The organism is Mycobacterium kansasii ATCC 12478, from assembly GCF_000157895.3.
Classification (GTDB): Bacteria; Actinomycetota; Actinomycetes; order Mycobacteriales; family Mycobacteriaceae; genus Mycobacterium; species Mycobacterium kansasii.
The window spans coordinates 115343-172076 of the sequence record NC_022663.1 but is presented as its reverse complement, the minus strand read 5'-3'; the positions used below and the strand labels follow the sequence as shown (position 1 = coordinate 172076).

At 66.0% G+C, this 56734-nt stretch carries 55 protein-coding genes and 1 pseudogene (2 of these 56 cut by a window edge); 26 read left to right on the top strand and 30 right to left on the bottom strand.

Annotated features, from left to right (window positions below; all coding sequences use genetic code 11):
- Positions 1-443 carry the 5' portion of a hypothetical protein gene (locus tag MKAN_RS00735; RefSeq protein ID WP_225722822.1) on the bottom strand. The gene continues 40 nt to the left of window position 1, outside the view, so only the first 443 of its 483 coding nucleotides appear in the window; the start codon lies at positions 441-443; its stop codon lies off the left edge, out of view.
- A gap of 110 nt (positions 444-553) precedes the next feature.
- A complete protein-coding gene (locus MKAN_RS30155) occupies positions 554-703 on the bottom strand; it encodes a hypothetical protein (protein WP_023364209.1) in 150 nt (49 codons plus the stop codon).
- A gap of 469 nt (positions 704-1172) precedes the next feature.
- Here MKAN_RS30155 and MKAN_RS00730 point away from each other — a divergent pair, with 469 nt between their 5' ends.
- From MKAN_RS00730 to MKAN_RS00700, 7 genes are all read left to right on the top strand, one after another.
- The gene (locus MKAN_RS00730) at positions 1173-1589 is read left to right on the top strand and encodes a transglycosylase family protein (protein ID WP_036394192.1); all 417 of its coding nucleotides are present in this window, start codon (positions 1173-1175) and stop codon (positions 1587-1589) included.
- 50 nt (positions 1590-1639) lie between these two features.
- Positions 1640-2098, top strand: coding sequence for an SRPBCC family protein (locus MKAN_RS00725; RefSeq protein ID WP_023364204.1), 459 nt, complete (start codon positions 1640-1642; stop codon positions 2096-2098).
- Between the two features lie 21 nt (positions 2099-2119).
- Entirely contained in the window at positions 2120-2950 is an 831-nt protein-coding gene (locus MKAN_RS00720) for an SDR family oxidoreductase (protein ID WP_023364202.1), read from the top strand.
- Positions 2951-3003: 53 nt separating this feature from the next.
- Entirely contained in the window at positions 3004-3426 is a 423-nt protein-coding gene (locus MKAN_RS00715; RefSeq protein WP_023364200.1) for a lipoprotein LpqH, read from the top strand.
- Between the two features lie 78 nt (positions 3427-3504).
- On the top strand, positions 3505-4821 hold the full coding sequence (locus MKAN_RS00710) for a cytochrome P450 (protein WP_023364199.1): 1317 nt from the start codon (positions 3505-3507) through the stop codon (positions 4819-4821).
- Between the two features lie 1132 nt (positions 4822-5953).
- Entirely contained in the window at positions 5954-7036 is a 1083-nt protein-coding gene (locus MKAN_RS00705; RefSeq protein ID WP_225722979.1) for a cytochrome P450, read from the top strand.
- Between the two features lie 379 nt (positions 7037-7415).
- Positions 7416-7874 carry a nuclear transport factor 2 family protein gene (locus MKAN_RS00700; RefSeq protein ID WP_023364193.1) on the top strand — a complete coding sequence of 153 codons (459 nt, stop codon included), beginning with the start codon at positions 7416-7418 and terminating at the stop codon, positions 7872-7874.
- Positions 7875-7892: 18 nt separating this feature from the next.
- Here the strand turns inward: MKAN_RS00700 and MKAN_RS00695 are convergent, their stop codons facing one another.
- The 5 genes from MKAN_RS00695 to bfr form a co-directional block, all read right to left on the bottom strand.
- The gene (locus tag MKAN_RS00695; RefSeq protein ID WP_036394087.1) at positions 7893-8594 is read right to left on the bottom strand and encodes a hypothetical protein; all 702 of its coding nucleotides are present in this window, start codon (positions 8592-8594) and stop codon (positions 7893-7895) included.
- A 219-nt stretch (positions 8595-8813) separates the two neighbouring features.
- Positions 8814-9308, bottom strand: coding sequence for a carboxymuconolactone decarboxylase family protein (locus MKAN_RS00690; protein ID WP_023364189.1), 495 nt, complete (start codon positions 9306-9308; stop codon positions 8814-8816).
- Between the two features lie 34 nt (positions 9309-9342).
- On the bottom strand, positions 9343-11442 hold the full coding sequence (locus MKAN_RS00685) for an MDR family MFS transporter (RefSeq protein WP_023364187.1): 2100 nt from the start codon (positions 11440-11442) through the stop codon (positions 9343-9345).
- A 214-nt stretch (positions 11443-11656) separates the two neighbouring features.
- Positions 11657-13732 carry an MDR family MFS transporter gene (locus MKAN_RS00680; RefSeq protein WP_023364186.1) on the bottom strand — a complete coding sequence of 692 codons (2076 nt, stop codon included), beginning with the start codon at positions 13730-13732 and terminating at the stop codon, positions 11657-11659.
- Positions 13733-13804: 72 nt separating this feature from the next.
- On the bottom strand, positions 13805-14284 hold the full coding sequence (gene bfr, locus MKAN_RS00675; RefSeq protein WP_036394198.1) for a bacterioferritin: 480 nt from the start codon (positions 14282-14284) through the stop codon (positions 13805-13807).
- A 318-nt stretch (positions 14285-14602) separates the two neighbouring features.
- Here bfr and MKAN_RS29065 point away from each other — a divergent pair, with 318 nt between their 5' ends.
- Positions 14603-14779 (top strand): (2Fe-2S)-binding protein, encoded by a 177-nt coding sequence (locus MKAN_RS29065; protein ID WP_080673968.1) that lies wholly within the window; start codon positions 14603-14605, stop codon positions 14777-14779.
- 26 nt (positions 14780-14805) lie between these two features.
- Here MKAN_RS29065 and MKAN_RS00670 read toward each other — a convergent pair whose 3' ends face one another.
- From MKAN_RS00670 to MKAN_RS00655, 4 genes are read right to left on the bottom strand one after another with little or no spacing between them, the layout of a single operon-like run.
- Positions 14806-15561 (bottom strand): enoyl-CoA hydratase/isomerase family protein, encoded by a 756-nt coding sequence (locus MKAN_RS00670; RefSeq protein WP_023364182.1) that lies wholly within the window; start codon positions 15559-15561, stop codon positions 14806-14808.
- Positions 15562-15571: 10 nt separating this feature from the next.
- The gene (locus MKAN_RS00665; RefSeq protein WP_023364180.1) at positions 15572-16015 is read right to left on the bottom strand and encodes a PPOX class F420-dependent oxidoreductase; all 444 of its coding nucleotides are present in this window, start codon (positions 16013-16015) and stop codon (positions 15572-15574) included.
- Between the two features lie 9 nt (positions 16016-16024).
- Complete coding sequence (locus tag MKAN_RS00660; RefSeq protein WP_023364178.1) at positions 16025-16726, bottom strand: EthD domain-containing protein; 702 nt, start codon at positions 16724-16726, stop codon at positions 16025-16027.
- A gap of 29 nt (positions 16727-16755) precedes the next feature.
- Positions 16756-17712 carry a hydrogen peroxide-inducible genes activator gene (locus tag MKAN_RS00655; protein ID WP_023364176.1) on the bottom strand — a complete coding sequence of 319 codons (957 nt, stop codon included), beginning with the start codon at positions 17710-17712 and terminating at the stop codon, positions 16756-16758.
- A 106-nt stretch (positions 17713-17818) separates the two neighbouring features.
- On the opposite strand from MKAN_RS00655, the gene MKAN_RS00650 reads away from it, so the two are divergent.
- Both MKAN_RS00650 and MKAN_RS00645 read left to right on the top strand, forming a co-directional pair.
- Entirely contained in the window at positions 17819-18406 is a 588-nt protein-coding gene (locus MKAN_RS00650; protein ID WP_023364174.1) for a peroxiredoxin, read from the top strand.
- Positions 18407-18423: 17 nt separating this feature from the next.
- Positions 18424-18960 (top strand): alkyl hydroperoxide reductase, encoded by a 537-nt coding sequence (locus tag MKAN_RS00645; RefSeq protein ID WP_036394200.1) that lies wholly within the window; start codon positions 18424-18426, stop codon positions 18958-18960.
- Positions 18961-18969: 9 nt separating this feature from the next.
- Here MKAN_RS00645 and MKAN_RS00640 read toward each other — a convergent pair whose 3' ends face one another.
- Positions 18970-19407 carry a DUF1810 domain-containing protein gene (locus MKAN_RS00640; RefSeq protein ID WP_023364170.1) on the bottom strand — a complete coding sequence of 146 codons (438 nt, stop codon included), beginning with the start codon at positions 19405-19407 and terminating at the stop codon, positions 18970-18972.
- Positions 19408-19464: 57 nt separating this feature from the next.
- Here MKAN_RS00640 and MKAN_RS00635 point away from each other — a divergent pair, with 57 nt between their 5' ends.
- The 7 genes from MKAN_RS00635 to MKAN_RS00605 all read left to right on the top strand — a co-directional run bounded on the left by MKAN_RS00635 (position 19465) and on the right by MKAN_RS00605 (position 24456).
- On the top strand, positions 19465-20706 hold the full coding sequence (locus MKAN_RS00635; RefSeq protein ID WP_023364168.1) for an alpha-hydroxy acid oxidase: 1242 nt from the start codon (positions 19465-19467) through the stop codon (positions 20704-20706).
- Positions 20707-20843: 137 nt separating this feature from the next.
- A complete protein-coding gene (locus MKAN_RS00630) occupies positions 20844-21023 on the top strand; it encodes a hypothetical protein (protein WP_023364166.1) in 180 nt (59 codons plus the stop codon).
- A 42-nt stretch (positions 21024-21065) separates the two neighbouring features.
- Positions 21066-21455: a nitroreductase family deazaflavin-dependent oxidoreductase gene (locus MKAN_RS00625; protein ID WP_023364164.1), complete on the top strand. Its 390-nt coding sequence runs from the start codon at positions 21066-21068 to the stop codon at positions 21453-21455.
- A 6-nt stretch (positions 21456-21461) separates the two neighbouring features.
- A complete protein-coding gene (locus tag MKAN_RS00620) occupies positions 21462-21794 on the top strand; it encodes a TfoX/Sxy family protein (protein WP_023364161.1) in 333 nt (110 codons plus the stop codon).
- A gap of 41 nt (positions 21795-21835) precedes the next feature.
- Positions 21836-22471, top strand: a complete 636-nt coding sequence (locus MKAN_RS00615) for an HhH-GDP family DNA glycosylase (protein WP_036445001.1) — start codon at positions 21836-21838, stop codon at positions 22469-22471.
- Between the two features lie 7 nt (positions 22472-22478).
- Positions 22479-23204, top strand: coding sequence for a DUF72 domain-containing protein (locus MKAN_RS00610; RefSeq protein WP_023364157.1), 726 nt, complete (start codon positions 22479-22481; stop codon positions 23202-23204).
- 13 nt (positions 23205-23217) lie between these two features.
- Positions 23218-24456 (top strand): NAD(P)/FAD-dependent oxidoreductase, encoded by a 1239-nt coding sequence (locus MKAN_RS00605; RefSeq protein ID WP_023364155.1) that lies wholly within the window; start codon positions 23218-23220, stop codon positions 24454-24456.
- 14 nt (positions 24457-24470) lie between these two features.
- Here the strand turns inward: MKAN_RS00605 and MKAN_RS00600 are convergent, their stop codons facing one another.
- The 4 genes from MKAN_RS00600 to MKAN_RS00585 form a co-directional block, all read right to left on the bottom strand.
- Entirely contained in the window at positions 24471-26570 is a 2100-nt protein-coding gene (locus tag MKAN_RS00600; protein ID WP_023364153.1) for an NAD-dependent epimerase/dehydratase family protein, read from the bottom strand.
- Between the two features lie 114 nt (positions 26571-26684).
- The gene (locus MKAN_RS00595; protein WP_023364151.1) at positions 26685-28178 is read right to left on the bottom strand and encodes an acetyl-CoA acetyltransferase; all 1494 of its coding nucleotides are present in this window, start codon (positions 28176-28178) and stop codon (positions 26685-26687) included.
- Between the two features lie 59 nt (positions 28179-28237).
- The gene (locus MKAN_RS00590; protein ID WP_023364149.1) at positions 28238-30631 is read right to left on the bottom strand and encodes a CoA transferase; all 2394 of its coding nucleotides are present in this window, start codon (positions 30629-30631) and stop codon (positions 28238-28240) included.
- Between the two features lie 75 nt (positions 30632-30706).
- Positions 30707-31216, bottom strand: a complete 510-nt coding sequence (locus tag MKAN_RS00585) for a GNAT family N-acetyltransferase (protein ID WP_036394093.1) — start codon at positions 31214-31216, stop codon at positions 30707-30709.
- A 98-nt stretch (positions 31217-31314) separates the two neighbouring features.
- Between MKAN_RS00585 and MKAN_RS00580 the strand changes: the two genes are divergently transcribed.
- Both MKAN_RS00580 and MKAN_RS00575 read left to right on the top strand, forming a co-directional pair.
- Positions 31315-32163: an SDR family oxidoreductase gene (locus tag MKAN_RS00580; protein ID WP_023364145.1), complete on the top strand. Its 849-nt coding sequence runs from the start codon at positions 31315-31317 to the stop codon at positions 32161-32163.
- 54 nt (positions 32164-32217) lie between these two features.
- Entirely contained in the window at positions 32218-34611 is a 2394-nt protein-coding gene (locus MKAN_RS00575; RefSeq protein ID WP_099184910.1) for a phosphoketolase family protein, read from the top strand.
- Positions 34612-34888: 277 nt separating this feature from the next.
- On the opposite strand, the gene MKAN_RS00570 is transcribed toward MKAN_RS00575, so the two are convergent.
- The gene (locus MKAN_RS00570; RefSeq protein WP_023364141.1) at positions 34889-35560 is read right to left on the bottom strand and encodes a TetR/AcrR family transcriptional regulator; all 672 of its coding nucleotides are present in this window, start codon (positions 35558-35560) and stop codon (positions 34889-34891) included.
- Positions 35561-35631: 71 nt separating this feature from the next.
- Between MKAN_RS00570 and MKAN_RS28550 the strand changes: the two genes are divergently transcribed.
- From MKAN_RS28550 to MKAN_RS00550, 4 genes are all read left to right on the top strand, one after another.
- Positions 35632-36657 carry a pyridoxamine 5'-phosphate oxidase family protein gene (locus MKAN_RS28550; protein ID WP_023364139.1) on the top strand — a complete coding sequence of 342 codons (1026 nt, stop codon included), beginning with the start codon at positions 35632-35634 and terminating at the stop codon, positions 36655-36657.
- A 12-nt stretch (positions 36658-36669) separates the two neighbouring features.
- Positions 36670-37869, top strand: coding sequence for a hemerythrin domain-containing protein (locus MKAN_RS00560; RefSeq protein ID WP_023364137.1), 1200 nt, complete (start codon positions 36670-36672; stop codon positions 37867-37869).
- An 81-nt stretch (positions 37870-37950) separates the two neighbouring features.
- A complete protein-coding gene (locus MKAN_RS00555) occupies positions 37951-38625 on the top strand; it encodes an MOSC domain-containing protein (RefSeq protein ID WP_036394208.1) in 675 nt (224 codons plus the stop codon).
- Between the two features lie 103 nt (positions 38626-38728).
- Positions 38729-39505, top strand: a complete 777-nt coding sequence (locus MKAN_RS00550; RefSeq protein WP_023364133.1) for a CPBP family intramembrane glutamic endopeptidase — start codon at positions 38729-38731, stop codon at positions 39503-39505.
- A 6-nt stretch (positions 39506-39511) separates the two neighbouring features.
- On the opposite strand, the gene MKAN_RS00545 is transcribed toward MKAN_RS00550, so the two are convergent.
- The 9 genes from MKAN_RS00545 to modA form a co-directional block, all read right to left on the bottom strand.
- Positions 39512-40540, bottom strand: coding sequence for a zinc-binding alcohol dehydrogenase family protein (locus MKAN_RS00545; RefSeq protein ID WP_023364131.1), 1029 nt, complete (start codon positions 40538-40540; stop codon positions 39512-39514).
- A 48-nt stretch (positions 40541-40588) separates the two neighbouring features.
- Complete coding sequence (locus MKAN_RS00540) at positions 40589-40888, bottom strand: GlsB/YeaQ/YmgE family stress response membrane protein (protein ID WP_023364129.1); 300 nt, start codon at positions 40886-40888, stop codon at positions 40589-40591.
- 175 nt (positions 40889-41063) lie between these two features.
- Positions 41064-42125, bottom strand: a complete 1062-nt coding sequence (locus MKAN_RS00535; RefSeq protein WP_023364127.1) for an alanine and proline-rich secreted protein Apa — start codon at positions 42123-42125, stop codon at positions 41064-41066.
- Between the two features lie 85 nt (positions 42126-42210).
- Positions 42211-43308 (bottom strand): sulfate/molybdate ABC transporter ATP-binding protein, encoded by a 1098-nt coding sequence (locus MKAN_RS00530; RefSeq protein WP_023364125.1) that lies wholly within the window; start codon positions 43306-43308, stop codon positions 42211-42213.
- Between the two features lie 282 nt (positions 43309-43590).
- Complete coding sequence (locus tag MKAN_RS32440; RefSeq protein ID WP_023364123.1) at positions 43591-45498, bottom strand: serine/threonine-protein kinase; 1908 nt, start codon at positions 45496-45498, stop codon at positions 43591-43593.
- 50 nt (positions 45499-45548) lie between these two features.
- Positions 45549-47372 (bottom strand): serine/threonine-protein kinase, encoded by a 1824-nt coding sequence (locus MKAN_RS32435; protein ID WP_023364121.1) that lies wholly within the window; start codon positions 47370-47372, stop codon positions 45549-45551.
- A 147-nt stretch (positions 47373-47519) separates the two neighbouring features.
- Positions 47520-49439, bottom strand: a complete 1920-nt coding sequence (locus MKAN_RS32430) for a serine/threonine-protein kinase (protein WP_023364118.1) — start codon at positions 49437-49439, stop codon at positions 47520-47522.
- Positions 49440-49746: 307 nt separating this feature from the next.
- Positions 49747-50541: an ABC transporter permease gene (locus MKAN_RS00510; RefSeq protein ID WP_023364116.1), complete on the bottom strand. Its 795-nt coding sequence runs from the start codon at positions 50539-50541 to the stop codon at positions 49747-49749.
- Positions 50542-50550: 9 nt separating this feature from the next.
- The gene (gene modA, locus MKAN_RS00505; RefSeq protein WP_023364114.1) at positions 50551-51327 is read right to left on the bottom strand and encodes a molybdate ABC transporter substrate-binding protein; all 777 of its coding nucleotides are present in this window, start codon (positions 51325-51327) and stop codon (positions 50551-50553) included.
- A 233-nt stretch (positions 51328-51560) separates the two neighbouring features.
- Here modA and MKAN_RS00500 point away from each other — a divergent pair, with 233 nt between their 5' ends.
- The 3 genes from MKAN_RS00500 to MKAN_RS00490 all read left to right on the top strand — a co-directional run bounded on the left by MKAN_RS00500 (position 51561) and on the right by MKAN_RS00490 (position 54711).
- Complete coding sequence (locus tag MKAN_RS00500; protein WP_023364112.1) at positions 51561-52238, top strand: SDR family oxidoreductase; 678 nt, start codon at positions 51561-51563, stop codon at positions 52236-52238.
- A gap of 40 nt (positions 52239-52278) precedes the next feature.
- Positions 52279-53202: an LLM class F420-dependent oxidoreductase gene (locus MKAN_RS00495; RefSeq protein ID WP_023364110.1), complete on the top strand. Its 924-nt coding sequence runs from the start codon at positions 52279-52281 to the stop codon at positions 53200-53202.
- A gap of 123 nt (positions 53203-53325) precedes the next feature.
- Positions 53326-54711, top strand: coding sequence for an NAD(P)/FAD-dependent oxidoreductase (locus tag MKAN_RS00490; protein ID WP_023364108.1), 1386 nt, complete (start codon positions 53326-53328; stop codon positions 54709-54711).
- Position 54712: 1 nt separating this feature from the next.
- Here the strand turns inward: MKAN_RS00490 and MKAN_RS00485 are convergent.
- From MKAN_RS00485 to MKAN_RS00470, 4 genes and pseudogenes are all read right to left on the bottom strand, one after another.
- Positions 54713-55351: pseudogene (locus tag MKAN_RS00485) on the bottom strand (urease accessory protein UreD); the annotation flags it as partial.
- A complete protein-coding gene (ureG, locus tag MKAN_RS00480; protein WP_023364104.1) occupies positions 55341-56012 on the bottom strand; it encodes an urease accessory protein UreG in 672 nt (223 codons plus the stop codon). The pseudogene MKAN_RS00485 and the gene ureG, both read right to left, overlap by 11 nt.
- A 10-nt stretch (positions 56013-56022) precedes the next feature.
- The gene (locus tag MKAN_RS00475; protein ID WP_023364102.1) at positions 56023-56658 is read right to left on the bottom strand and encodes an urease accessory protein UreF; all 636 of its coding nucleotides are present in this window, start codon (positions 56656-56658) and stop codon (positions 56023-56025) included.
- A 42-nt stretch (positions 56659-56700) separates the two neighbouring features.
- Positions 56701-56734, bottom strand: partial view of an urease subunit alpha gene (locus MKAN_RS00470; RefSeq protein ID WP_023364100.1) — the end only. It continues 1688 nt past the right edge of the window; only the last 34 of its 1722 coding nucleotides appear in the window; its start codon lies off the right edge, out of view; its stop codon occupies positions 56701-56703.

Here is a 56734-nt window from a genome sequence, read left to right as displayed (position 1 = left end):
GCGGTGCTGTCGCGGCGGTGGTCATTGACGTTGCGGCACTGACCGTACAGACGCAGGACCCCCGCGCCGGTGTGGTCACCGTGACGGTAGATGATCGCCGTGACGCCGTCCTTGGACATGGTCCTGCCGAACACCTGGTCGTTAGGCGGCAGCCCATCGGTCCAGCCGTGCCTGACCAGCGCTGCCGTGACGTCGCGAAAGTACGCGTCGGCACGCGCCCCGGCGGGCAGCGCGAAAGTCAGATAGATCGCCCCTTGATACGGCGGATCGTCCCGGTTCTTGCACGACATCAACAGATACCCGGCGGCGGTCGTCTGAAGTCCGGCCGCCGTGACGATCTGTTGTGCCTTTTCCACAACCTGGGCCTCGGTTGCGGCATCGCTGAGGGGGCGGACGGGGTGGTCGAGAGAGTTGGCGGACGAAGCACGATAGCGATTCGCCACCAGCAGGACAGCTCCACCGAGCAACAAACATGTCACCAGCGCAGCGGCGAGTATTGCCCGAATCCCTCTGGCCCGCAACCAATCTCCGATAGTACCGGCGCGTCGAACCATCAGCCGACCTGGTCACCTCCGAAGATGCCGGCGATCAGGCCGGCGATGCACGCTGGACAACTGACCGGCGAGACGAACCGCGCGACGGTCCAGCTCGGCGTACGGACGGCTGCGGCTTCAGCGGCCACCCCGCCATCGTCGACTGTCATATGCCGCGATGCAAGAACTTCCGGACCCTTCCGCACACGAAACCTGAGTCGACAGCCGCTCTCAGCAACATCCATCCCGGGGGCGGCCAACCGGTAGTCCGGGTCGCGCGCTGTAGGCCCGGCCACCCCATCGGCCGTACCGCGAGCTGTCGGCACCAGGGCCTGCGCCCGAGGTGCCCAAAACTAAGATTTTGTCTCAGATTGAGGTCGCGCAAAGTTTGCTGAACTCTTCGGCATACGTCCGCCGAACCGACTGCGCGCGCGACGAGTCAACGCGGGCTCCCCCGCTTGGACAAGCCGTTGTCAACAGGTGATCCGGGCCACAGCGTGACCCGTCCGCCCGGTCCCCGCCGGTGGTTTGATTCGCTCGGCTGGACGTCGTTTGCGCAAATCACAATGCGGCGGCTAACCAATTTCATAAGTTTTTCTAGGCGGTAACGCTTTAGCCACGGCCGCCGAAATGCCGGACATGACACGCATCGCAAAGCCCCTCATCAAGTCCGCCACGGCCGCAGCTTTCGTCGCAGCATCGATGTCACTATCCACCGGCATCGCCCACGCCGACGTCATGAACTGGGACGCCGTTGCGCAGTGCGAGTCTGGTGGGAACTGGACCGCCAACACCGGCAATGGCGCCTATGGCGGACTCCAGTTCAAGCAAGCCACATGGGACGAATACGGCGGCGTCGGCAACCCCGCGACCGCCTCTAAGCAGCAACAAATCGCCGTGGCCAACCGAGTTCTGGCCGGCCAGGGCCCCGCCGCGTGGCCGAAGTGCGCCAGTGCCGGCGGTCTGCCGCCCGTGCCCGTGGTGTTGCCCAAGCCGGTACGGCAGCTACAGCAGACGGTGACTGAGATCATCTCGCTATTCACACCGCATCAGTGAATATCGGTGTTTCCGTTCCCAGCGTTACAGGGACGTGATTGGATCATGCTATGGAGGGTTCGGCAACGGTTCACATGGCGGCCCCAGCGCAAAAGATCTGGGATTTAATCGCCGATATTCGTAATACCGGACGGTTTTCACCGGAAACGTTCGAGGCCGAGTGGCTCGACGGCGCGACCGGCCCGGCGCTCGGCGCCCGATTCCGCGGACACGTCCGGCGCAACGAGATCGGTCCCGTCTACTGGACGGTGTGCAAGGTGACGGCGTGTGAGCGCCCCCGCGAGTTCGGGTTTGCTGTGATGGCCGGCGGTAGATCGGTGAACAATTGGCACTACCGGCTCGAACCGGCGGGTGATGGCACCGATGTCACCGAGTCGTTCCGGCTCACCCCTTCGGTGTTTACGACCGTGTATTACTGGGCGTTCGGTGGCTGGCTGCGCAAACGCCGCAACATCCGGGACATGACCAAGACGTTGCAACGCATCAAAGATGTCGTCGAAGCCGACTGAGGGCGGGCGTTACCAAATCGTATGAAGTCGATTTTCATCACCGGCGCGGGCAGCGGAATGGGCCGTGCGGGGGCACGGCTCTTCCACGCCAAGGGCTGGCGCGTCGGTGCGGTGGACCGCGACGACACCGGTCTGGCAACCCTGAGCGGCGAGCTCGGCAACGGGTTGTGGACACGAGTGGTCGACGTGACCGACAAGGCCGCGCTCGATTCGGCGCTCGCCGACTTTTGCGCCGGCAATACCGGCGGCGCGCTCGACATGTTGTGGAACAACGCTGGCATCGGCGAAGGCGGATGGTTCGAAGACGTGCCGTATGACGTCGCGATGCGGGTCGTCGAGGTCAACTTCAAGGCGGTGCTGACCGGGGCTTACGGCGCGCTGCCCTACCTGAAGAAGGCCCCGGGCAGTCTGATGTTCTCGACGTCCTCGTCTTCGGCCACGTATGGCATGCCGCGACTTGCCGTCTATTCGGCCACCAAGCATGCGGTCAAAGGGTTGACCGAGGCGCTCAGCGTGGAGTGGCAGCGGCACGGTGTGCGGGTGGCCGACGTGTTACCCGGTCTGATCGACACCGCGATTCTCACCTCGACGCGCCAGCATTCCGAGGAGGGCGCGCCCACGCTTTCGGCGCAGCAGATCCGCGCCGCCGCGCCCAGGAAGGGCATGTTTCGGCTGATGCCCGCGACCAGCGTCGCCGAGGCGGCCTGGCAGGCCTACCAGCATCCCACCAGATTGCATTGGTATGTGCCCCAAAGCATCCGGTGGATCGACCGGCTCAAGGGAGTTAGTCCGGAGTTGGTCAGGCGCCTCATCATCAAAGCCCTGCCCAGGCTGCAGCCGGGGCAGCAGTAGAGTTTCGTGCACAAGGCCCACAAGGCCCACAAGGCCCACAAGGGAGGTGGCTGGTGCGAATCCCATTGGTCAGGGTGGCAGGAATTGCAGTGGTCGTGGTCGCCGGTCTTTCTGGGTGCGCCGAGGCGCAGACGATACCCCGCAAGGCCGCACATCTGACAATCGACGGATACACACGCACCACGCGTCCGGCCGCATGCAGCCAGGAGCAGTCCTACCGGACCATCGACATCCGTGACCGCGACGGACACGTCCAGGCCGTGGTATTGGTCAGCGGTGAACGGGTGATCCCGCAATGGGTCAAGATCCGCAACGTCGACGGGTTCAACGGCAGCTTCTGGGAAGGCGGGGTGGGCCAGGCCCATGCCGACCTGTCCCGCGGCACCTACACCATCACCGGCAGCGCTTACGGCATCGGCAACAGCAATCCCAACAAGGTCGTGACCACGGACTTCAAGATCGTCGCCGACTGCTGAAGACGTCACGCGCGTCCCGACCCGACGGGCTTAGGCTGGGTCGCAAAGCGCCCTGGCCCGCAACGGGATGGAGGAGCGGTGAAAGACCGACTGCACTGGCTGGCGTTGCACGGGGTGATCCGCGGCATGGCCCACGTCGGCGTTCGACGAGGCGAACTACAGGCCCGGCTGATCGCCGATCCGGCCGTCGCCGCCAACCCGGTACCGTTCTACGACGAGCTGCGCCGCCACGGCCGCTTGGTGCGGACCCGAGTCAATTGCCTGACCGTCGACCATCAGCTCGGCCACGACATCTTGCGCTCCGACGACTTCCAGGTCATCTCGCTCGGCGAGAACCTACCGGCACCGCTGCGATGGTTAGAGCGCCGTACCCGCGATAATCAGCTGCACCCGCTGCGGCCGCCGTCGCTGCTGGCGGTCGAGCCGCCCGATCACACCCGCTATCGCAAGACGGTGTCGGCGGTGTTTACCGCACGGGCCGTTGCCGCGCTGCGTGATCGGGTCGAGCAGACCGCCATCAATCTGTTAGATCAGCTCGCCGCACAACCCGGTGTGGTCGACGTCGTCGGCCGGTATTGTTCCCAGCTGCCGATCGCGGTGATCAGCGAAATCTTGGGGGTGCCGGCCCACGACCGCCGACGGGTCCTGGAATTCGGTGAACTGGCAGCGCCCAGCCTGGATATCGGCGTGCCCTACCGGCAGTACCAGCGGGTGCAGCGCGGTGTGAAAGGGTTCAACGCCTGGCTGGTATCGCATCTCGCACAGCTGCGACGAGCCCCCGGCGACGACCTGATGAGCCAGCTGATCCGCACGGCAGAAAGTGGGGACCCGGAAACGCATCTCGACGACGACGAGCTGCATGCGGTCGCCGGGCTGGTGTTGGTCGCCGGCTTTGAAACCACAGTCAACCTGTTGGGCAACGGAATTCGAATGTTGCTGGACATGCCCGAGCATCTGGAGACCCTGCGCCGACGTCCTGACCTGTGGCCGAACACCGTCGAAGAGATCTTGCGGTTGGATTCGCCGGTCCAGCTCACCGCGCGGGTGGCCCGCACCGACGTCGAGCTGGCCGGCGTGCCGATCAACCGCGGCGAGATGGTGGTGATTTGTCTGGCCGGAGCCAACCGCGATCCGTCGGTATTCCCCGATCCGCACCGCTTCGACATCGAACGTGCCAATGCCGGAAGACATCTCGCGTTCTCCACCGGCCGCCACTTCTGCCTCGGCGCCGCGCTTGCCCGCGCCGAGGGCGAAGTCGGGTTGCGCACGTTCTTCGAGCGCTTCCCCGAGGTGCGGGCCGCCGGTGCCGGAAGTAGGCGCGACACGCGAGTGTTACGGGGCTGGTCGACGTTGCCGGTCACCCTGGGGCCGGCTCGCGCGCTGGCCGCCCAGTAGCGATGCGCCTTCGGTGGTCAGAGCCAACCCGTGCGGTATTAGGCGCGGGTTGGTGGTGTGATGTCGAACGGGGGCAATCTCAGTACCGCAGGGCTGGCGGCGCGCCGGGGGCAAGCTTTGTCGCGAACGGGTTTTCCACAGCGTCCGCAGCGATTGGCAGGTGAGCGAGAAGCGAGGTGCACCCGTTAGACGTATCGGCGGCAAATAAGCTAGCTGCGCCAGCACGCACCGGACTTTGACCGTTTTCACAGCTCGCTGAGATTGCTGTCCAAGCCTCCGCCTGTATCTTCGTGCCACGGTGAGGCTTCGGAGCATTGGCGCAACCCGGCGATGGCATTCGACCATCGCAATCGCTGCTGCGGTGAGTCTGTTCGTCGCGCTGATCGCAGGGTCCTCGTTGCGACCCCGGTTTTCTCCGGCTACATTGCCGGAGCCGGCGGCGTGGACCCATAGCCAGGTGCAATCTCATCCCGCGGCCCAACTCATGAGCCATCGAGACCATGGCTTTCTCCAGAGCGCTACGCCGAGGATCAAGAAGCCCTTCCACAGCATGTGGATGACGCGCGATCGGCCGACCAGTTGGACCCCCCTATCGCCTCGGTGCGGCTGGTTGGCGTTGCCGTCATCGTCTGCTGAGTCAGAGCCTCGCCCGGGCATCGTCTCCCGGGTGGCATCCGCAGCCGCTCCGGTCAACCGAGATATGTTGACCCAGCTCTGCGTCGTTCGCTGCTGATAGGTCAATCCCGGCTTATCGCGCCGTCAGACTCGGCCCTGTGAAGCCAACGGGCACAACAATTTACGTTAGCGCTGAGGTTTTCGATGCGCGAAGGCGATCACAGGATCCAGCCTGATCATACCGAATCGCCCGCCGCTGTAGCGGGCCAAGCCGTCCGACCGGACAGCACGACACTCGACGTCGGTCTATTTCCCTACATCAATGTCTTGGAGAACGAGTCATGTTTGCCAGCGCAACTCATCCCGCCCGACCCGTCGCACGCCAGGCGAGACAGCAATGAATTCCGAAGTGCGACCACCGCAAATCGATTCCCGGCGGGTGGACTTGGGATGCAGTCTCGACGAAAACCGGCCGCTTACCTTCCACCTGCCCCGGCTGGAGCATTCCACGCTACCCATGGCCGCCGACCGGGGTGTCGGATGGAAGACGTTGCGGGACGCCGGACCCGTGGTGTTCATGAACGGCGCCTATTACCTGACCCGCCGCGAGGACGTGCTGGCTGCACTGTGCGAGCCAAAGCTGTTCTCTGCGCAATTGGCGCTGCAACCCCCCGGCAGCCCGGTGCCGGTGCTGCCTTCGGCATTCGATCCTCCCGAGCACACCCGCTACCGCAAAATTCTGCAACCGTACTTCAGCCCGCACACCCTGCATAAATCCCGGCCCATGATGGAGCGCCATGCTGCTGAAATGATTGCTGCACTTGCCTGCCGAAACGCGTGTGAGGTAATGGCAGATTTCGCGCGCCTCTACCCGTACCAGGTATTCATGGATCTCTACGGGTTGCCGCTGGAGGACCGAGATAGCGTGATCGGTTGGAAGGACGCCTTTGTCGCCGGCAAGTCCGACGGTCACGGCCTGTTGGCGTATTTCACCGAGGCCATCCGACAGCGCCGGCAGAACCCGAGCTCGGACATGTTGTCGCAAGTGATGACCGGTCCGGGTGATCTCAGTGACCTCGAGCTGCTCGGCATGACTCAACTACTGATCGTGTCCGGTCTGGACACGGTGGCCGCCGCGATCGGTTTCGCGCTGCTCGAATTGGCGCGCAGACCGCAGCTGCGCAGAGAGCTCGCCGAAAACCCAGAGCAGATCAAGGTTTTCGTTGAAGAGATCGTCAGGCTCGAGCCGTCGGCGCCGTTGGCCGCCCGGGTTACCACCGACTTCGTCAATGTGGGTGGCATGACGCTTCCCCCAGGAACACCGGTGCGGTTGTGCACTGCCGCGATCAACCGCGATGGCAGCGACGTGATCTCCACCGATGACCTGGTCATGGATGGAAAGATGCACCGCCATTGGGGATTTGGGGGCGGGCCCCACCGCTGCTTGGGTTCTCACCTGGCACGGATGGAACTGACCATCGTTGTCGGCGAGTGGCTCAAGCAGATCCCTGACTTCGAACTGCCACCGGGCTACACCGCGTACATCAAATTCCCGTCCAAGTCGTTTGCGCTCAAGTCGTTACCCTTGAGCTGGGGCTGACCCGGTCATGTCAGGGCCGACCCGGTTCATCGCCGCCGACAGCTAACCCAAGTGCAACGTAGGCGGTAACGTGTGCTGTCGAGTTTGCCGACAACGAAGCAGCACGGCAGACGATCGAGCATGGTCTCGGCTATCGAGATGTCGCCGAAAAGCGGCCCCGGGCCGGGGTGAGTGATAACCGCACCCGTGCAGGCCCGTCAGCCGACGGGTTCCACACATCAGTCCAAAACGTGTTGACACCCCCGATCTGGCCGAAGCCACCGTATGGGGGCCGGTCAGCCGAAGGGCATAGCCCCGAGCAGCGAAGGCGCTACGCGCGGTACGGTCAGCGGCTCGCGGCGGTTGACACCGGCACCGGTACCGAGTGTCATGGGCCGTTATGACAGACACTTCTCCGATCGAAGTCAGGGATGTGGTGCTCGGGCTGTGGCGGGCCCTCGCGCAGCGCGATTGGGATGCCGTCAAGACGTTTCTCGCCGCGGACTGCCTCTACGTCGACATGCCGGTGCCGGCGCTGGCCGCGCGTGGTCCCGACGACATCGTGACGCGACTGAAGCTCGGACTGGAGCCGCTCGCCGATTACCAAAACCACGACGGGCTGCTGCTGTCCAACGGATCCGACGTGATGTACGAGCATTCCGAGACCTGGACGTTCAGGACCGGCGAACGCGGCCTGCTCAGGTTCGTCAGCGTCCACAGGGTTGTCGACGGGAGGATCGCCGTGTGGAAGGACTATTGGGACTTCAACAGCCTGGTCAGTTTCGCGCCGCCCAACCACTTTGAGAACCTTGCAAATGCGGACACCAGCTGGGTATTCGATGCCACTGCGTTAGTGTGACACCACCCGCTCCACTTTTTAGTGATGGTGATGGTGATGCACGCCGCTGCCGAGGGGCGTGCAAAATTGCCTGCATCCCGTGAGGAACGTCAGAGTCGCTGTCGGTCCGGTTTCAGTCGGGGTGGGTTTCCATTGCCAGTATGTTTCGATGGCGTTGTCGGGAGTTTGTGCGCGGTCGATGACGTCGCAGTGCAATGCCCGGCGCCACGGGTCGCACGTCTCGGAAAACACTTTCGTTTCGGATAGCCCTAAAGGGTTGCGGATTAGCCGCACGCCGAAGCGATCGATTTTGCCGTGGGCATGCAGCCGTTCGGCCAGCCCGGCCAACATCTCCTCGTCGGAGTCGTTGATCGGCGCTGTGTCGCCGAAGTCGGCCGGTCCGGCGAACTCCATGCCAACGAGGCTCATTTCGCAGGCCACCTCGCTCTCGAACCGCACAGCAGTAGCACGCAAACCCGCTGGGGAGAACGCATTTCGCTCAATCGGGGTGGTGTGGGTCTGCGGCGGCCAGTCGATGACACGTTCGACGAATACCTCGCCCGGTTCGGGATCGAAATGCTTGTGTAACAGCCACACACCAAACCGCTGCCAGGCATCAGCCGCGACCAGATAGGCGCCGAGATCGCTCAGACAGTCCCGGTCATCTCCAGTCAAGACACCCACGTCGGTGCCGTCCATATCGGCTAATTCCGTGTAATCCTCGACTCGATGATCGCGCATAGAAAGCATGACACTTCTCTCCTACCGGTCCTACAGATTGACGGCACCGAAAAGGGTGCACAAACCAAACCGTAACAGCCGAGTCGCATATATTTCACGGTACAGCGGCGTACGAATGCCGATGCCGGCCGGCTCATCGACGCGACCGACTTCGTCTGAATTTCCCCGTTACGAATTCTGCTGCGTCACAACGTCACCCAAGACGCCGTCGGGCCTGTTTCAGGCTCGGCCGGGTAAGGTCACCCGGCAAGCCTGACCGATGTCCAGGGTCCGCAATACCCGCCCCATGCCCACCCACAGCGCACAGGACAAGGCCAAGTCGGCGAGCAATTCGTCGGAGAAGTATTCGCCGCAACGGCTCCAGAAATCATCGTCGTCACGCAGCACGGTGTGCTCGGTGGCGAATCGGTAAGCGAACTCGGCTGCCAGCCGCTCCTGTTCGCTGTAGCCCGGCCAGGTGCGCCATTCGGCCGCGTGGGCATAGAGGTCCTCGTCGACCCCGGCGGCGGGCCCGTCGGCATCGCGGGTGTTGGCGCAGACAGTGCACTCGTTGTTGTCGGCAATCACCGCGCGGGCAAGCTCGCGGGTGCGCATCGGCAACCGGTTGCTGGTGTACACCGCACGGCTGAAGGCGGCCAGCGCGCCGCCGAGCTCAGGGGATTTCGTGATCCAGCCGGCCACGTCGTCGTCGGCGAAAGTTCCGATTCGGCTCATGGCGCGATGGTACGCCCGGGTGGCGCGCTGTCGGTCAATGCGGGTGTGGTATTGCACCGGTGGGAGTGGAGGCTACCGCAGGGGTAGCCGCAGTCGGCGCCTCGCCCGCCCAGTCATGGCCCCAATCACGCTGCGCCAGAACACGATACGCAATATGTCGGAGAGCCGTTTCCACCTCGCCGCGATCCGGCCGGCCTTCGAAGCCGGGCGATCTGGCAAGTTTGTCCGCGATCCAGTTCAACAGCAGCGAGTACACGTATTCGACTTGGTGGACCCCCGCGGGGGTCAGCGACATGTGATCGCCGTCGCGCACCACATATCCGGTGGCAACCAGTTGGCTGAAGGTGGGCTCCAAGACCTCGAAGGGCAACCCCAGGTGGTTACCGATATCGGTGATCCGGGCCGCTCCGAAGAACTGCTGATAGCGGTTGATCCGCAGCAATCCCCACAGACCGGCGACGTCGAGCCGGCAATCGGGGCGCATGGCAATGCTGCGCAGTCGCATACCGGGATCGCCGCGCAACATGCGACCGATGGCGTTCTCCAACAACTTCTCCGGCGTCTCGGTGCTCGGCATCCCGAATCCGTCGCCCAAATCGACCGCGCTGTTGTGGATATCGCGCAGCGGCACTTCGCGCAATAACAGCGCCAGTACGAAAGCAACGGCGGCAACCGTTGCCGCCCAAAGAAACACCTGGCCCAGTGATTCGGCGTAGGCCTGCACGACCGGTGCTGCCACGGTGAGAGGCTGCCGGTGCAGGGCTTCCGGGGAGCTGACCGACTCGGCCGACAACCCACTGCTTGCCATCGCCGGGCCCATTCTGGCCCGCAGGAAGTTCACGAACAGCGAGCCGAAGACCGCCGCACCGAACGCGCCGCCGATGGTGCGGAAAAACGTCACACCCGACGTCGCCACACCCAGATCCTCGAAATCGGAGGTACTTTGCACGACGAAAACCAGGACCTGCATGGACAAGCCGATACCGGCGCCCAGCACCAGCAGGTACAGCGACTGCACCACCGCCGGGGTTGTTGCATCCATGCGCGACATCAGCACAAACGCGACTGCCGTCAGCGCCGTGCCGGTCACCGGGAATATCTTGTACCGGCCGGTCCGGCCGACAACGACACCACTGCCGGTGGAGGTGACCAGCATACCGACCACCATCGGCAGCGTGCGCAGGCCGGAGGTGGTGGCCGAGACGCCGTCCACATACTGCATATAGGTGGGCAGAAACGTCATCGCGCCCAGCATCGCGAACCCCACGACAAAGGCCAGCACACAGCACACGGTGAACACCGGACTACGAAACAGCCGCGGCGGCAGGACCGGTTCCCGGGCCCGGTTTTCCACCCAGGCGAAGACGCCCAGCGCGGCAGCGGCCAACGAGAAAAGCCCGACAATGGTGACCGACCCCCACGGGTACACGATGCCGCCCCAGCTCGTCGCCAGGGTCAGCGCGGCGGCGCCCACGCCGACGGCGACGATCCCGGCATAGTCGATAGCCGGTTTGGCGGCTGCGGTGAGCGCAGGGATCGCCGCCGCCGCGACGAGGATGACCACCACCGAGATCGGGACGTTGATCCAAAAGGCCCACCGCCAGGTCAGGTAGTCGGTGAAATAGCCGCCCAGCAGTGGTCCGACGACCGTGGTGACGCCGAAGACCGCGCCCAAAATGCCTTGGTAGCGGCCCCGTTCCCGGAGCGGGACGACCTCGCCGATCAGCGCGGTGGCGGTCACGGTGATCGCGCCGCCACCGACGCCTTGCAGTGCCCGCGCGCCCACCAGCATGGCCATCGACTGCGCGAGCCCGCACAATACCGACCCACCGACGAAAAACACCACTGCTGCTTCAAAGACGCGCTTGCGGCCGACCAGGTCGCCCAGCTTGCCGACGAATGCGGTGACGATGGTGGACGCCAGCAGATAGCTGGTGACCACCCATGACTGGTGTCCGGCATCCCCCAGGTCGGCGACGATGGTCGGCAGTGCGGTGGCGACGATGGTCTGGTCCAACGCCGCCAGCAGCATTCCGAGCACTACCGCCAGGAAAATGAAGTTGCGCCGCTGCGGGCTGATCAGCGCGCTGCCGGATCCGGGATCGGTAGCGGCAGCGGCCGTCGGGGTTGTCATGCCTGCCTTTCCCGTCGGCGTCGGATGCCGGCCCGGCGAAGCGTACGCCTGACACCGCGGACCGCGGAGCACCCGGCTGGGCAATGGCGGGAGGGGCGCGGATCGTCAGTTCGCGGGATGCCCAGGATCGCCACCGGTCAATCGTGGCGGAGTCCGACTCCCGGGGCCGGCTGTGGCCAGAATGCGTTAAGACCCCGCGTCGACTGCGTGGTTCCTACTTGGCGGCGACGAGGGTGCCCGCCGGCGCCAGTTCGTCCAAGTCTTCGTACCAATCGCGCTGAACCAGCACCCCGTCGGTGAGCCGTTGCAGGGCGGCTTCGAATTCCTGGTGGTCGGGCTGCTGCTCCACGCCGGGCGCTACCGCCAGATGGTCGACGAGCCACCGCCGCAGCAGGCCGGAGAGGGTCTCGATCTGGCCGAGCCCGGCCGGGGTCAGCGACAGGGTGTCGCCCTCGCGCGACGCGTAGCCGGTCTGGACCAGGCGGTCGAAGACCGGTTCGAGCACCTGATGGGGCAGGTGCAGGTGTTGGGCAATGTCGGTGAGCCTCGCGGTGTCGAAGAACCGCTCGTACTGATAGATCCGCAGTACCCCCCATAAACCGGCGACGTCCAGCTCGGAATCCTGGTACGCCGCAGCAAGATTCGGCAGCCGCACCTCGGGCGCTTCGTGCAGCAGATGGGTGACCGCGATTTCCAGCACGTCCTCCGGAGATTTGGTCCTCGGCACGGCGAACCCGTCTCCGAGGCAGCTGGGGCTGTCGTGGATATCGGCGAGCGGAACCTCGCGCAGAAACAGCGCGAGGATAAATCCGGCCAGGGCGACAAAGGCCGCGCACAGGAACACCTGGTTGAGCGACTCGGCATAGGCCCGCACGATCGGGGCGGCAACGTAGTGCGGCAGTCGGTGCAAGACGGCCGGAGAGTGCGCGGCGTCGACGGGTGCGTCGCCGGCGACCAGCGCGGGCCCCATTCGCCGGCCCAGGAAGGTCGCGAACAGCGCGCCGAATATCGCGGCACCGAACGAGGCGCCGACCACGCGGAAGAAGGTCACCCCCGAGGTGGCGACGCCGAGATCTTCGAAACGGGACGTGTTCTGCACGATGAGAATGAGCACCTGCATGGACAAGCCGATCCCGGCGCCCAACAGCACCAGGTACAGCGACTGCACCAGCGCCGGCGTCGACTCATCCATCTGCGACATCAGCAGGAATGCAACGGCCATCAGCCCCGTGCCCGCGACCGGAAAGATCTTGTACCGGCCGGTCCGTCCCACCATGATGCCCGCACCAACCGAGGTGGTCAGCAGGCCCACCACCATCGGCAACGTGCGCAAACCCGAGACGGTCGCCGAGGCGCCGTCGACGTAGCGCAGATACATCGGCACGAAGGTCAGCGCGCCCAGCATCGCAAAACCGACCATCAACGACAGGACCGAGCACACGGCGAATACCTGGTTGCGAAACAGTCGCGGCGGGAGGATACCCGCAGGGGCTCGGCCCTCGACCCACACGAAGACACCCAATGCCACCGTTGCGCCGATGAACAGTCCCATGATCGGTGCCGAGCCCCACGAGTACGTGCTTCCGCCCAGGCTCGTCGCCGTGATCAACGCCGTCGTGGCCAGTGTAATGACCATGATCCCGAGGTAGTCGATAGCCGGTTTGGGGCGGCGGGGCAACGCGGGAATGGCCGTTGCGGTCACGGCCAGGACCACGATCGAGATCGGCAGGTTGATCCAAAATGCCCAACGCCAGTGCAGATAGTCGGTGCAGAAGCCGCCCAGCAGCGGGCCGGCGACGGTGGTCACCCCGAACACGGCGCCCAAGATGCCCTGGTAGCGGCCGCGATCCCGCAGTGGGAAGGCCTCACCGACCAAGGCGGCCGCGGTCACCGAAATCGCACCGGCCCCGACGCCCTGCACGGCACGCGAGACAGCCAGCGTGGTCATGGTTTGCGCTGCCCCGCAGAGCATGGAGCCGAGCAGGAAGACCAGGACCGAGCCCTGCAGCACCCGCTTACGACCGAACAGGTCCCCCAGCTTGCCCGCCACCACGACCACGATGGTGCCGCCCAGCAGGTAGCTGGTGATGGCCCACGATTGGTGAACGGAGACCCCCAGCTCGTCGACGATCGTCGGCAACGCGGGCACGACGATGGTCTGGTCCATCGCCGCGACCAGCACCCCGAGCATCAGCGCCATGAAGATGATGTTGCGGCGCGCCGGGCTCAGCGATATGCAGGTTGACCGGGTGTCCGCAGCAGCAGTCCGGGATGCCGTCGGGCTCGTCATGTGTGCCTCCCGTCGGTGTTCGAGCCCGTGCGCGAAACCCAGGAGTCATGCCCGCGGAGCCTCGATCGGATATCAGGACGGTGGCCTGGAGACGCACTGCGCCGAGTACAGCGCCTCTCCGAGTTTCTCCATCAGTTCCAGCTGCGTCTGCAGGTAGTCGAGATGCAGTTCCTCATCGGCCACAATTTGTTCTAGCAGCTGTGCACTGGTGGTGTCCTGCTTTTCGCGGCACATGATGATTCCGGGCTTGAGCCGATTCAGTACTTCGATTTCGATTGCGATATCACTTTCGAATTGTTCGCGCAGTGTCTGGCCCACCCGCAACGAGCCGATGCGCTGGTAGTTCGGCAAACCGTCGAGCAGCAGAATCCGGTCGGTAATCGCCTCGGCATGCCGCATTTCGTCGAACGACTCGGCGCGGGTTTTGGCCGCCAGTTCGGTAAAGCCCCAGTTCTCCTGCATCTTGGAGTGCAGAAAGTATTGATTGATGGCGGTCAGCTCGCTGGTCAATTGTTCGTTGAGCAGACGCAAGACATCCGGATCACCTTGCATGATGACTCCTACGGTGGGAAGGCGGTCGTTTTCTACCGCAGCAGATGGGCTGGGCTGGAGCACCATCATGGCGGGTTCTGGCAGCACCTTCGGGTGCCGCGTTTCAATCTAGTGCAGCAAGTGGGTAGCGGCGCAGACTTTGTCGCGCCGTCGGCGCGTCCTGCATGGCACGCCGGACCAAGCGAAACGGCCTTAGGTTAGACTGCACTAACCTACTTAGGTTAGACTCTACTAATACGCAGACCGTTCGTTCGGTGGCTCCCCGGCCACTCCGATCGCGGAGGATGTCATGAGCAAGCACCCGGTGGGAGTTTGCTGATGTACGTGTGTCTCTGTGTGGGAGCCACCAACCAAACCGTCTGTGATGCCGTCGCCCGTGGCGCGTCGACGTCGAAAGAAGTTGCCGCGGCATGCGGCGCGGGCAGCGATTGTGGCCGTTGCCGCCGCACCTTGCGGGCGATCATCGCCGCGGCCGTCCAACCGGCTGCGGTCTGAGGTCCGGGCCGGGCTGTCTGGTCTTTCTAGGACCGGCGCTTGCTGAAATCGGCCAATGCTGCGGCGTTGGCCTGCGCGCCCATCAACTCGGCGAAGTGGGCGTTCTCCCGGGCGCTGGCGGCGGCTATCTCGGGACGGGTCGGTTCGACGATGGTGTGCTTGACCGCCATCAGGCTCGAGAGTGGCCGCGCGGCAAGGATTTCGGCATGCCGGCGGGCCTCGGGAAGCAGTGCCGCCGGCTCGCAGACACGCCAGACCAGCCCCATCCGCAAGGCCTCCCGGGCGTCGATCCATTCCGAAGACATCAGCAGCCAGGCCGCGTTCTGCCGGCCCACCAGCTGCGGCAGCAGATATGACGATGCTGCTTCGGGAGCCACGCCAAGACTGGTGAACGGACATTTCAGGCGCGCCGTCGCGGACATGAACGCCAGGTCGGCGTAGCCCAGGATGGTGGTGCCTATCCCGACGCCGACGCCGTTGACCGCGCAGATCAGCGGTTTGGGGAAACCGGCGAGCGCCTCGATGAGTCCCCGGAAGCCGTATCGTCCCTCTTCGAAGCGCGGGTCGGTGATGCGGGCCTGCATCTCGGCGAGGTCGGTACCGGCGCTGAAGCCGCGACCCGAGCCGGTCAGCAAGACCACGGAAACCGCTGGATCTTCGGCGGCGTCCAACAGTGCCTGCGTGGTGGCGTCGTACAGGGCTTCGTTGAAGGCGTTGAGGGCCTCCGGCCGGTTGAGCGTGAGCGTGCGTACCCGGTGCTCGTCGTCGATCAGCAGCGTCACGGCGGTGAGCCTAACCGTTGCCGTACACGCGGGTCGGCTCGATCAGCACCACGGCACGCCGCTCCGCGGCCATGACCCGGTCGTACTCGTCCCAGTCGTCGTGGGTGCCGCCCGCCGCGATGAAGACGTCGCGCAGCAGCAGCCGCAGCTGCTCCCCGTCGCGCAGCCACGGCTGCGAGTCGTCGGGGCCGACGAGTTCCGCGCGGCCCTCGACGGTCGCCCACAGCCAGCCGTTCCGGAAAGTGACGGCCAGTTGCGGCCGCGCCCGCAGGTTGGTGAGCTTGACCTTGCCGTACGTGGTGAAGCCCAGAACGGTTTGGCCGCCGGCCGGATGCGTCAGCAGACCGACGTTGACCAGCGATGCCTGCACGGTGCCGTCTGCTCGTACGGTGGCGACCACCGCCAGCCCTTTCTCGGCGACGGCCAGGGCCACGGCATCGTTGAGTGTCGTCATGAGCAGTCCTCACATAGTGAATGGTGTGGTGAACACGTAGCGGCTGGTGGGCACGGTGTCGATGTTCTTGTTGGCGCCGAATGCGTTGGTGCTGGCGACCATCCGGCTTATCCGGTGCTGCAGGTCGGCGTCGTCGGCGGCGCCGAAGAACGCCTGCAGATCCGAGACGGCCTCGGCCGGAAACAGCTCCTCGACGATCCCGGAGATCGGCGGTGCCGATGCAGTAAGAGTGCGCACCACCCAGTTCTGGGTGTAGCCGAAGGTGGCCTGCGTTTCGATGGCCACCGACGTATGGTCGCGTTGCCAGCGGGTCAGCCAGGTCTCCTCGTCCAATCCCGCGGGCCGCCGCAGCAACGCGATGTTTGCCAAACCCGTTGTGCGAGAACCTGGCTCGGTTTCCGGCGAGGCCATCGGAACCGACTCGGTCACCAGGTATGCGCCGAGTTGCGCACATTCGCGCTCGAGCAGCTGCAGGGCGGACGCTATCTGGTCGCCATAGCATTGCTGGGTCCACATGCTCACCACCGAGGCCACCGGCGGCGACAGGGTGGTCAGGGTCATCAGGGAGCTACGCACCGCACCGTCGCGAACATTGACAGCGAGCCCCGGAAGGCCCAGCTCCACCAGCGCGTCGGCGACCGGCCCCAGTTGACGGGCACACCAGTCGTCGTCCGGCTCGTCGCGCAGCAGGACGGCGATGACCTTCTCCATAGGGGAAACTTACCTGCGCCGCCAACGGCTCAGAGCTGACCGTCCGCACCGTCGGTGACTAGGCGCACGGGCTGTTCCGCGACCACAACTTCCCCGATGATCCGGGCAAGTCGTCGATACGACTCATCGCGACCGGTGGACGAGCGGTAAACCAGTCCTATCCTTCGGCCCGGGCGGGGCGCGCCGAAGTGGGCGAGTCCGGCACGGCTGCGCGCGGCCTCGACGGCCACCGCGCTCTGCGGGATCAGCGTGACCCCCAATCCACCCGCCACGCATTGGATCGCGGTGGCCAACGACGCTGCCCGGGTGTCGGCGAGTTCGACACGGACCCCAGCTTTGTGGCAGACATCCAGGGCCTGGTCGCGCAGGCAATGACCCTCGTCCAGCAACAGCAGCGGCAACTGCGCCAACGCCGCGGCAGGCACCCGACGCTTGCCGGCTAGCGGATGCCCCGGAGGTAGCGCCAAAACGAAATCCTCCTCATAGATCGGGATCTCCGTGACACCGGCAGAATCGGCGGGCAATGCGACCATGGCCGCATCCAGTGCGCCATCACGCAAGCCGGCTAGCAGGCGCTGAGTCTGATCTTCGACCACGTGCGCGGTCAGGGTGGGGAGTCGATGGGTGAGTCCGGCCAGGACCGTCGGCAACACGTAGGGCGCGACCGTGGGAATCAAGCCCAGCCGGATGCTGCCGTGCAGCGGATCGGACACTCCCCCGGCGGCGATGCTGAAGGCCTCCGCCGCCTGCACGACAGCCTGCGCGAGCGGTAGCAGTTGCATACCCTCGGCCGTCAAGAGGACCCGTCGCGTCGAACGCTCGACGAGGTGGGCGCCCAGGCCGGTCTCCAGTGCGGCCAACGCTTGCGATAACGTCGATTGGCTTACCCCTAAAGTGGTTGCGGCACTGCTGAAATGCTGCTTGTTCGCGACGGCGACGAAGGCCCGCAGCCCGGCGAGGGTCGGCTGATAACTCTTATCGGCCATGCCGATAAGTATAGTGTGATATATCACCTTTACTTTCGCGTGGGTTTCGCGGCATCATTGGTGTCGAGACAGCTAATCTTGACTAAATCCAGATTAAGGAGCGGATGTGTCCTTGCTGACAATCGGCGACCAGTTCCCCGCCTACCAGCTCACCGCGTTGATTGGCGGCGATCTGTCGAAGGTCGACGCCAAGCAGCCCGGCGACTACTTCACCACCGTCACCAACGAGGACCACCCGGGCAAGTGGCGCGTGGTGTTCTTCTGGCCCAAGGACTTCACCTTCGTGTGCCCGACCGAGATCGCGGCCTTCGGCAAGCTCAACGACGAGTTCGAGGACCGCGACACGCAGATCCTCGGAGTCTCCATCGACAGCGAATTCGTCCACTTCCAGTGGCGCGCCCAGCACGAGGACCTGAAGAAGTTGCCCTTCCCGATGCTTTCCGACATCAAGCGCGAGCTGTGCCTGGCCACCGGCGTGCTCAACGAGGACGGAGTGGCCGACCGGGTGACCTTCATCGTCGACCCGAACAACGAAATCCAATTCGTCTCGGCCACAGCGGGATCCGTCGGGCGAAATGTCGACGAGGTGCTGCGGGTGCTCGATGCCCTGCAATCCGACGAGCTGTGTGCCTGCAACTGGCGCAAGGGCGACCCCACGATCGACGCCGGCGAGCTGCTCAAAGCGTCGGCGTGACGGTCGGAGGAGAACCGATGAGCGTCGAGAATCTGAAGGCCGTGCTGCCCGAGTTCGCCAAGGACCTCAAGCTGAACCTGGGCTCGATCACGCGCAGCACCGTGCTGACCCAGGAGCAGCTGTGGGGAACCCTGCTGGCCAGCGCTGCGGCGACACGTAATACCCAGGTGCTGGCCGAAATTGGGGCCGAAGCGGCAGACAATCTGTCCGACCCGGCATACCAGGCGGCGCTGGCAGCGGCGTCAGTCATGGCCATGAACAACGTGTTCTATCGTGGCCGCGGCTTTCTCGACGGACAGTACGACGACCTGCGTCCCGGATTGCGGATGAATGTCATCGGCAATCCGGGCGTGGCCAAGGCCGATTTCGAGCTGTGGTGCTTCGCGGTCTCGTCGATCAACGGCTGCTCGCACTGTGTGGTCGCGCACGAACACACGTTGCGGGAGGCGGGTGTGGGCCGGGAGGCGGTGCTGGAGGCCTTGAAGGTCGCAGCCATCGTTTCCGGTGTGGCACAAGCGGTTACCGCCACCCAGACATTGGCTGCCGTTGGCTGACCGTTCGATCTAGGAACCCTTCAGGCGCGCCAGCGTCGCCGGATCCTGCTGCCCGCCGTAATACCGGGTGATCAGCGCGACGAAATCCTCGTTGTCGGCGGTGGCGCGGGCGAACAGCGTCATCGACGAGCGCAGCTTGAGATCATCGGGCCAACCGAAGATCTCTTCGATGGAGCGGCCCTGCACCTGGTTGACCAGCCGCGTGCACTCGTGCAGGCGCGGACCGAGCAGGTCATGGTCCAGATACGCGCGTGCCTCCGCTATCGACGAGATGCCGTAGTAATCCGCCATGGGGCTGTGGCCCAGTCCTCGCAGTTGCGGGAAGACGAACCACATCCAGTGAGTTCGCTTGCGTCCCGACCGCAGTTCGGCAACCACGCCGCGGTAGACCGGGTCCTGCGCGTCGACGAACCGTTTCAAGTCGAAGGGGTCGCCTGATGTTGTCATACCACCACGGTTGCACACTGGTGGGATGGCGCGGCTGAGCATCGGTTCCAGCGGGTAATGGCGGTCCGGCGACGGGTGCCCAAGCTCGGCGACCTGGCACCGCTGATTCAGTTGAGAAGGCCTCGGTTCGGCGGCACCAAGCGCCGCCTGGATGCCGCACTGACCATCGAGGATCTGCGCCGTATCGCCAGGCGACGCACCCCTAGGGCGGCATTCGACTACACCGATGGTGCCGCCGAGGATGAGCTGTCGATCCGGCGAGCCCGACAGGCGTTCCGCGACATCGAGTTTCACCCCACGATATTGCGTGACGTCACCACGGTGTGCCCGGGTTGGGATGTCCTCGGAGCGCCGGTGGCGTTGCCGTTCGGGATCGCGCCGACCGGGTTCACCCGGTTGATGCAGACCGAAGGCGAGATCGCCGGCGCGCGGGCGGCAGCCGCGGCGGGGATTCCGTTCGCGATGTCCACGTTGGCCACCTGCGCCATCGAGGATCTGGTGGCCGCAGTTCCCCAGGGCCGCAAGTGGTTTCAGCTGTACATGTGGCGCGACCGGGATCGGTCGATGGCGCTGGTCAAGCGCGCGGCCGCCGCGGGATTCGACACCATGCTGGTCACCGTCGACGTTCCGGTGGCCGGTGCCCGGTTGCGCGATGTCCGCAACGGCATGACGATTCCACCGGCACTCACGCTGCGAACCGTTCTCGACGCACTGCGGCACCCACGCTGGTGGTTCGACCTGTTGACGACCGAACCGCTGGCGTTCGCCTCGCTGGACCGCTGGTCGGGCACCGTCGGCGAGTACCTGAACACCATGTTCGACCCGAGCGTGACGTTCGAGGATCTGGCCTGGATCAAGGCGCAATGGCCGGGCAAACTCGTCGTCAAAGGGATTCAGACGCTCGACGACGCGCGTGCCGTGGTCGAATGCGGGGTCGACGGCATCGTCTTGTCCAATCACGGCGGCCGGCAACTGGATCGGGCGCCGGTTCCGTTTCACCTGCTGCCGTCGGTGGCCCGCGAACTCGGCAAGCACACCGAGATCCTGATGGATACCGGCATCATGTCGGGCGCCGATATCGTCGCGGCGATCGCCCTGGGAGCGCGCTGCACCTTGGTCGGCCGGGCCTATCTCTACGGGTTGATGGCCGGTGGCGAGGCGGGTGTCGCGCGCGCCATCGAGATCCTGGGAAGCGGCGTTATCCGGACCATGCGGCTGCTCGGTGTGACCTCCTTGGCGGAGCTTTCGCCCAGGCATGTGACGCAATTGCGACGGTTGGGGCCTCGTCCAACGGTGTGACGCTCGCGCGTCGCGCCGAGCGCGCAGATCGCGCGGTCCTACGGGCGCGCGCCGATCGGCTCGGCGTCTACGATCGTCGCCGCCCGAGAAGGCTGCGGAAAGCTCTCGCCCGCCAGCCGGGACCGGTCCGTTCGTGGGTGGCCGTGATTCTGCGCCGGATGCTCGGCATGGGCAAGCTGCCGTCCCTGTCAATCAACTACAAGACCGCGATCCCCGAAGCGGTGCTGAGCACAATCCCCCGCCGGTCGCCGCAGTTCGCCGTCGCGCGGCAGTGGGTGTTGCGCGCGGTCGGGGTTCCCGCTCCGAGGCGGTCATAGGCCGGCTGTCCTCGCGGCCGGCGATCCTGCACAATCACACTCATGGCTCAATTGCGAGACGTCAAACGTCAGCTGGTCCATCGCTTTCAACGGCTGATAGCCAACCCCCTGGGTCGGCAGTTGCCGCTGACCATGCTCGAAACCATCGGCCGCAAAACAGGACAACCGCGCCGCACCGCCGTCGGCGGAAAGGTCATGGGCAACCAGTTCTGGATGGTGTCCGAGCACGGCGAACATTCGGATTACGTCTACAACATCAAGGCCAACCCCGCCGTCCGGGTGCGCATCGGCGGCCAGTGGCGTACCGGGACCGCCCATCTGCTGCCGGAAGACGACCCGCGGCAGCGGCTGCGCGACCTGCCCCGGGTCAACAGCGCGGCCGTGCGCGCTATCGGGAGCGACCTGCTGACCATCCGGGTCGACCTGGATTAACCGCGGATGGCCTACGACATTGATCTCGTGGAACGGATCCGCGAGTTGCTGGCGTCGCAGTCCGGCGTGGACGAAAAGCGGATGTTCGGCGGGCTTGCCTTCCTGATCGACGGGCACCTGGCCGTGGCCGTCAGCGGTCAGGGCGGGCTTCTGGTCCGGGTGCCCCCGGCGGACACCGACAAGCTGCTCGGTGGCGCCCATGTCAGCCCCATGATAATGGCCGGCCGGCAAACCCGCGGATGGTTGCGCGTCGCCGCCGAAGGAGTGAAAACCAAACGGCAGCTTCACAGTTGGGTCACGCGCAGCGTGACCTGGGTGCACAGCCTGCCGCCTAAATGACCACCCGGTTTGCGGCCGGCAGATGCGGGTACGCCGCCCAAATGGACAAGCCCGAACCACGGGTGAAACGACTGCTCGAGGTCGCCGGTACCAGCTACGCTGCCGAGGCCGGCATTCGCATCGACGACAAGCCGATGCCGCTGTTTCAGCTGCTGGTGCTGTGCATGCTGGCCAGCAAGCCGATCGACGCCACCATCGCCATGCGCGCCGCGCGGGAACTGTTCAAGGCGGGCCTGCGCACCCCCAAAGGGGTGCTGGAATCCCGGCGACAGACCATGATCGATGCGTTCGGCCGTGCCCACTATGTGCGCTATGACGAAAGTTCGGCCACCCGACTTACTGAAATGGCCGAGCGGGTCCGCGACGAATTCCGCGGCGACCTGCGCGAAATCGCGCGCCGCAGCGACCACGACCCGTCGAAGGCCAAGCGAATCCTCAAGCAGTTCAAAGGGATTGGCGACACTGGTGCCGATATCTTCCTGCGCGAGGTGCAGGATGTGTGGACCTGGGCGCGGCCGTATTTCGATGACCGGGCCACCGCCACGGCCAAAGAGCTGGGCCTGCCCACCGATCCGGCAAAGCTTTCGGTGCTGGCGGCCGGCGCCAACGCCCGGCTGGCGGCGGCGCTGGTCCGCGCGTCCCTAGACGATGACGTGCGCCGCCAGGTGACCGATTGAGCACCAAATGACCGTCCGGATCGGCACATCGGGCTGGTCGTATGACCACTGGTCCGACGTGCTGTATCCGCCCGGGCTGGCGTCCGTCCGGCGATTGTCCTACTACGTGCGGTCGTTCGACACCGTCGAGCTGAACGCCAGCTTCTACCGCTGGCCCAGGGATTCGACGTTCGCGGGCTGGCGAACCCAGTTGCCTGACGGGTTCACCATGTCGGTCAAGGCGCACCGCGGCCTGACCCACTACCGCCGGCTGATGTCGCCCGAACCCTGGATCGAGCGGTTCGAACGCTGCTGGCAGCTGCTGGGTGATCGGCACGGCGTGCTGCTGGTGCAGCTGCATCCCGAGCAGCGACGCGATGACACTCGCCTGGATTCCTTCTTGCGCAGCGTTCCGGCGTCGATCCGGGTGGCCGTCGAGCTGCGCCACCCGTCCTGGAACGCCCCGGCGGTATATGCGGTGCTGGAAACCCACCGCGCCGCCTACGTGGTGATGAGCGGCGGCGGTCTGGCATGTATCCCACGGGCCACCACCGACCTGGTGTACGTCCGGATGCACGGTCCCGATCGGGACGCGATGTATGCGGGTTCGTACTCGCCCGACGACCTGCGACGCTGGGCCGACCGCATCACCGGCTGGGACGGTGAGGGCCGCGACGTGTGGCTGTACTTCAACAACGATCTGGGCGGCCACGCGGTCCGTAACGCGCTGTCATTGCGGGAGTTGCTGAGCTAAGTAGGCTGGTGGTATGGCCAGTTCGACAAACTTCGTCATCGTCGGCGGCGGGCTTGCCGGCGCCCGAGCGGCAGAAGCCTTGCGCGACAACAGTTTCGACGGCACCATCACACTCTTCGCCGAAGAGGAGCAGCTGCCCTACGAACGTCCCCCGCTGTCCAAGGAATTCCTGGCAGGCAAGAAGTCGCTCGACGAGTTCACCGTGCAGAACTCGGACTGGTATCGCGACCATGATGTCGACCTGCGGCTGGGCGCGCGGGTGTCGTCGTTGGATCCCGACGCTCACACCGTCGGACTTCTCGACGACACCACCGTGCACTACGACAAGCTGCTGCTGGCGACCGGATCGGCGTCGCGTCGCCTGCCGATACCCGGCGCCGACGCCGCCGGTGTGCATTATCTGCGCACGTTCGAGGATGCGTCGGCGCTGAATTCCGCGCTGGCCGAGGGCTCTTCGCTAGCGGTCGTGGGCGCGGGCTGGATCGGTCTGGAGGTGGCCGCCAGCGCTCGGCAGCGCAACGTCGATGTCACCGTGGTGGAGGCGGCCAGCCAGCCGCTGTCGGCGGCGCTGGGCGACACCGTCGGCAAGGTGTTTGCCGACCTGCATCGCGATCATGGTGTGGACTTGCGGCTGGAAGCGCAGGTCACCGAGATCACAACGGGGGGCGGCCGGGCCAGTGGGCTCAAGCTGGGCGACGGGTCCGTCATCGCCGCCGATGCCGTGTTGGTGGCCGTCGGTGCGACACCCAACGTCGAACTGGCCCAACAGGCCGGCTTGGCGATGGCTGACGGCGGTGTCCAGGTCGACGCGTCGCTGCGCACCAGCGATCCCGATATCTACGCCGTCGGTGACATCGCTGCCGCGGAGCACCCGCTGCTGGGCACCCGGATCCGCACCGAGCACTGGGCCAACGCGCTCAAACAACCCGCGGTGGCAGTCGCCGGAATGCTCGGCACGCCGGGCGAATACGCCGAGCTGCCCTACTTCTTCACCGATCAGTACGACCTCGGGATGGAGTACGCCGGCCACGCGTCCGGCGTCGAGCGGGTGGTGTTCCGCGGCGACGTCGCCGGCCGCGAGTTCGTCGCGTTCTGGCTCGACGGTGACAACCGGGTGCTGGCCGGGATGAACGTCAACATTTGGGACGTGCTCGACGACGTGAAAGCTCTGATCCGATCGAAAGTTCCGGTCGACGCCGACAGGTTGGCTGATCCCGCATCGCCGTTGGCCGAAGTGCGGGTCGGCTCATAGCGCTCTTAGCGCTCTTAGTCCGGGGGCTTCCAAGTGTGGTCGATGACGTCGGGCGGCGGCTGAGCTTGCAGCCGCTCGCGCTCGGTGCGTCGGCGTTTGACCCGCAGCCGGGCGTCGGCCGGCATGGTGACCAGCTCGTCACAGGTCAGGTAGTACACGTCGTCGACGGTGTCGATCAGGTCGGCCGCGACCCGCCGAGATCCTAACTCGCGCAGCGTCATCCGGAGTTCATGGGTGAACCGGATGGTGGTGTCGTGAGCCAACTCTCGCGAACTGCGAGCACTGGCCGCCAACCGCTGGGCAAACGTCGCGGGTGGTGCCGGCTCGGCGGGCGCCGTAGCGGCTTGCGCAGCAAGGGTCAAAAGTAGTGACGGGTCGTCGCCGAACGCCGGGTTGGCCAGCTCCGCTTCCCCCGAGCCGCGGTGTCCCAGCTGGGCTACGGCCGCGTCGAGGGCGGCTGCGGCCGACGGCGACAGCGCCCGGATACTGTCGACGTTGCCTTCGCGGGCCAGCGCGCACAGCGGTGCATCGGCGCGCAGGATGTCCGTCAGGTCAGTGCTCACCGCCGCGACCCGACCGCTCTCCATGATCACCCCGATACCGGACACGCTGGATTTCGCGTGTGTGTGCTCCAGCGTCGCCGCGGTGATGCCGGTGTCGATGACCCATAGCGCCGTGAGGATCCAGCCCTGGTGAATCCGATCCCGCAACAAGCGAACCCGTACTTCCAGGCTGGCCTCCGGCAGTTCGCTCAGCTGCCCGGCATCGACGTGCTCTGCCGACGCCGCGGCAACGTAGGCCTGAGTGTCGGCCCGCAGGTGACGCAACAGCGACAGCGACCGAGCCGTCACGACCACCTTGGCGACCGACCCGAGTGCTCCGCCGGCCATCTGGGGTCGCCCAAACGGCAGCAGGCCCGTGGGCGGTTGATGGTCCCCCAGCGTTCGGCGGGTGATGGCCTGCTCGTCCCAGCCCGGCAGCTGGCTGGCGGCGACGATGTTGGCCGACACGCCGACGTAGGGGCGATGACCGAATACCGCGATGGCCCTGCTCTCCCACTCCTGGGCAACCACGGCGCCAAGTGCCAGGATTCGACCCATGGCCCGACCTGCGGCACGCAGCCCGCCCATCTGGACGTCCAATGTCATCGGGGTCAGCGGTCCGGGTAGTGCTTCGGTGAGACCGGTTGCGCTGAATACCGGAAACCGCGGATCGATCCGGTCGTCGAATTCCCCCTCGAGCCCGTCGGGCCCCACCGAGTTCACGGTCGCGCCGTAACGGGGAAACGACCGCGGGACCGGCTCGATCGGCAGCGCGAGTTGGCCTGACCCGATGGTCGCGCCACCACGATCCAGCCGCCGGCCCACCAGTCCGCGACCGGTATCCACGATCGCCTCGGTCGCCTGCCACCCGTACTGAAATTTCCAATCTTCTTGGGCCGCAGCGGTGTCCATCTGCGGAAGCAGATCAGCCCAACGGCGAATCCGGTGCGTTCGCAGGCGTGGGTCGGCCGATTGCAGCAGCCGCCACGCGGTGACCAGGTTCGCGGCATCCGGCGTGGCCAGGTCGACGACGCCGTTGCGGTCGGTGTTCAGCGCCAATACCAGGAAGCGAACCAGGTCATCGAGGTGCAGCACCCGCATCGGCTGCGCCGAGACCCTACTGCGCAGCAGAGTAGCCACCGTCCGGCAGACCATCCAGTCCAGGTGCCGACCGACCGGCGGCGCGATGCGAATGACCAGGTTCGGCGCCCAGCAACCGGCCACCAAGGCTTCGGCCTGCTGGTAGAGCTCGGGCGACCCCGCAGCCTGGGACACGAACAGCAGCCGGGCACCCGCGCGGGAGGCCGCGTTGCTCACATGCGCCAAGCCGTTGAGGCCGGCTCCGCCCGGTGCGCTGGTGTCCACCGGGGCGAGATGGATCACCGCGTCCGCTTCGGCGGTCAACTCCAGCAACACAGGGTCGCGCAGCGATGCACACACAAAGTCGACACCGGCATCAAGGGCCGGATGCCGGTAGCGGGCTATGCCGCTGACCGTGTGCCCGGCGGCGATCAGCTGGCGTGCTACCAGCCGGCCGACCGCGCCGGCAGCATCGGTAACCAGGACGTGCACCCTGCCCACCTTCCCCAACGTCGTCCCATGACAATAAGCACCGCAACCCCACTTTCGCGACCAATTGAGTCCGGACCGTGATCCGGAAAAGGGCGTACGGATTCGTCGCGGTGGTTACCGCAACGTCGCGCTGCCGTCGGCTGCGATGGCAACCTTGGCCCCGGCGATGTCTGCGATGTCGTCGTGCACCGTCGCGGCTGCTGTATCGGGATCGGTGATCACGCCCAAACTCCGGGCTCCGTCGGGGGTGCGCACGGCTACAAAGGTTTTCTCGGGCCTGCCTTCGCGGGTGAACGGTGTGGTCCAGGCCTCGACCGTTCCGATTCCCTCCCACTCGACCAAACCCACGGTCGTGGGCTCGCGGTCTACTACCGGCTGGACATCTTCCCAACGAAATTCCGCAGGCGGTTCGGTGCTGTAGACGCCGAAGCTGTGTTTGGTCAGGTATCCGCCGTTTGCGGTGATCAGGCCGCGTCGGCCCGGGTTGGCCGCCAACAGTTCGGCCATGGTGGCAATGGAATGGGTGACGTAATTGCTCCACGGGCCGCCGGCGAAGGTCAGGCCGCCGGTGACCGTCAGCGGGCGGGCGGGATCGTCGGTCGCCAGGCCGAGTTCGGCCGCGGCAACCTGAACCGCAGAGGGAAAACACGAGTACAGGTCGACATAGTCGACGTCGTCGATGTCCAAGCCGGCCAGCTCGAGCACCCGCGCCCCCCCGAACCGGATCGCTGGAGACCGGTACAGCTCGGCCCGCTCGGCGATCGCGGGGGTGTCATGGGCGTCGGTACCGGCGTGCGGGTAAACCCAGCGCTCGGCTGGGACCTGCAGCCGCGTGGCCTGCTCGACCGACGCCAGGATCAGCGCCGCGCCCTGGTCAACCATGTTGTTGGAGTTCATCAGCTTGGTGTAGGGCCAACTGATCATGCGGTTCTGCGGGCCGGGCCGGCAAATCTCCTCGGCGGTCATCGGGGTACGGATCCAGGCATAGGGATTGGCCACCGCGACGGCGTTGAAGCGCGCCCACAGCTGACCGACCCGCCGCCGGTGATCCGCCATCGACTCGCCGTTGGCGATGCGCAGCGCCTGCTCGAACAGCGGGTAGACGTAGGCGGGCCGGTCCAGCTTAATCCTGAGCTCGGCCTCACCCGCCATCACAACGTCGTCACCGGCAATTTCAGGCAGTGGAACGGATTCGTCCTGTCGGGTCCACACCAGCCGCGCGCCCTTGGACTTCAACCCGGTCCTGGTACGCCAGGTTTCGGCGCCGGCAATCAGCACCACCCGGGCGCGCCCCTGCTGGATGTCCAGGCATGCCTGGCTGACCAGCGACTGCGGTGTGTTGCCGCCGACACTGCCGTAGCCGGTGGTGAAGCTGCCGGCGCCGAGGCGCTCGCCGAGCAACTGTCCCGGGTTGCGGTAGTGCGCCGACAGCATGTGCACCACGCGGATCGAGTCGACGGCCGCCAACAGCGGAGCATCGGCGGCTTGCCGGGCCGCCGCGACCATCAGGTCAACCGGTTCGATTGACGGCCCGGCCGGGTCGATTTCGTCGCGATGGTTGACCTGACCGTAGCCGATCAGCACCGGTGTCCTGGGATCAACGGGCATGCCTCGAACCTAGCGCCGGGCTTCGGCGCGCCGCACACCAGCGTCGCGTAGGCGGACGCTCACGTGCCAGCGGCCGCGAACAGCACGCCTTCGGCGATCAGCTGCTCGATGTGCTCAGGGCTCATCCCGAGCAGCTCTTGACAGATCGCTCGAGTGTCCTGACCCGCCTGCGGCGCCGGACGTTGCGGTGCATGCGGGATGTGACGAAACGGCGCCGGACCCGTTTCCGCCGGCATTTGACGTGCGATGAGGGGATGCACCATGGTGCTGAACAGCTGTCGCTCGGCCAGCTGAGGATCCTCGAGCAGGTCCGGCGGGCGGTTCATCGGGCCCGCGGCGAGTCCGGCCGACTGCATGAGCCGGGCCGCCTGCTCCGGACTGTGGGTGCTCGTCCAGGCTGCCAGCACCGCTGACAACTCGGCGCGGTTGGCCCGGCGAGCCTCCGCCGTCGCGAAGCGCAGGTCCTCGGCCAATTCCGGTTTATCGAATACTAGTGCGGCACAACGCCATTCGTCATCCGAGCGGATGGAGATGACGCACCACTCGTCGTCACCGGCGCACGGGCAGACCGCGTGCACGCTGATGTCGTCGCGGATTTCGGCGGCGCCGGCGGCCCGTGCGGCTTCCGTTACGAACAGCGTGTCGAGTTGATTGACGACGACTTCGGCCTGAGAGACGTGGACGTGGGCGCCGGCTCCGGTGCGATCGCGGTGGATCAATGCGGCCAGGGCCAGGATCGCGACGACGCGTCCCACCACGTGATCGGGGAAGATGGTCGTGGCGTCGTAGAAGGGGTGCCGGGCGCCGTCCTTCGGGGCTTCCTCGGACGTCCACACGCTGGTTACGCCGGTGGTCGCGCGCACCAACGGGCCATAGCCCAGCCGGCGGCTCCACGGGCCCCGGTTGCCGAACGCGCTGCTGCCGGCGAGCACGATCCCGGGATTGAGACCACGCAGCTTGTCGTAGTTGAACCCCAGGGAGGTCAGCGTTCCCGGCTTGAAGTTGGCAAAGACGGCGTCGGCCTCGGCCACCAGCTGACCGAAGATGTGCTTACCTTCGTTGCGGCGCAGGTCCACACCGAATGCGCGGTGATTGCGGTGGGTCCAGGCGAAGGACTCGCTCATCGCATCGCCGGCACGGGCCTGCCGCAGCCCGTCGGGGTAGTCGGCGCTTTCGACCTTGATGACCTCGGCCCCCAGGTCGCCGAACAAGCGGCTCAACTCGCCGCCGGCGACGATGATGCCGAGATCGAGAATGCGCAGTCCGGCGAACGGATAGTCGCCCACCCGGCCCACAGGCGGGGGCGCCGGCACCGGGTCGGCCAGCCAGCCCGGTTCGTGCTGGCCGGCAGTGGGTGCCGGAGCGCGAAAGCCGGCGCGCTGCTCGTTGACCGTGAAATATCCGGTCGGCACCTGGGCGTGTACACCGGGAACCAGCTCGGCATCGGTGATCGCACCCACCGCCTGGAAGTGCTCGGACGCCAGGATCCGCGACGGCGTCAGCACCGCCGCGATCGGCACCCCATGAGCCTGTCCGGCGGCCACCAGCTCTTTCATGGTCTGACCGGCGAACAGCGCCGCCACCAGCACACTGATCTGGGGCCACGCGGCAAAACGGGCGCCGATCACGTCGTACCGAGGATCCTGAAAGTCTTGCGGCTCCCCCAGCCAGCGGCGCAGGCCGCGCCACTGCCGCGGCGCCATCACGCACAACCGCACGTAGCCGTCCTGGCACGGATAGATCGGGTACGCGTCCTGGTTCTTGGGCCGTCCGCGCCACCGTGCGCTGCTGCGGATGCCGGCCGCGACCTGTCCGTGCGCACCGAACGCCGGGTCCAGCGCCATGACAAGCGCGTCGAACCGCGAGAAGTCGATGTAATCCCCTGCGCCGCAACGCAATCTGTTGTAATAGGCGACCAAGACCGCCCAGGCCGCTTGGACGGCGGCGGTCGCCGAAGCGATGCCGTCCGGCGGTAACACCGGGGTGCCGGTGGTGGGGCCGGACCGCGACAGCGAGCCCGACATCGCATACAGCACCGGATCGGTGGCGCGCCACGACGACCGTGGCCCCGAGGTACCGAAGTCGGTGAACGACAGCGCAACCAGGTGCGGGTGGCGATCGGCCAGTTCGGCACACGTTGTCCCGTAGGCGGCCGCCGCTCCCGGAAGACCGCTGTCGACAACGATGTCGGCGCTGGCGGTGAGCTCGTCGAAACGCCGGCGGTGCTGCTCGTCGAGCGGGTTCAGCACCGCGCTGCGCTTGTTGGCGTTGTGCACCGCGAACGGGATGCCGGTGCCGGCCAACGTCGGCGGGACGCCGCGTCCCGGGCTGCCGCCGGGAGCTTCCACCTTCAGGACGTCGGCACCCAGATCGGCCAGCAACCGGGTGACCGTGTCAGCGCTACCACCGGACAGGTCCAGGACGCGCACGGCATCGAGTAACCCGTCGGGCATTGGCACACCGTACCCGCCGCTGCGCGCACCTCGCTGGGGCCGGCGACACACCGCTCGGGCGGCCCGGAGCCGTGATCACACCGGCGAGCGTTGGTAGCGCAGCTGTTCGACGGTCGTGGCCCCGAAGACCTCGGTGCGCCGCGTGCCGTCGAACCGCCACCCGTCGCGTTCGTAGAACCGCCGGGCGCGAACATTGCCGTCCAGCACCCACAACGAAGCGTGCCTGACCCCGACTCGACGCAGCCGATCTCGGGCAGCGGCCATCAGCAAACGGCCGACACCGCTGCCCATCCAAGCCGGATCGACGTAGATTGCCATCAGCTCACCGGAATTCGGCAACTCGTGGTCCCGGCACAGCCCCGTGGTGGCCAAGCCGCAGATGGCAGAACCGTCGACGGCCACCACGGTGGCCGGCAGCCGAAGGCCCATGCGGCCGAACGTGTATCTGCCCGCCCACACCTCGGGCCGCAGACCGTCGAGATATTCCTGGTCGATGAGTCCCGGATAGGCGCACTGCCACGACCGGACATGGACCCGAGCCACCGCTTCGGCGTCCTCCGGGACGGCTGCGCGCACCTGAGTCACCGTTGCAGTATCGGCGCGGCTGTTGCGCCGCCCGCGGCCGGGTGGTGTGCTTACCAGATTGCCTAGTTGACACCCGTCAAGCCCCGGAGAGGACGAACATGGCAGACACGGCATCCCTCGGTATCAAGGTGCGCGGCAAGGTCATCGTCATCACCGGCGGCGCACGAGGCATCGGGTTGGCGACGGCAACCGCCCTGCACAGGTTGGGCGCTCGGGTTGCGATCGGCGACATCGATGAGGCAAAGGTCAAGGAGTCCGGCGCCGACTTGGGCCTGGATGTCTACGGCAAACTCGATGTCACCGACCGAGATTCGTTTTCGGACTTTCTCGACCGGGTCGAGCGCCAACTCGGCCCGATCGACGTGCTGGTCAACAATGCCGGCATCATGCCGGTCGGCCGGATTATCGACGAGCCGGACTCGGTGACCCGCCGCATTTTGGACATCAACGTTTTCGGGGTCATCCTCGGCAGCAAGTTGGCCGTTGAGCGGATGCTCCCTCGCGGGAGTGGGCAGGTCATCAATGTCGCATCGCTTGCCGGCGAGCTCTATGCGGTGGGGCTGGCCACCTACTGCGCCAGCAAGCACGCGGTTGTGGCGTTCACGGACTCGGCGCGGCTCGAATACCGTTCGGCGGGCGTGAAGTTCTCCATGGTGTTGCCGACTTTCGTCAACACCGAACTGACCGCCGGGACCGCCGGGGTCAAGGGATTCAAGAACGCCGAACCGGAGAACATCGCCGACGCGATCGTGCGCCTGGTGGCCCACCCGAAGCCGCGGGTGCGGGTCACTCGGGCGGCCGGCGCGATGGTCGTCTCGCAGAAGTTCATGCCGCGGCCGGTGGCCGAGGGACTGAACCGTATCTTGGGCGGCGAACACGTCTTCACCGACGACGTCGACGTCGCCAAGCGCAAGGCCTACGAGGCCCGCGCTCGTGGACAGGACTGACCGGCTTCAGCTGGCAGTTCACCGAGGGCGCGCACAATCGGCCCGGTGAGCCCGGTGAGCCCTGAAACCCCAACAACCGCGACCCTTTCCGACGACGAACTGGCCCGCATCGACGCGTATTGGCGTGCCGCCAACTACCTGTCGGTCGGCCAGATCTACCTGCTGGACAACCCGCTGCTGGCCAAGCCGCTGTCAGCCGAGCACGTCAAACCCCGGCTGCTGGGACATTGGGGCACCACGCCGGGGCTCAACCTCGTCTACGCCCACCTGAACCGGGTAATCCGCAACCGCGACGCCAACGTCATCTACGTCACCGGCCCCGGGCACGGCGGTCCCGGCCTGGTCGCCAACGCCTACCTCGAAGGCACCTACAGCGAGGTGTACACCGGCATCGGGGAAGACGCCGAAGGATTGCGGCGGCTGTTTCGGCAGTTCTCCTTTCCCGGTGGTATCCCCAGCCATGTCGCGGCCCAGACCCCGGGGTCTATTCACGAGGGCGGCGAGCTGGGGTATGCGCTGGTGCATGCTTTCGGCGCGGCTTTCGACAACCCCGACCTGGTGGTCGCCTGTGTCATCGGCGACGGCGAAGCCGAAACCGGACCGTTGGCCGCCAGCTGGCATTCCAACAAGTTCCTCAATCCCGCGATCGACGGCGCGGTGTTGCCGATCTTGCACCTCAACGGATACAAAATCGCCAATCCGACTGTGCTGGCGCGTATTCCGCATGACGAGCTGGCATCGCTGCTGCGCGGTTACGGCTACCGGCCGATCGCGGTTTCCGGGGACGATCCGCTCAGGGTGCACCGGCAGCTGGCTGGTGCGCTCGATGACGCGTTCGACGACATTGCGGCAATTCAGCATGCCGCGCGCTCGGGCGAGAATTCTGCGCGGCCGGTCTGGCCGATGATCGTGTTGCGCACACCCAAGGGCTGGACCGGGCCGAAGGTGGTCGACGGCATGAAGGTCGAGGGCACCTGGCGTTCGCATCAGGTCCCGCTCGCCGACACCCATGACAGCGCCGAGCGGCGCCGGCAGCTTGAAGAGTGGCTGCGCAGCTACCGGCCCGATGAGCTCTTCGACGACAACGGCACGTTGCGGGCCGAGCTGCGGGCGTTGGCACCTACCGGTGATCGGCGGATGAGCGCCAACCCGCACGCCAACGGCGGGCTGCTGCTGCGCGACCTCGATCTTCCCGACTTCCGCGACTACGCGGTGCCGGTGGCACGTCCGGCCTGCGAAACCCACGAGGCCACCCGGGTGCTCGGTACGTATCTGCGAGACGTGATCCGGCGCAACCCGGATCGGTTCCGGCTGATGGGCCCGGACGAAACCGCGTCGAACCGGCTCAGTGCCGTATTCGAAGCGACCGGGCGGACCTGGCTGTCGGAGACCAGCGCCGACGACGATCACCTGTCTGCGGCAGGCCGGGTGATGGAGGTGCTGTCCGAACATCTGTGTCAGGGCTGGCTGGAGGGCTATCTGCTGACCGGCCGCCACGGCATGTTCGACTGCTACGAGGCCTTCGTGCACATCGTCGACTCGATGTTCAACCAGCACACCAAATGGCTGTCGACCAGCCGGGAACTGCCATGGCGGCGACCGATCGCGTCGCTGAACTACCTGCTGAGTTCCCATGTGTGGCGCCAGGACCACAACGGCGCATCGCATCAGGATCCCGGATTCATCGACCTGGTCGCCAACAAGCGACCCGAGGTGGTACGCGTTTACCTGCCGCCCGACGGCAACACGTTGTTGTCGGTGGCCGACCATTGCCTGCGCAGCCGTGACTATGTCAACGTCATCGTCGCCGGCAAGCAACCCGCGCTGTCCTATCTCGCCATGGACGAGGCCGTCGCGCACTGCACTCGCGGGCTCGGCATCTGGCAATGGGCAAGCACGGCGACCGGTGAGCCCGACGTGGTGCTGGCCTGCGCGGGAGACGTGCCGACGCTGGAGACGCTGGCAGCCGCCGACATTCTGCGGCGGGAACTGCCAGGGCTGGGTGTGCGGGTGGTCAACGTCGTCGACATCATGCGGCTGCAGCCGGAGTCCGAGCACCCACACGGCTTGGCCGACAAGGAATTCGATGCAGTGTTCACTCGCGACAAGCCGGTCATCTTCGCCTACCACGGGTATCCGTGGTTGATCCATCGGCTCGCGTATCGCCGCGCCAATCACCCCCGTATCCATGTGCGCGGGTTCAAGGAGCGCGGGACCACGACGACACCGTTTGACATGGTGATGCTCAACGATCTGGATCGCTTTCACCTGGTCATGGACGTCATCGACCGCGTTGACGGGCTGGCCAGCCGAGCCGCCGTGCTACGCCAACGGATGGCCGACGCCCGGCTCTCGGCACGTCTGTACACCCGTGAGCATGGCGCCGACGACCCCCGGATCGCGGGATGGGCCTGGGAGTCGAGCGAGCGGAACGAACGCAGTGGGTGACGGGAGCGAGACGACCGATTAGGCCTGGGAGTCGAGCGAGCGGAACGAACGCAGTGGGTGACGGGAGCGAGACGACCGATCCGGCCCTGGGAGTCGAGCGAGCGGAACGAACGCAGTGGGTGACGGGAGCGAGACGACCGATCCGGCCCTGGGAGTCGAGCGAGCGGAACGGACGCAGTGGGTGACGGGAGCGAGACGACCGATCCGGCCCTGGGAGTCGAGCGAGCGGAACGGACGCAGTGGGTGACGGGAGCGAGACGACCGATCCGGCTCCGTGTCAGTCGCATAAGAGCTCCGGCCGCAGGAGTAGCTGCGGCAACGCGTTTGCGAGCCATTTCTGGTAGCGATCCGGTGACCAACCCATGTCGGTGGTGAGCATCGAATAGGTTTGCGGCAATGTCAATGTCGCCATCACGTCGGCAGCTTCCTTCTTGGAGAGGCCACGGCGCAGGGTGGTTCGCCAATACTTCTCGATCGCCGCGGCGCAATCGGAACGCAGCGCGCGGATCAGACTGGTGCGCAACTGCTGTAGGGCCGGTTCGGCCGATGTCGCCTGCTCCATCACCCGGATCAGTGGCGCTACCCGCTCATTGATGGTGTGGATGAAATGGGCGACGGCGGCAAATTGCCGGAGTGCCTGCGGGCCGGCCTCCTCGATAAGGCTCAGCACCCGGTCCACCACCGGGACATCTGCGTAATCGCCGACGACTGCGACGTCGATCGCGCGGGCCAGCACACCGGCCTTGGAGCCGAATGTCGCGTAGATGGTCGGTGCGGACACCTCGGCCGCGGCGGCGATCTGGTCGATGGAGGTGGCGCCGAACCCCTGCTCAACGAACAGGCTGGCCGCCGCTTCAATCACCCTGCCCTGCCGGGCCTCGGCGTCGGCGCGGCGCCGGCTGCTGTCGTACTTGCGCCGCGGGCGGGGCCGGGAACTCGTTGACGTCATTGCACCCAAGTCCTTATAGTTGACTGTATTAAATACATGCGACTCTATTGAAGTATACGCTGGAGGTTGCAGTGGCATCCAAACTCGACGCCCGGGCCGTCTTGGACTGGCCCACCATCCGCGACCAGGCGGCCGCGTTCATCACCACGGAGTACGCCTCGCTGAACCGCGGCGGCGCGCCCATCACCTGGCCCGTCACGCCTTACCTGGGTGCAAACGGGCGCAGCGTCGATGTGACCACCGGCCTCACCTACCCGCTCAAGGCCGAGCGGGCCCGGCGCAACCCCAAAGTGTCGCTGTCATTTTCGCAGCCGCTGGGCTCCCGGCTGGCCGATCCGGCAACGTTCGTGATCCAGGGCCTGGCCACCGTCCACGATGCCGACCTAAGGGCCAATTCAGCCCGCTATCTGGCGGAAGTCGCCGCGCACCTACCGGAAGCGTTCGACAGCATCCCCACCGTGATGCTGCGCCGGATGGCGTGGTACTGGGCCCGCATCTGGATCGAAGTCACCCCGGTTCGGGTGCTGTGGTGGCGTGGCGGGGACCTTGATCAGCCACCGCAACTTTGGGAGCCGCAAACCCTGCCCACCGTGGCCCCGTCGGATCCCGCGCCGGTTGGACGCGGCGCCGGATCCTGGAACACCCGCGCAGCGGCGGACTGGAGGACGCGGATCCGTGGCGCACTCGACCGGCTGGGCCCGCCGGTGCTGACCAGCATCACACCCGACGGCTGGCCGCTCCCGCTGCGCGTGCGGAACGCCGAGCAGATCCCCGGCGGCTTCCGGATGCGCCCGCCCGTTGGCGTCGACATCGTCGACGGGCCGGCCTGCCTGACGTTCCACACCCACGGGCCCGCGTTCGAAAGTCAAGAAAACGCAAGCTTGACGGGGCACTGCCGCAACACCGGTGAACACATCGAGTTCGACGTCGAGCGAGCGCTCAACGACTTCATCATCCCGGCGAAGCCGCTGCGGCGCGCGGTGCACCTGATGTCGGCGAGTCGGCGACTGAAGCGGCGGCTGGATTCCGAGGCACGCCGACGCGGGCAGCGCGTTCCCCGATTCGACGAACTCGGCTTCACTAAGAGCGAGCGCTAGAAGGAAAGCCCGATGAGAGCCGTCGCTCAGCCCGCGGACACCCGGATGATGGGCATCGTCCACAACGCGCTACGGCGCGACATCGCCCGCGCGCAGTCGGCGCTGGCCCGGTGGCCCTACCCCAACCCCCGCCAGCGCTCGGCTGTCGCCGAGCACCTGGTGTGGATGACGGAGTTCCTGCACCGCCACCATCGCGTCGAGGATGACGGCCTTTATCCCCTGGTGCGGCAACGAGTCTCGCAGGCAGCGGGCATTCTCGACGCAATGGACGCCGACCATCACGCGCTGCTACCGGCGATCGCACGGCTCACCGACAGCGCCCGGCGCTACGCCGCGGACCCGTCGGCCCGCCTGGATCTGGTTACCACACTGGACCGGTTGGCGGCGGTGCTGCTGCCGCACTTGCAGCGCGAGGAGCTCGAAATGATGCCGGTCGTGTCGGAGGCGCTGACGCAGGCCGAGTGGGATGCCATCGAACAGGCCCATGCCGTCAAGCCGCTGAAGCCAACCGAGCTTGCTTTCACCGCATTGTGGCTGTGCGATGGCGCCAGCGATGAGGACCGTGCGATAGTCCGATCGCTGGTACCCAAGCCGGTCGCGCGGGCGATCGAGATCTTTGCCACCCCCGGCTATCAGCGCTACGCATGGCGCCTTTGGCATCTGGCGCAGCACACCCGGTTGCGCCAGAAACTCAATGGACAACTCAGCGTCGATATTCCGGCCCCGATCGAGGCGGTGTGGCAGCTGGTCGCCGATCCGCTTCGGGTTCCGGAGTGGAGCCACGAGTGTCGCCGGGTGCGATTTCTGGATGGCGCGACGTCGGCGGGACCGGGCCGGCGATTTCGTGGGACCAACCGCAGCGGCCGCTATCGGTGGACGCGTAGCTGCACGATCTTCGCCTACGACGAGCCCAACGAGTTCGGCTACATCACCTCAGGAGGTCCCGGCGATGCAACCGCCTGGCACTTCCGGCTGGAACCTATCCCGGCGGGCACGCGGCTAACCCAGGCCTTCCAAGGCGTCTCGATGCCGCTGTGGTTATCGCGTTTGGTTGCACTGCTGATACCCGAGCACGACGACCGCACCGAGGCGCTGCGCGCTGACCTGGTGCGGTTGGCCGCGCTTGTCGAAGCGGAGCATTGTGCGCCGCCGACCGGCTGCGCCGGACTGTTCGGTCCACCACCTCGGTCTTGTCGGTCTCGGCGGTCTTGACCCACCATCAGGGCCCGAAACCACACGACCGGGGCGCAGTCTCTCAGCCGGCCACCAGCGCTGCAGCGCTAGCCTGTGCGGGTGGCGCATGTCTTGTCGGTGAACGTGGCCCGTGTCGGAGCAAACCCTGATCCCCGCGCATTGTCCAAGGTGACGGGTATCGACAAGGCGGCGGTAACCGAGCCGGTCATGGTCAGGGCGCCGGGCCCGATGCACGGTGGTCTGGGCAGCGGGCTGGTCGGCGACACCATCGGCAATCCGAAATTCCATGGCGGCGACGACCAGGCCGTTTACGCGTATGCACGAGAAGACCTGGACGGCTGGGAATCTCAACTCCAGCGCACGCTCAGCAGCGGAATCTTCGGCGAGAATCTGACCACCGTGGGCATCGATGTGACCGGCGCGCGGATCGGTGATCGATGGCACGTCGGCACGGACGGCTTGGTGCTGGAAGTATCCGCACCCCGGACGCCATGCCGGACGTTTTCGGCATTCCTGGGATTGAGCCATTGGATCCACACCTTCACCCAAGCAGGGAAACCCGGGGCCTACTTGCGGGTGATCTCGCCCGGAACCGTTCGGGCCGGAGACGCAATCACGATCGACCATCGCCCCGATCATGACGTGACCATCGGTCTCGTCTTCCGTGCCCGAATGTCGGAGCCCGAGCTGCTGCCTCAGCTGCTGGTAGCTGACGCGCTCTCAGCCGAACTTCTGGCCTACGCGCGCCGCAGGTTGTCGCCGGACAAAGGGTGAACCGCTGCGGCTCCGAGCTGGCCGACGCCTGTGTCGACACTTGATCTGGTCTGCGCTGCCGAAGAGAACGGGCATTCGGCCGCGCGCGGGTAGACTCGCGACGATGCGTGACCCAGCTCCGGACGAAGCCGCCACCAGCGCTCAGCACGACGCGCTGGCATTGCCGATGCCGAAACTTGAGCGGTTGCGGATCCACGTCGATATCGCCGTCGTCGTCGTGGTGCTGGTGCTGACCAACCTGGTGGCGCACTTCACCACACCGTGGGCCAGCATCGCGACCGTCCCGGCCGCAGCCCTCGGTCTGCTGATCCTCGTCCGGTGGCGTGGGCTTGGCTGGACCGAACTGGGTCTGGGTCGGCAGCACTGGAGATCCGGCATGGGGTATGCGCTGGCTGCCGTGGCCGTGGTGCTGTCGGTGATCGCGGTCGGCGTGCTGGTGCCGGTGACTCGGCCGATGTTCCTGAACAACCGCTACGCAACGGTCTCGGGCGCGCTGATCGCCTCGATGCTCGTCATACCGCTGCAAACCGTTATTCCAGAGGAGCTGGCGTTTCGCGGTGTCCTGCACGGCGCGCTGAATCGTGCCTGGGGATTTCGCGGTGTCGCGATGGCGGGCTCGCTGCTCTTCGGTCTGTGGCATGTCGCGACGTCATTGGGCCTGACCAGCACCAATGTCGGTTTCACGCGGCTGTTTGGCGGCGGGATCGTCGGGATGCTGGCCGGGGTGACGTTGGCGGTGTTGGCTACCGGCGCGGCCGGCTTCGTGTTCAGCTGGCTGCGCCGGCGTAGCGGCAGCCTGATCGCGCCGATAGCTCTGCATTGGTCGCTGAACGGATTGGGCGCGCTGGCCGCCGCCGTGGTCTGGCACCTGAGCACCTGAACCCGGTTAGACCAGCAGGACGGCTGCACCCGCGATGCGTCCGGAGCTGAGGTCGCTCAGCGCACGATCCGCTTGCCCCAACGGGTATTCCGGAGTGGTGACCTGGATGTGATGGTGCGTCGCGAAGTCGAGAAACGCACGCGCGTCGGCCCGGGTGTTCGAAGTGACCGACCGGATCTGGCGCTCCTGAAATAGGTGCCGCTGGTAGTTCAGGGCCGGGATATCGCTGAGGTGGATGCCGGCGATCGCCAAAGTACCGCCCCGGTCCAGAGCCGCGCAGGCGGGCAGCACCAGGTCGCCGACCGGAGCGAACAGAATGGCAGCGTCCAGCGGTACCGGGGGCGGATCGGCGGCCCCTTGGGCCGAGGCGGCGCCGAGCTCGAGCGCCAGCCGGCGCGCTTGCGCTCCGCGGGTCATCACGTGCACCTCGGCACCCTGGGCCAGCGCGACCTGCGCGGTGATATGGGCGCTGCCGCCGAAGCCGTAAAGACCCAGCCGACCGCCGGCCGGCAGCTCCGCCCGCAACAGTGAGCGGTAGCCGATGATGCCGGCACACAATAGCGGCGCAAGCTCGCTGTCGCTGTAGCCGCTGGGCAGGTGGTGCGCGAAAGCCGCTGGAACGGTGGTGAATTCGGCGTATCCGCCGTCGGCGTCCCAGCCGGTGTAGCGCGACTTCGGACACAGATTCTCGTCGCCCCTGAGGCAGTACTTGCACACTCCGCAGGTGTGGCGTAACCAAGCGATACCAACCCGGTCGCCGACCTGGAACTCGTCGCCGGCATCGGCGCCCACCTCGATGACCTCCCCTACCACCTCATGTCCGGGAGTCACACGTTCGCGGTGCACGGCAAGATCGCCCTCGGCGACGTGCAGATCGGTGCGGCATACCCCGCACGCGTGCACCGCAACGAGCAGTTCAGCCGGCCCAGGCCGCGGCATCTCGGTGCTGACCCGCTCGAGCGGGCTGCTGTCCATCGGACCGGGCCGGCGTACCTGCCAGGCCGTCATCGTCGGGGTGCTCGCCGGTGCGGACATCACCTCATCATGCCGCAATCCGCCACGGCCGCAACGGGTTAGCTGCTGTTAACGCTTCTGCACCATGCCGACTAGCCAGAGCAGGATCACCGAGCCCAGAATTGCGGTGAACAGGGTGAACCACCAGCCGCCTGCTGCCGTATCGACGAAGAAACTCAGCAGGAAGCCGCCGACCAGCGCTCCTACGATGCCGATGACGATGTTCATCAAGATGCCGGATCCCGATCCTTTGACGATCTTGCCCGCGATCCAGCCCGCGATGGCGCCGATGATGATATAGCCGATCCAGCCGACGCTGGTCAGCGTCGTCGAACGGGCCAGAAACTCGGTTGCTGCCATGACACCCATCGGGATCTCCTTGTCATCATCGGCTGATCATCGGCTCATCATCGGCTCATCACCGGCAGAGCCCAACTCGACTGCTGGACCGTAATCTCGGTATACCCGGTTCGCGCGGCGATGGGAATGGTCGACTTCGCGACATCCGGCCAAGCGAGGCGGATATGCGCTTCGCGACTGCCGGTTACGCCGGTTGGGTCCGCCGCGGTGTCGGGGAGAGGGTCGGCGTCACTCCCGCGGCCGGAGCCTGAACCGGTGCGGGCGCGGGCGCACCCGGCTCCGGCGCCGGCTCGCCCGGAGCCGGAGCGGGCGCGGGCGCCGGCGGGGGTGTCCAGGGACGGATCGACTCGGCGAGAGCCTTTGCCGCGCCCTTGTCCACCGGGTTGTTCGAAGTCCCCAGCCACACCACGAACCAGCGCTGCGGAGGCCCGGCATTGGGCGTCGTCCCCGCAGGCGTACCGATCACCCCGGTCCAGATCTGGCCGTTCGGCTTTGCCGGATCGCTGAATTTGACTTCGTAATACGACGCGCTTCCGGACACCCCGTTGGCGTTGAGCGGAACCGTTTCCTGGTTGATTCGGGTGCCTGGGTACGGCATAAAGAACTCACCCATGTCCGAGCCCAACCGGACCGCGGCCTTGGGATTGGTGGTTTCGGCGCTGGCGTAAAGCCGTTGGTCCAGCCGGCCCATCACGATACGAGTGTCGTTGGCGACCGGCGGTGCCTGCCCGGGCATAGGTGGCTCCCCGGTTGCCTTGCTGAGCAGCGCCGACCCGTAATCGAGATGGGAAGCGTCTGACTCCACCCAGCCCGGGGGCAGGATGAAGCTGAATCCGCCGACGGCATTGGTGATCCGGGCGGGTTCCGGTGCATTCGGGTCGGCAACAGGTATTGGCGGTGCATTGGGGTCGACAACGGGTGGGGGCGGTGCATTGGGGTCGGCAACGGGTGGGGGCGGTGCGTTGGGGTCGGCCGGCGGCGGTGCCGCATTCGGATCGGCCGGCTGCGCCGCAGGCGTGCTGGTGGTTCCCGGTGGCGGCGTCGCTGGTGCGGGCGCGGGCGACGCCGCGGTGGTCGAGGGGGGCGCGACCGCTGTCGTGGTGGCCGGCGCGGGTACCGGCTCCGGGTCGGCGTTGGAGGTCGCCGGCAGCGCGATGGTGAGCGCGCCGACGCTGCTTACGGTGGCGATCGCCAGCGTTGCCCACAGTCCGTTGCGACGGCTCGTGTTGGAGTCCACCTGATGCATGGCGACGAACCTACCGTGTTGCCGTCATGAAGCAAGGATGGCCTGCCGGTGTCGGCACCGTTCGTGATCGGCAGCTCCTATCGGCTCATCGGCGAGCAGCCGGGTGCAGCGCCACTTCATGCGCCTTGATGCTGTACCACACGCGCGTCCCAGGCGTCAGCCGCAGCTCCGCCGCGGCATCGGCGGTGATGCTGGCGGCCAGCCCGGGGGCGCCGTCGGGCTGATCCGGACCGCGCACCAGGACCCCGGAGCCGCGGGTCTGCAACTCCGTCACGGTCACTTCGACGGTGTTGCGGGGGCTGCCATGCGGCCGTTCCAGGTGCACGGCTACCGCTGTCGGCGCGAACACCGCGACGGCGTCGCGGCCACCGGTGAGATCTTGTGCCGCGATCCCATGCCAAACGGCGCCGCTCGAGCTGTGCAGTGCGCCGTCGGCGCCGATGGTCCCGCTGACCAGGTTGATGCCCGCGATGCGGGCCCCGAAATGGCTCCGGGGCGTGGCAAGCACCTCGGCCACCGGACCGATCTCGGAGATCTTCCCGGACTCGATCACCATCACCCGATCAGCCAGCGCAAACACATCCAGCAGGTCGTGGGTTATCAGAACCACGGCGCAGCCGGTGTCGGCAACCACGCCCCGCAACACCGCCCGTATCGCCGCGGCCGCGGTCACATCCAGTCCGGTCAGCGGCTCGTCGAGCAGCAGTACATCAGGTTCCGCCGCCAGTGCACGCGCAATGGCCACCCGCTGGGCCTGACCCCCGGATAGCTGCCGCGGCTTGCGGTCAGCGAATTGCGCGGCCTCCACCTCACTCAACCAGCGCAGCGCCGACTCCCTGCGCCGGGAATGACCGAACCGGAACATCCCGCGACGGCTGAACGGTCCGAAGACCACGTTGGCGGCCACGCTCAGGTGCGGAAACAGCAGCGGTTCCTGCAGGAGCAGCCCCACCCGGCGGTCGTGTGTGGCCACCTCGATCCCGGCCGCGGTGTCGGTCAACACCCGGGCTCCGACACGCACCAGACCCATGTCAGGGCGAACCAGCCCGGCAATGACATGAAGTGCGGTGGATTTGCCGGCGCCGTTGGGGCCGAGTATCGCCAGCACCTCTCCCGCCGAGACGACGAACTCCACGTCCAGACCGCGGTCCGTCACGACCGCGCGAAGTTGCAACCCGCTCATGGCCGGCTACCTCGTGTCAGGTCCGTGCTAACCGCCGACTCCCGGAACTGACACTGCGAGCACCGTCAACCAGCCAGCTGCCAGGCATGGATCACACCTTAGGCGACGATTTCAATTCCGGGATGTCGACCGGTCTTGCCCAGATTGCCGTGCCGGCTGCGGATGGCTGGCTGATCACCGCCCTAGCGACATTCCCGGCCGGGGTATCGTCACCAGACTCATGCCTCACCGGCGATACTCGACAAGTCGAACGGTGGGCACCGGCAACCAACGGCCCTGAGGTTAGTCTCCGGTGCGCGTTAGCGTTTCGTCAAAATCGACGCTGACTGCGCACGACCCGGACTGTTGATGGCGGCCGTGGCCGGTGAGCCGTGTGATCGGGTCCTGCATTGGTTGCGGCAGCGGATACTGTCCGGTGGTTTTCACGTAGAGGCTGATGCAGCCCGGAACGTTTTCTTCGTGTTCGAGGTCCAAAATCCAGTTGCCGTCGCTGAAGACCAGCGGCGTGTCGCTTGTTGGGGAGTAGAAATAGCTCATGCACTGATCGCCGCTGCGCAGGCAGTCGGTGGTGACGGTCTCGTCTTGCTGCTGTTGCGGCATTGTCGTGCTGAAGTTTCGCGTGATGTGGTAGCGGCCGTGCAGCGCCTCGGCCGGCGACACGACTCGTGCCGGCAGAGCGGCCGGGTCGGGGAGGCTGTTGACGTCGACGTCTCCGGTGCGGGTGAAGGTTACGGTTCGCTTCTCGGCGCAGGAATTGCTTGCAGCACCGCGATATTCGCCGGTGAACGTGCCGTTGGGTCCGGGTTGTAGCGTGAACACCTCCCACATCCGGGACGCCGAATCTCGACACTTTGCTGATCCGATGGTTACGGCCACCCATCGGCCGCCGACTTCGTCGAATACCGTGCTCGGCGCGAGCCGGACTTCTCCGCTCAAGCGGGTCGCGGTCGCCACGCACCCGGCCGACCCGCACATGGAGCGGATGGCGTAGGTATCCGTTGACTGCATTGCGCCGGGCGCCGGGGCTTCGGCGAGTTTGGTGACCGGGCCGAACTGGACTCGGTAGACACCGGTGAACGGCCCGGTGTTGGCGGCCGCGGGCGCGGGATTGGTTGGCGTGGAGGCGCTATGGGGTGCACCGGCCGTTTGGTGATGCCGGGTGAGCTTCACGATCGCGAAGATCCCACCGGCGACGAGCAACACGATGCTCGCGACTGCGCCGATCAGGAAACCGGGATGCCGTCGCACCGCCCTCCCGGTGGGTCGTGCCGGCGCGGTTCTCGCGGGCGCAGTTACGTCGATCTCGGGCTGGGTGTCCGGGAATGGAATCGCAACAGCCGACGAGAGACCCGGGCCCAGCTGCCGGCCCAAGTGCTCGGCAAACTCCCCGCAGCTGCTGAACCGGTGAGATGGGTCTTTGGCCAACGCCTTGGCAAAAACCGGGTCCAGCCCGGCCAACAGAGGGTGGTAGGCCCCGATCGAGGGCGATGGCGCGCTGAGATGCTTGGTGATCACCACCGCGGAATTGGAACCCGCATAGGGCGGCATGCCGGTCAGAAGCTGAAATGCGGTGCAGGCCAAGGCATATTGATCGGCACACCCGTCGACGCTCGCACCCTTCAACTGCTCCGGTGCCGCGTAGGCCGCAGTGCCGACCATCATGTCGGTCGCGGTCAACCGTGTCGCGTCCTCGATGGGCCGGGCGATGCCGAAATCGGCCAGGAAAACCCGCGGTGCCTGCCCGTCGGGTTCGGCCAACAAGATATTGGCCGGCTTGACGTCACGGTGCAACAGCCCACGATGATGCGAATAATCCAAGGCCGAGGCGACCGCGGTAATGATCGGCACCACCTCGTCGAGGGGCATCCCGCCCGGATAGCTGTCTTGCAACAGCCGGCCGAGGTCAATGCCGGCCACGTAATCCATCGAGATCCAAAGGTGGCCGTCTTCTTCGCCGCGATCGTGAATTCTCACGATATGCGGATGCGACAAACCGGCCGCCAGGTCAGCCTCACGCAAGAACCGCGCTCGATACTCTGCGTCGGTAGTCAAATCCGACGGCAATACCTTGAGCGCATCCTCGCGCGGCAACCGCGGATGTCTCGCCAAATACACTCGGCCCATCCCGCCCGCGCCCAGCACCCGCAGGACCGTGTACCCGGCGAACACCTGACCAACCTCGAGCGACATTGCCAAATCGTAGAGCGTGGCTGTTCAGCGGCACTCGGAATTCGCGTTCGTCAATCCCCGGCGCGCTTGAACGTTTCATCGAAATCCGCGTCGATTGCGCACGAGCCGGTTTGTTGCTGGTGACCGTGTCCGGTGAGCAGCCTGATGGGATCCTGGGCTGGTTGCGGCAGCGAATACCGTGCGGTGATTTTCACCCGCGAAGTGTCGCCCGATGCCGCGCACGTGCTGTCGTCCTCGACGTCCACGGTCCAGTTGCCGCCGCTAAATACCAGGGGTAGGCCGCCCGTCGGCCCGTGAAAGTAGCTGATACACCGATCGCCGCTGCGTAGGCAGTCGGTACGGACAGTGAGATATGACTGGCGTTGCGGCGTCCCGTCGTTGAACGTTCGCGTGAGCTGATATCGGCCGCGCAGCGCCTCGGCCGGCGACGCCAGCCGGGGTGGTTGACCGGCCGGGTCGGGGAGGCTGTTGACGTCTAGCTCTCCGGTTCGGGTGAACGTCACCGTTCGTTTGTCGGCACAGGCACCGCCGGAGATCGCGGTGTATTCGCCGATGAGAGTGCCGTCGGGACGTGGTTGCAGCGTGACCACCTGCCAGAATTCGGCTGCGGCGCCTCGGCATTGATCTGAGCCGAGGACCACGGCCACCCATCGCCCGCCCACCTGGTCGAACACCAGCGTCGGTGCCGTCACGGGTGCGCCGCTAAGGCGTGACGCCGTCGCCACGCACTTGGTGGAGCGACACACCGAGCGGAGCCCGTACGTGGCCGTCAGTGTCGCCGCATCAGCCGGGTCCGGGGCAGTGTCGGGTCCGGTGATTGCACCGAAGTCGCTCCGAAAGATACCGCTGAGGGGACCCGCCGTCGCGACGGGATTGCGATCCCGAGTGAGCTTTGCGCCGGCAAATACGCCACCAGCAACCAACAATGCGAGGCCCAGCAGCGTGCTTATCAAGACGCCGGGGCGCGCCGCCCGGCGCTGCCGAGCCGGCGCCGCGGACGGCGCGTCAACACCGGCTTGAATGAGTCTGGAAGCGCCGTCGAGGTGCCGGCTCAGTTGGTCGGCAAATTCCCCACAGCTGCTGAACCGCTTTGCCGGCTCCTTGGCCAATGCGGTGGTGAACACCGGATCGAGCCCGGTCAACTCCGGATGGTAGGCGCCGATCGAGGGCGGTGCGGCGCTGACATGTTGGCCGATCACCACCGCGAGGTTGGAACCGCCATACGGCGGCGCCCCGGTTAGCAGCTGAAAAGCGGTGCAGGCCAACGAATATTGATCGGCACGCCCGTCGATCGGTTTACCCATCAGCTGCTCGGGCGACGCGTAGGCCACTGTGCCCACCGCCATGTTGGTCCGGGTCAACCCGGCTGCGTCATCGATGCGCCGTGCGATGCCGAAATCAGCTAAGAAGACCCGTCCCGGCCCTCCGTCGGGTCCGGTCAACAAGATGTTGGCCGGCTTGACATCGCGGTGCAGTAACCCACGATGATGCGCGTAATCCAGCGCCGAGGCGACCGCGGTGATGATCGACAGCGCCTCATCGACCGGCATCCCGGCAGGGCAGTGCTCACGTAACAGACGTCCCGCGTCGGTGCCGGCCACATATTCCATCGAGATCCACAGATGACTGTGGTATTCACCGCGGTCGTGAATCCCCACGATGTGCGGATGAGACAAGACGGCCGCCAACTCAGCCTCACGCATAAACCGCGCCCGATACTGAGGATCATCGGTCAACTCCGCGGGCAACACCTTGAGCGCATCTTCGCGCGGCAGGCGCGGGTGCGCCGCCAGATACACGTGACCCATTCCGCCCGCGCCCAGTACCCGCAGGATCGTGTATCCGGCGAACACCTGGCCGACCTCAAGCGCCATGGCCAAATCGTAGGTGCGGCAACTCGGCCCAACCGCACATTCTGGGCCATCGCCGTCGCCGGCCACGGCTGTCGCTCGCCGGACCCGGGACTGGCAACGTTGCGTTTTCGGCGCTTCGCACTTCGGAGAGCAGGCCGGGTGTTGTCTCTAATCGCCGGTGCGCGTGAATGTTTCGTCGAAATCTACATTGACTGAACAGGACTGGGTCTGTTCCTGTTTACCCTGCCCGCTGAGCAATGCGATCGGATCCTGTGGTGGTTGAGGCAGCGGGTACTGGCCAGTCTTTTTCACATGCATCGGGGTGTTTCTGCCCGGGCACACGGTGTCGGACTCGGTGTTCAAGGCCCAGTTGCCGTCACCGAACACCAACGGTTCCACCGCACCCGATGGCGCGTGGAAGAAACTCATGCACCGGTCGCCGGTACGTAGACAGTGGGTAGTTACCGCGTAGTCGGTCTCCTGCGTGATGCGTCCGATCCTGAAGGTTCGCTTCTCGTGGTAGCTGCCACGCAGCGCCTCGGCTGGCGACACCACCCGCGGCGGCAGGGCGGCCGGGTCGGGAAGGCTGTTGAGGTCGACGTCGCCGGTGCGGGTGAAGGTCACGGTGTGCTTGCCCACGCAATTATTGCTGGTCGTGGCGGTAAATTCGCCGGTGAAGGCTCCGCCCGGACCCGGTTGCAGGGTGAACACTTCCCAGATTTCGGCGGGAGCGCCTTGGCACTTGTCTAGCCCGATGGCCACACCCAGCCAGCGTCCGCCGACCTCGTCGAACACCATCGCCGGGGCGAATGTGGTTTCGCCGCTGAGGTGCGACGCCGTCGCCGCGCACCCGGCGGTCCCGCATACCGAGCGGACGGCGTAAGTGTCGGTCGACGGTGGTACGCCTGGAATCGGGGCATCGGCGAAGGTAGCGCCCTTGCCGAAGTCGGCCCGGTAGACGCCGGTGAAGGGACCGGTGTTGGCTACCGTCGTCGTGGTACTACTCGGGGCGTTTCGCGCGGTGGTGCCAGGCTTGTGGGACTGCGTCAGCTTTACGACCGCGAAGACACCACCGGCGATCAGCAACAGGATGCTCACCAGGGCGCCGATGAGAAGGCCCGGGCGCTGGCCCAATCGCTTGCGGCCCGCGGGTGTACGAGGAAGAGCGGGCACCGTGCGATCAATCGCGGGTTGGGTGTCTGCAGTGTCGGCTCGCAGAGGAATCTCACCGGCGTATGCGAATCCCGGATTCAGCTGCTGGCTCAGTTGGGCGGCAAACTCCGCGCAGCTGCCAAAACGGTCGGCGGGATTCTTGGCCATCGCCTTGGCGAACACCGAATTCAGCGCGGCCAACTCGCTGCGGTAGGCACCGATCGGGGGCGGCGGGGCGTTGATGTGTTGGCTGATCACCACCGTCGGGTTGGAATCACCATATGGCGGTACACCGGTCAGGAGGTTAAATGCAGTGCAGGCCAATGCATATTGGTCTGCCCGGCCGTCGACCGGATCACCCGTCAACTGCTCGGGCGCCAGGTAGGCCACGGTGCCCACGGTCGCGCCGGTCGCCGTCAGTCCGGTCGCGTCGTCGATACGCCGCGCAAGTCCGAAATCAGCCAGAAACACCCGCCGCGCCTGCCCCCCATCGGGTGCGGTCAACAAGATGTTTGCCGGTTTGACGTCGCGGTGGAATAACCCGCGATGATGCGCATAATCGAGCGCCGAGCCGACCGCGGTGATGATCGGCGCCGCCGCATCCAGCGGCATCCCGCCCGGGAATTGCTCCAACAACAGCCGGGCCACATCCGTACCGTCCACATACTCCATCGAGATCCAGAGGCGGTCCTGAAACTCACCGCGGTCATGAATCCTGACAATGTGCGGATGATTCAAGCCGGCCGCCAGGTCAGCCTCACGCTCAAATCGGGCGCGATACTCGGGATCACCAGTCAATTCCTCTGGCAATATCTTCAGGGCTTCGTCGCGCGGCAAACGCGGATGCCTCGCCAAATACACTCGGCCCATCCCGCCCGTACCCAGCTCCCGCAGGATTGTGTATCCGGCGAATACCTGACCAACCTCTACCGACATGGCCAAGATCGTAGATCTTGTTACCGCGTTGCACCCGCAATTCGCCATCGCCGATACCACGTGCGTTTCAAAGTTCAGTTGCGGCGTCGAGGTCTCGAAGCAACCGAATCGGTCATGCCGCCCATGCTCAAATTCGAAGCGTGCGCCCGCCGTCAGGAAAAACCGCGTGAGGATTTCAATTCTTTTGGGTAGCAGTCGTTTTAGGGGCGATGATCGATTTTCGGCAGCGCAATTGCCGGATTGCACGCCCTACGCTAGGCGGCCGAAACGGTTCCCACGGCAAGCTCAGGGCCGGTTCACCCGCCCGTCACCTGGTGTCCGTCACGGTCAGCCGTCGGGTACCCAGACCCAGTACGACCAGCGCCGCCACCGCTACCAGAAGTAGCGACAATGCCACCGCAGCGTCCGGATCGTTGACCCGCTGCAGGTAGATCTCCAGCGGAAGGGTGCGGGTGACTCCTTGCCGGGAACCGGCAAACGTCAAGGTTGCGCCGAACTCCCCCAGCGACCGGGCGAATGCCAGCACGGCTCCGGACACCATGCCGGGTAGCAACAGTGGCAGGGTGACCCGCCACCAGATCGTGCTCGGCCGGGCTCCGAGTGTGGCCGCGACAACCTCGTAGTCGGCTCCCGCTGTGCGGGCCGCGCCCTCCAGTGATATCACCAGGAACGGCAGCGAGACGAAGGTCTGCGCCAGCACCACAGCCGTCGTGCTGAACGCGATCCTGATGCCGGCCGCCTCCAGGTAGTGCCCGATCAAGCCGAGCCGGCCGAATGCGTAAAGCAGCGCGATGCCCCCCACCACCGGCGGCAGCACGAGGGGCAGCAGGATCAGCGGCCGCAGCAACCGCACCAGCCGCGCCCGGCTGCGGGCCAGCACCAGCGCCATCGGCACCCCCAGCAGAACGCACAGCATCGTGCTGGCCGCGGCGGTCTTGAGGCTCAGGACCAGTGCTGTCTTTGAGGAGGCGCTGGCGATCATCGACCAGAAGTTGGGCCAATCGACCTTGAGGGCAATCGCAATCAGTGGCAATACCACGAAGACCGTCCCCGCCGCGGCGGGAAGGTAAACCCAGCGGGGCAGATCGGCGGGCCGGCGCACAGCAGCTCGTCAGGGCTTGGCAAACCCCGACCGATCCAGGATCTGCCGCCCTGTCTCGGCCGTCACCAGGGCCACGAACTTCCGCGCCAGCTCAGGCTGGGGCGCCTTTCTCAGCACCACGATGGGATACACATTCACCGCGCCACCGGCCTCGGGAAATTTGACTGTCGCCACTTTGTCGCCGGCATTCATTGCGTCGGTGACATAGACCAGCCCGGCATCGGCCTGTCCGGTCGCGACCTTGTTGAGAACGTCGGTCACGCTGAGTTCTTCGCTGACCGGCCGCAGCTGGATCCCGGTGGAGTCCTCGATGCGCCGGGTAGCCGATCCACAAGGCACCGGCTGCTGGCAGACCACCACGCTGAGTCCCGGCCCGGCCAGGTCGGCGAATGATCCGATCCGCTTCGGATTTCCCGGCGCCGTGACGATGACCAGCGTGTTCGACGCAAAATTGGCCGGATCTGCGGCCACCAACCCGGCCCTGGCGACGGTGTCCATCTGGGCGGTGTCCGCCGAGGCGAACACGTCGGCCGTCGCGCCCTGGGTCAGCTGAGTTGCCAGCTCGGAGGAGCCCGCGAAATCGAAGTCGACTCCAGCGCCAGGGTTGTCTTTCGTGAACTGCTCGCTGATTTGGGTGAATGCGGGCTTCAGTGACGCGGCCGCGAACACCACGATCGATCGGGTGCCCGACGGCGGTGCGGCCGAACCGCACGCCGCCACGCTCGCGACCAGCCCCCAGATAAGCAGCGTCGATACCAAACTGCCCCGCGTCCCGATCCGGCGCATTGGTCAAACGTAGCAGCCGGACCGCATCACCCACGGCCGGCCAAAGCACTGCCGAACAGGCCGCAACAGTGAGGAAATTCGTCTGCGCGTCGCCGCGGCGCGGAGTTTCGCCGAATAGCTACTGTCCAGTAACATGTACCGGGATTGCGGCCATAACATGCCGAGATCCAGGCAAGGCTCCTGTGGCGGGTGAACTTCCAGGGTCTGGGTTCAATGGTGAACACGAGGAGGTCATGGCAGTGGAGGTGCTGGTCACCGGCGGGGACACGGATCTGGGGCGTACGGTCGCCGAGGGTTTTCGCGACGACGGTCACAAGGTGACGCTGGTCGGTGCCCGACGCGACGAGCTGGAGGTTGTCGCCAAGGAACTCGAGGTGGACGCCATTGCCTGCGACACCACCAACCCCGCGAGCCTCAGCGAGGTCCGCAGCTTGTTTCCCCATCACCTGGACACCATCGTCAACGTGCCGGCCCCGTCCTGGGATGCCGGTGATCCGCGGACCTACTCGCTGTCGGACACCGCCGCCGCATGGCGCAACGCCCTCGATGCGACGGTGCTCTCGGCGGTACTGACGGTGCAATGTGTGGGTGACCATTTGCGTTCCGGTGGCTCCATCATCGGTGTGGTGGCGGAAAACCCGCCTGCCGGCAGTGCCGACGCAGCGGTCAAGGCCGCCCTCTCCAATTGGGTCGCGGGACAGGCGGAGGTTTACGGCACCCGCGGCATCACCGTCAACGCTGTCGCGTGCGGCCGTAGCGTCCAGCCCGGATACGAGGGTCTTTCCCGCACACCCGCTCCTGTTGCGGCCGAAATCGCCCGGTTGGCGCTGTTTTTGACCACCCCCGCGGCACGCCACATCACCGGCCAGACATTGCACGTGAGCCACGGCGCGCTGGCGCACTTCGCCTGAGTCCGTCGGGTTACCCACGCCGATCGCTACGGTAGATGCCGTGGCTATCAGGCTCGGCTTCCAGATCCCCAACTTCTCCTACGGCACCGGCGTCGAAAAGCTGTTCCCGTCGGTCATCGCACAGGCGCGCGAGGCCGAAGCTGCCGGCTACGACTCGCTGTTCCTGATGGACCACTTCTATCAGCTGCCCATGCTCGGCACGCCCGACCAGCCGATGTTGGAGGCCTACACGGCCCTGGGCGCGCTGGCCACCGCGACCGAGCGGCTGCAACTGGGCACGCTGGTGACCGGCAACACCTACCGCAACCCGGCTTTGCTCGGCAAGATCATCACGACGCTCGACGTGGTCAGTGCCGGCCGGGCGATTCTGGGCATCGGCGCCGGCTGGTTTGAACTCGAGCACCGCCAGTTCGGATTCGAGTTCGGCACCTTCACCGACCGATTTGAGCGGCTCGAAGAGTCGTTGCAGATTCTCGATCCGATGATCAAGGGTGAGCGCCCGACCCTCTCGGGAAAGTGGTATACGACCGAATCGGCCGTGGCCGAGCCGCGTTACCGTGACCGCATCCCGATCCTGATCGGCGGTGGCGGCGAAAAGAAGACGTTCGCAATCGCCGCCAGCTACGCCGATCATCTCAACATCGTCGCGGCCCTTGACGAATTGCCCCGCAAAATGGCCGCCGTCGCGGCTCGTTGCGAGGAAGCCGGCCGAGACCCCGCCACACTGGAGACCAGTCTGATGTTGACCGTGATGATCGACGAGAAGGCCAAGCCGGACCAGATGCCGGCGGAGACGAGCCGACGCATGGTGATCGGCAGCCCGGCGCAGATCGCCGACCAGGTCCAAGCCAAGGTGCTCGACACCGGCGTCGATGGTCTGATCATCAACCTGTCCGCGCACGGATACAGCCCCGGCCTGATCACCACAGCCGCCGAAATGCTGCGCCCGCTGCTCGGCCTATAGCCCCGCAGCTGCGGGTGTGGTTGATTACACACGCTCGCACCTGGGTATTCAGCGCCCGGCTTGGCTACCGTAGTAGCTAACTGCCGTTGGCCGGTCAAGGAGACCCCTCAGGAGTAGCGGAGCATGAGCCCCCAGCCAGATCCCACAGCTGAAACACGTCGTAGGCATCGAGTCGTCATCATCGGATCTGGATTCGGCGGCCTCAACGCGGCAAAGAAGCTCAAGCGTGCCGATGTCGACATCAAGTTGATCGCCCGTACCACTCACCACCTGTTCCAGCCGCTGCTTTATCAAGTCGCGACGGGCATCGTGTCGGAAGGCGACATCGCCCCGCCGACTCGCGTCGTGCTGCGCCGGCAGCGCAACGTGCAGGTGCTGCTGGGTGACGTCACGCATATCGATCTGGCCGGTCAGTTCGTCGTGTCCGACCTGCTCGGCCACACCTACGAAACCCCGTACGACAGCCTGATCGTCGCCGCCGGGGCCGGGCAGTCCTACTTCGGCAACGACCACTTCGCCGAGTTCGCGCCGGGCATGAAATCCATCGATGATGCGCTCGAGGTGCGGGGACGGATTTTGAGCGCGTTCGAACAGGCCGAACGGTCCCGCGATCCGGAACGACGGGCCAAGCTGCTGACGTTCACCGTCATCGGCGCCGGCCCCACCGGCGTCGAAATGGCCGGGCAGATCGCTGAATTGGCCAGCCACACTTTGAAGGGCTCGTTCCGGCACATCGATTCGACCAGGGCGCGGGTGATCCTGCTCGACGCCGCCCCGGCCGTGTTGCCGCCATTCGGCGAAAAGCTCGGTCAGCGCGCGGCCGCCCGGCTGGAAAAGATGGGCGTGGAGATCCAGCTGGGTGCCATGGTCACCGACGTAGACCGCAACGGCATCACCGTCAAAGACTCCGACGGCACCATCCGGCGCATCGAGTCGCAGTGCAAGGTGTGGTCCGCCGGGGTCTCGGCAAGTGCGCTGGGCCACGATCTCGCCGAGCAGTCGTCGGTCGAACTCGACCGCGCCGGCCGGGTCAAGGTGCTGCCGGATCTGACGATCCCCGGACACCCCAACGTGTTCGTCATCGGCGACATGGCGGCGGTCGAGGGTGTTCCCGGGGTGGCGCAGGGCGCGATCCAGGGTGCCAAGTACGCCGCCGGCACGATCAAAGCCGAACTCGCCGGGGCCGACCCGACTCAGCGTGAACCCTTCCAGTACTTCGACAAGGGGTCCATGGCCACGGTGTCGCGGTTTTCCGCGGTGGCCAAGGTCGGTCCGGTGGAGTTCAGCGGCCTCATCGCCTGGTTCGCCTGGCTGGTGTTGCACTTGGTCTACCTGGTTGGGTTCAAGACCAAGGTCAGTACGCTGCTGTCCTGGACGGTGACCTTCCTGAGCACTCGGCGGGGCCAGCTGACCATCACCGAGCAGCAGGCATTCGCGCGCACCCGTCTCGAGCAGCTGGCGGTACTGGCGGCCGAGGCGCACCGCCCGGCGGCTCGGCGGGCAAGCTGACCGGTAACCGGTCACCCTGCCAGGTAATCAACGTGCCACCGTCGGCCAACGTCAAGATAGTCGACGTGCTAGGCATGCCGTCACTGAATAACGTTGCGGGATAACGCAGCTCATTGATGGTGGCCCGAGGCGCCGCGATCACGTCATCGGCCAGCGATCCGGCGCCCAATTCCACCCGGTGTCGCAGCATCGGAAGGCCGTTTCGGTCGGCCCGCAGCGAGCCCATCCAAAACCCTTCGCTTTCACCGTACCTACCGATCTGAACGCGTTCGCGGAAGCGGATCTCGCACCCTTCGTGCAGCCGCAGGGCAACGGTCGACAGGTGCCGGGCCGCGGCGGCTACAACCGTCGGCTCCAGATCCACATCCAGGTTGCCGGTCACCTCGATATCCCAATGGGCTTGGGACACCGGTGTTTCGGCACCGGGCAACGCCACCGTGCCGGCTGCGCTGCGTAGCCGCAGCCGAGCACCCTGTTCGACGACCACCCGGATGTCGACGATGTCGCCACCGAGCGGGTTTGCCGCCGCCGACACTAGGTATACGGTGTCGCGCGCGGTGCAACGAGCCGTGATCCCACCGCGGGATTGGATGCGCGGCAGGCGGTTCCGGGCTGCGACCAGCAGGATCTCAGAGTGCATCAGCCGCTGCCAGTTGGGCACGAACCCAGGCCAGCACCGCGGTGGCGGCCGGGTCCTCGGTCAACGACTGCAGCACCGTCGGCCGGCCGGCGCGCACCGCGTCGGCGTCGCGGGACATGACCTGCAGGTCGGCGCCCACCAGCGGGGCCAGGTCAGTCTTGTTGACTACCAACAGATCCGAGTAGGTGACCCCCGGCCCGCCCTTGCGCGGCACCTTATCGCCGCCGGCTACGTCGACGACGAAGATCTGCACATCCACTAGTCCCGAAGAAAAGGTGGCGGTGAGGTTGTCGCCCCCGGACTCGACCAGGATCAGGTCGAGCGGGTCGTGAGCGGCGATCAAGTCGTCGATTGCATCCAGATTCGCGGTGATGTCGTCGCGAATCGCGGTGTGCGGGCAGCCGCCGGTCTGCACGGCCGCAATCCGGTCATCGGGCAGCACCGCGTGCCTGCGCAAGAAGTCGGCGTCCTCGGTGGTGTAGATGTCGTTGGTCAGCACGGCCAGGGACAGCTCGTCACGTAACTGCCGGCACAGCGCCGCCACGAGCGCGGTCTTGCCGGAGCCCACCGGGCCGCCGATGCCGATGCGCAACGGCTCCCCCGGCTGTCGGACCCGTCGTGGCCGGTGGCTGTGGGCGTGTGAGTGGGAATGCGTTGGCATGGTTTACCTTTCAGGAGGCGAACAAGGGTCGCTCGCGTTCGGCATGACGTTGGGCCAGCGTGTCGAGCAACGGATCGGACAAGTCGGCCAGTCCGGCGGTGGCCTCGGCGGCGGTGTGTTCGCACAGTTGCGACAGCCGGAAGGTAAGAACTGCGACGTCGGCGGGATCCAGCGCCAGCAGTCGCTGGGCAGCGGTGGCCGAACCTGTCATGGTGGTGTAGACGATGTGCAGCGCATTGTGTTCCGGGGGCAGCCCGCTGACAGCCCCTACGCGTCCCGCGGCCACCGCCAGATGCGGCCGCAGGCCGAGATCGTCCCAGCCGGCTTCGGGCCACACGGTCCGGGCCAACCGAGCCAGCCCCCGACCCTGGCTGCGGGAAGCCTCTCTGGCCGCGGGAGCCGGTGTGCGGGCGTCGGTTTCGTGATCGGCGTCGGCCGGCATCAGCTCGCCCCGGTGCACCGCCGCCGCTATCGACGCCGTGACCAGTCCGTGGCTGCGGATCCGTCGTGTCAGAAACGCCTCCAAGGTGACCAGATCGGTCACCAGGCCGCTGGTGACGGCCTCTTCGATGCCACCGGAGTGCACGTGCGATCCGGTGGGTAGCCGCGAATCGGCTAGGGCGAGGAGCACAGCAAGCGAGGTCACCGGAGGGTCACTGGAGGGTCACTGGATGGTCACTAGAGGCCACTAGAATAAGAAATACCGTTGCGTCATGGGAAGT

What these genes read in the sequence shown, in the direction of transcription:
- MKAN_RS32430 (WP_023364118.1), bottom strand. Translation starts at nt 49,439, where the DNA reads ATGTCGGTAGAGGTTGGTCAGGTATTCGCCGGATACACAATCCTGCGG.
- MKAN_RS00610 (WP_023364157.1), top strand. Translation starts at nt 22,479, where the DNA reads ATGACCGTCCGGATCGGCACATCGGGCTGGTCGTATGACCACTGGTCC.
- MKAN_RS00590 (WP_023364149.1), bottom strand. Translation starts at nt 30,631, where the DNA reads ATGCCCGACGGGTTACTCGATGCCGTGCGCGTCCTGGACCTGTCCGGT.
- MKAN_RS00535 (WP_023364127.1), bottom strand. Translation starts at nt 42,125, where the DNA reads ATGCATCAGGTGGACTCCAACACGAGCCGTCGCAACGGACTGTGGGCA.
- MKAN_RS00500 (WP_023364112.1), top strand. Translation starts at nt 51,561, where the DNA reads ATGGCAGTGGAGGTGCTGGTCACCGGCGGGGACACGGATCTGGGGCGT.
- MKAN_RS00560 (WP_023364137.1), top strand. Translation starts at nt 36,670, where the DNA reads ATGAGAGCCGTCGCTCAGCCCGCGGACACCCGGATGATGGGCATCGTC.
- MKAN_RS00490 (WP_023364108.1), top strand. Translation starts at nt 53,326, where the DNA reads ATGAGCCCCCAGCCAGATCCCACAGCTGAAACACGTCGTAGGCATCGA.
- MKAN_RS00700 (WP_023364193.1), top strand. Translation starts at nt 7,416, where the DNA reads ATGACAGACACTTCTCCGATCGAAGTCAGGGATGTGGTGCTCGGGCTG.
- MKAN_RS32435 (WP_023364121.1), bottom strand. Translation starts at nt 47,372, where the DNA reads ATGGCGCTTGAGGTCGGCCAGGTGTTCGCCGGATACACGATCCTGCGG.
- modA (WP_023364114.1), bottom strand. Translation starts at nt 51,327, where the DNA reads ATGCGCCGGATCGGGACGCGGGGCAGTTTGGTATCGACGCTGCTTATC.
- MKAN_RS00705 (WP_225722979.1), top strand. Translation starts at nt 5,954, where the DNA reads ATGGCCGCCGACCGGGGTGTCGGATGGAAGACGTTGCGGGACGCCGGA.
- MKAN_RS00730 (WP_036394192.1), top strand. Translation starts at nt 1,173, where the DNA reads ATGACACGCATCGCAAAGCCCCTCATCAAGTCCGCCACGGCCGCAGCT.
- MKAN_RS00725 (WP_023364204.1), top strand. Translation starts at nt 1,640, where the DNA reads ATGGAGGGTTCGGCAACGGTTCACATGGCGGCCCCAGCGCAAAAGATC.
- MKAN_RS00595 (WP_023364151.1), bottom strand. Translation starts at nt 28,178, where the DNA reads ATGCCCGTTGATCCCAGGACACCGGTGCTGATCGGCTACGGTCAGGTC.
- MKAN_RS00550 (WP_023364133.1), top strand. Translation starts at nt 38,729, where the DNA reads ATGCGTGACCCAGCTCCGGACGAAGCCGCCACCAGCGCTCAGCACGAC.
- MKAN_RS00690 (WP_023364189.1), bottom strand. Translation starts at nt 9,308, where the DNA reads ATGAGCCGAATCGGAACTTTCGCCGACGACGACGTGGCCGGCTGGATC.
- MKAN_RS30155 (WP_023364209.1), bottom strand. Translation starts at nt 703, where the DNA reads ATGACAGTCGACGATGGCGGGGTGGCCGCTGAAGCCGCAGCCGTCCGT.
- MKAN_RS00665 (WP_023364180.1), bottom strand. Translation starts at nt 16,015, where the DNA reads ATGACGACACTCAACGATGCCGTGGCCCTGGCCGTCGCCGAGAAAGGG.
- bfr (WP_036394198.1), bottom strand. Translation starts at nt 14,284, where the DNA reads ATGCAAGGTGATCCGGATGTCTTGCGTCTGCTCAACGAACAATTGACC.
- MKAN_RS00625 (WP_023364164.1), top strand. Translation starts at nt 21,066, where the DNA reads ATGGCTCAATTGCGAGACGTCAAACGTCAGCTGGTCCATCGCTTTCAA.
- MKAN_RS00615 (WP_036445001.1), top strand. Translation starts at nt 21,836, where the DNA reads ATGGACAAGCCCGAACCACGGGTGAAACGACTGCTCGAGGTCGCCGGT.
- MKAN_RS00720 (WP_023364202.1), top strand. Translation starts at nt 2,120, where the DNA reads ATGAAGTCGATTTTCATCACCGGCGCGGGCAGCGGAATGGGCCGTGCG.
- MKAN_RS00695 (WP_036394087.1), bottom strand. Translation starts at nt 8,594, where the DNA reads ATGCGCGATCATCGAGTCGAGGATTACACGGAATTAGCCGATATGGAC.
- MKAN_RS00605 (WP_023364155.1), top strand. Translation starts at nt 23,218, where the DNA reads ATGGCCAGTTCGACAAACTTCGTCATCGTCGGCGGCGGGCTTGCCGGC.
- MKAN_RS00660 (WP_023364178.1), bottom strand. Translation starts at nt 16,726, where the DNA reads ATGGAGAAGGTCATCGCCGTCCTGCTGCGCGACGAGCCGGACGACGAC.
- MKAN_RS00640 (WP_023364170.1), bottom strand. Translation starts at nt 19,407, where the DNA reads ATGACAACATCAGGCGACCCCTTCGACTTGAAACGGTTCGTCGACGCG.
- MKAN_RS00620 (WP_023364161.1), top strand. Translation starts at nt 21,462, where the DNA reads ATGGCCTACGACATTGATCTCGTGGAACGGATCCGCGAGTTGCTGGCG.
- MKAN_RS00685 (WP_023364187.1), bottom strand. Translation starts at nt 11,442, where the DNA reads ATGACAACCCCGACGGCCGCTGCCGCTACCGATCCCGGATCCGGCAGC.
- MKAN_RS00580 (WP_023364145.1), top strand. Translation starts at nt 31,315, where the DNA reads ATGGCAGACACGGCATCCCTCGGTATCAAGGTGCGCGGCAAGGTCATC.
- MKAN_RS29065 (WP_080673968.1), top strand. Translation starts at nt 14,603, where the DNA reads ATGTACGTGTGTCTCTGTGTGGGAGCCACCAACCAAACCGTCTGTGAT.
- MKAN_RS00570 (WP_023364141.1), bottom strand. Translation starts at nt 35,560, where the DNA reads ATGACGTCAACGAGTTCCCGGCCCCGCCCGCGGCGCAAGTACGACAGC.
- MKAN_RS32440 (WP_023364123.1), bottom strand. Translation starts at nt 45,498, where the DNA reads ATGTCGCTCGAGGTTGGTCAGGTGTTCGCCGGGTACACGGTCCTGCGG.
- MKAN_RS00530 (WP_023364125.1), bottom strand. Translation starts at nt 43,308, where the DNA reads ATGAGCGGGTTGCAACTTCGCGCGGTCGTGACGGACCGCGGTCTGGAC.
- MKAN_RS00645 (WP_036394200.1), top strand. Translation starts at nt 18,424, where the DNA reads ATGAGCGTCGAGAATCTGAAGGCCGTGCTGCCCGAGTTCGCCAAGGAC.
- MKAN_RS00545 (WP_023364131.1), bottom strand. Translation starts at nt 40,540, where the DNA reads ATGTCCGCACCGGCGAGCACCCCGACGATGACGGCCTGGCAGGTACGC.
- MKAN_RS00635 (WP_023364168.1), top strand. Translation starts at nt 19,465, where the DNA reads ATGGCGGTCCGGCGACGGGTGCCCAAGCTCGGCGACCTGGCACCGCTG.
- MKAN_RS00680 (WP_023364186.1), bottom strand. Translation starts at nt 13,732, where the DNA reads ATGACGAGCCCGACGGCATCCCGGACTGCTGCTGCGGACACCCGGTCA.
- MKAN_RS00540 (WP_023364129.1), bottom strand. Translation starts at nt 40,888, where the DNA reads ATGGGTGTCATGGCAGCAACCGAGTTTCTGGCCCGTTCGACGACGCTG.
- ureG (WP_023364104.1), bottom strand. Translation starts at nt 56,012, where the DNA reads ATGCCAACGCATTCCCACTCACACGCCCACAGCCACCGGCCACGACGG.
- MKAN_RS00655 (WP_023364176.1), bottom strand. Translation starts at nt 17,712, where the DNA reads ATGGCCGATAAGAGTTATCAGCCGACCCTCGCCGGGCTGCGGGCCTTC.